Annotated in this window: 43 protein-coding genes and 5 pseudogenes (2 of these 48 only partly in view); 26 read left to right on the forward strand and 22 right to left on the reverse strand. The window is 70.5% G+C overall.

The genetic code is table 11. From position 1 onward, the window contains the following. A pseudogene (locus tag OG972_RS35765) lies at nt 1–585 on the reverse strand (amino acid transporter) (it extends 1384 nt beyond the left edge of the window). A 337-nt stretch (nt 586–922) separates the two neighbouring features. Between OG972_RS35765 and OG972_RS35770 the strand changes: the two are divergent. Next, a pseudogene (locus tag OG972_RS35770) lies at nt 923–1361 on the forward strand (winged helix-turn-helix domain-containing protein). A 16-nt stretch (nt 1362–1377) separates the two neighbouring features. After that, complete coding sequence (locus OG972_RS35775) at nt 1378–3921, forward strand: sensor histidine kinase KdpD (RefSeq protein WP_266988665.1); 2544 nt, start codon at nt 1378–1380, stop codon at nt 3919–3921. 25 nt (nt 3922–3946) lie between these two features. Here the strand turns inward: OG972_RS35775 and OG972_RS35780 are convergent, their stop codons facing one another. Both OG972_RS35780 and OG972_RS35785 read right to left on the reverse strand, forming a co-directional pair. After that, entirely contained in the window at nt 3947–4144 is a 198-nt protein-coding gene (locus OG972_RS35780) for a hypothetical protein (protein WP_266988666.1), read from the reverse strand. Nucleotides 4145–4473: 329 nt separating this feature from the next. Next, nucleotides 4474–5346 carry a metallophosphoesterase gene (locus OG972_RS35785; RefSeq protein ID WP_266988667.1) on the reverse strand — a complete coding sequence of 291 codons (873 nt, stop codon included), beginning with the start codon at nt 5344–5346 and terminating at the stop codon, nt 4474–4476. 292 nt (nt 5347–5638) lie between these two features. Here OG972_RS35785 and OG972_RS35790 point away from each other — a divergent pair, with 292 nt between their 5' ends. Both OG972_RS35790 and OG972_RS35795 read left to right on the forward strand, forming a co-directional pair. Then, the gene (locus tag OG972_RS35790) at nt 5639–5965 is read left to right on the forward strand and encodes a hypothetical protein (RefSeq protein WP_266988668.1); all 327 of its coding nucleotides are present in this window, start codon (nt 5639–5641) and stop codon (nt 5963–5965) included. A 107-nt stretch (nt 5966–6072) separates the two neighbouring features. Then, nucleotides 6073–7065 carry an aldo/keto reductase gene (locus OG972_RS35795; protein WP_266988669.1) on the forward strand — a complete coding sequence of 331 codons (993 nt, stop codon included), beginning with the start codon at nt 6073–6075 and terminating at the stop codon, nt 7063–7065. A 19-nt stretch (nt 7066–7084) separates the two neighbouring features. On the opposite strand, the gene OG972_RS35800 is transcribed toward OG972_RS35795, so the two are convergent. Together OG972_RS35800 and OG972_RS35805 are read right to left on the reverse strand one after the other, a co-directional pair. Beyond that, complete coding sequence (locus OG972_RS35800) at nt 7085–7480, reverse strand: nitroreductase/quinone reductase family protein (RefSeq protein ID WP_266988670.1); 396 nt, start codon at nt 7478–7480, stop codon at nt 7085–7087. A gap of 249 nt (nt 7481–7729) precedes the next feature. Then, nucleotides 7730–8632 carry a UbiA family prenyltransferase gene (locus tag OG972_RS35805; RefSeq protein ID WP_266988671.1) on the reverse strand — a complete coding sequence of 301 codons (903 nt, stop codon included), beginning with the start codon at nt 8630–8632 and terminating at the stop codon, nt 7730–7732. A gap of 42 nt (nt 8633–8674) precedes the next feature. Between OG972_RS35805 and OG972_RS35810 the strand changes: the two genes are divergently transcribed. The 3 genes from OG972_RS35810 to OG972_RS35820 are packed head-to-tail and all read left to right on the forward strand — an operon-like array spanning nt 8675 to nt 11295. Further along, nucleotides 8675–9742, forward strand: coding sequence for a type III polyketide synthase (locus OG972_RS35810; RefSeq protein WP_266988672.1), 1068 nt, complete (start codon nt 8675–8677; stop codon nt 9740–9742). A gap of 6 nt (nt 9743–9748) precedes the next feature. Continuing rightward, nucleotides 9749–10285 (forward strand): isoprenylcysteine carboxyl methyltransferase family protein, encoded by a 537-nt coding sequence (locus OG972_RS35815; protein ID WP_266988673.1) that lies wholly within the window; start codon nt 9749–9751, stop codon nt 10283–10285. After that, on the forward strand, nt 10282–11295 hold the full coding sequence (locus tag OG972_RS35820; RefSeq protein WP_266988674.1) for an NAD(P)/FAD-dependent oxidoreductase: 1014 nt from the start codon (nt 10282–10284) through the stop codon (nt 11293–11295). Before OG972_RS35815 ends, OG972_RS35820 begins: the two co-directional genes overlap by 4 nt. Here the strand turns inward: OG972_RS35820 and OG972_RS35825 are convergent. After that, nucleotides 11279–12400, reverse strand: a complete 1122-nt coding sequence (locus tag OG972_RS35825; protein WP_266988675.1) for an aminotransferase class V-fold PLP-dependent enzyme — start codon at nt 12398–12400, stop codon at nt 11279–11281. The genes OG972_RS35820 and OG972_RS35825 overlap by 17 nt on opposite strands. On the opposite strand from OG972_RS35825, the gene OG972_RS35830 reads away from it, so the two are divergent. Continuing rightward, on the forward strand, nt 12399–13808 hold the full coding sequence (locus OG972_RS35830) for a PLP-dependent aminotransferase family protein (RefSeq protein ID WP_266988676.1): 1410 nt from the start codon (nt 12399–12401) through the stop codon (nt 13806–13808). The genes OG972_RS35825 and OG972_RS35830 overlap by 2 nt on opposite strands. Nucleotides 13809–13823: 15 nt before the next feature. Here OG972_RS35830 and lepB read toward each other — a convergent pair whose 3' ends face one another. After that, the gene (gene lepB, locus OG972_RS35835) at nt 13824–14504 is read right to left on the reverse strand and encodes a signal peptidase I (protein ID WP_266988677.1); all 681 of its coding nucleotides are present in this window, start codon (nt 14502–14504) and stop codon (nt 13824–13826) included. A 135-nt stretch (nt 14505–14639) separates the two neighbouring features. On the opposite strand from lepB, the pseudogene OG972_RS35840 reads away from it, so the two are divergent. After that, nucleotides 14640–15707, forward strand: a pseudogene (locus OG972_RS35840) (amino acid permease); the annotation flags it as partial. Between the two features lie 99 nt (nt 15708–15806). Here OG972_RS35840 and OG972_RS35845 read toward each other — a convergent pair. The 4 genes from OG972_RS35845 to OG972_RS35860 all read right to left on the reverse strand — a co-directional run bounded on the left by OG972_RS35845 (nt 15807) and on the right by OG972_RS35860 (nt 22062). Then, entirely contained in the window at nt 15807–18677 is a 2871-nt protein-coding gene (locus OG972_RS35845) for an NHLP bacteriocin export ABC transporter permease/ATPase subunit (protein ID WP_266988678.1), read from the reverse strand. A gap of 1 nt (nt 18678) precedes the next feature. Beyond that, a complete protein-coding gene (locus OG972_RS35850; protein WP_266988679.1) occupies nt 18679–20958 on the reverse strand; it encodes an NHLP family bacteriocin export ABC transporter peptidase/permease/ATPase subunit in 2280 nt (759 codons plus the stop codon). Continuing rightward, nucleotides 20955–21761 carry an HlyD family efflux transporter periplasmic adaptor subunit gene (locus OG972_RS35855; RefSeq protein ID WP_266988680.1) on the reverse strand — a complete coding sequence of 269 codons (807 nt, stop codon included), beginning with the start codon at nt 21759–21761 and terminating at the stop codon, nt 20955–20957. Before OG972_RS35855 ends, OG972_RS35850 begins: the two co-directional genes overlap by 4 nt. A 73-nt stretch (nt 21762–21834) precedes the next feature. Further along, complete coding sequence (locus tag OG972_RS35860; protein ID WP_266988681.1) at nt 21835–22062, reverse strand: type A2 lantipeptide; 228 nt, start codon at nt 22060–22062, stop codon at nt 21835–21837. A 643-nt stretch (nt 22063–22705) separates the two neighbouring features. On the opposite strand from OG972_RS35860, the gene OG972_RS35865 reads away from it, so the two are divergent. Then, nucleotides 22706–22915 (forward strand): hypothetical protein, encoded by a 210-nt coding sequence (locus OG972_RS35865; RefSeq protein ID WP_266988682.1) that lies wholly within the window; start codon nt 22706–22708, stop codon nt 22913–22915. Here the strand turns inward: OG972_RS35865 and OG972_RS35870 are convergent. The 3 genes from OG972_RS35870 to OG972_RS35880 all read right to left on the reverse strand — a co-directional run bounded on the left by OG972_RS35870 (nt 22866) and on the right by OG972_RS35880 (nt 25581). Next, the gene (locus OG972_RS35870; RefSeq protein WP_266988683.1) at nt 22866–23564 is read right to left on the reverse strand and encodes an HAD family phosphatase; all 699 of its coding nucleotides are present in this window, start codon (nt 23562–23564) and stop codon (nt 22866–22868) included. The two genes, OG972_RS35865 and OG972_RS35870, sit on opposite strands and share 50 nt — an antisense overlap. 25 nt (nt 23565–23589) lie before the next feature. After that, nucleotides 23590–24075 (reverse strand): Lrp/AsnC family transcriptional regulator, encoded by a 486-nt coding sequence (locus tag OG972_RS35875; protein ID WP_266988684.1) that lies wholly within the window; start codon nt 24073–24075, stop codon nt 23590–23592. Nucleotides 24076–24162: 87 nt separating this feature from the next. Next, nucleotides 24163–25581, reverse strand: a complete 1419-nt coding sequence (locus OG972_RS35880) for an APC family permease (RefSeq protein ID WP_266988685.1) — start codon at nt 25579–25581, stop codon at nt 24163–24165. Nucleotides 25582–26086: 505 nt separating this feature from the next. Here OG972_RS35880 and OG972_RS35885 point away from each other — a divergent pair. The 3 genes from OG972_RS35885 to OG972_RS35895 are packed head-to-tail and all read left to right on the forward strand — an operon-like array spanning nt 26087 to nt 28269. Beyond that, entirely contained in the window at nt 26087–26434 is a 348-nt protein-coding gene (locus OG972_RS35885; RefSeq protein ID WP_266988686.1) for a low temperature requirement protein A, read from the forward strand. Between the two features lie 57 nt (nt 26435–26491). After that, entirely contained in the window at nt 26492–27076 is a 585-nt protein-coding gene (locus OG972_RS35890; protein ID WP_266988687.1) for a Chromate resistance protein ChrB, read from the forward strand. A gap of 53 nt (nt 27077–27129) precedes the next feature. After that, a complete protein-coding gene (locus OG972_RS35895) occupies nt 27130–28269 on the forward strand; it encodes an MFS transporter (protein ID WP_266990922.1) in 1140 nt (379 codons plus the stop codon). Between the two features lie 13 nt (nt 28270–28282). Here OG972_RS35895 and OG972_RS35900 read toward each other — a convergent pair whose 3' ends face one another. Beyond that, nucleotides 28283–28657 carry a helix-turn-helix transcriptional regulator gene (locus OG972_RS35900; protein WP_266988688.1) on the reverse strand — a complete coding sequence of 125 codons (375 nt, stop codon included), beginning with the start codon at nt 28655–28657 and terminating at the stop codon, nt 28283–28285. A gap of 108 nt (nt 28658–28765) precedes the next feature. On the opposite strand from OG972_RS35900, the pseudogene OG972_RS35905 reads away from it, so the two are divergent. Next, a pseudogene (locus OG972_RS35905) lies at nt 28766–29287 on the forward strand (heavy metal translocating P-type ATPase); the annotation flags it as partial. Nucleotides 29288–29324: 37 nt separating this feature from the next. On the opposite strand, the gene OG972_RS35910 reads toward OG972_RS35905, so the two are convergent. Next, on the reverse strand, nt 29325–30992 hold the full coding sequence (locus tag OG972_RS35910; RefSeq protein WP_266988689.1) for a transposase: 1668 nt from the start codon (nt 30990–30992) through the stop codon (nt 29325–29327). Nucleotides 30993–31162: 170 nt separating this feature from the next. On the opposite strand from OG972_RS35910, the pseudogene OG972_RS35915 reads away from it, so the two are divergent. The 3 genes and pseudogenes from OG972_RS35915 to OG972_RS35925 all read left to right on the forward strand — a co-directional run. After that, nucleotides 31163–32563, forward strand: a pseudogene (locus OG972_RS35915) (heavy metal translocating P-type ATPase); the annotation flags it as partial. A 220-nt stretch (nt 32564–32783) separates the two neighbouring features. Further along, nucleotides 32784–34298, forward strand: coding sequence for an FUSC family protein (locus tag OG972_RS35920; protein ID WP_266988690.1), 1515 nt, complete (start codon nt 32784–32786; stop codon nt 34296–34298). 103 nt (nt 34299–34401) lie between these two features. Then, nucleotides 34402–35487: a lactonase family protein gene (locus OG972_RS35925; protein WP_266988691.1), complete on the forward strand. Its 1086-nt coding sequence runs from the start codon at nt 34402–34404 to the stop codon at nt 35485–35487. A gap of 101 nt (nt 35488–35588) precedes the next feature. On the opposite strand, the gene OG972_RS35930 is transcribed toward OG972_RS35925, so the two are convergent. From OG972_RS35930 to OG972_RS35945, 4 genes are all read right to left on the reverse strand, one after another. Beyond that, nucleotides 35589–36512, reverse strand: coding sequence for a sirohydrochlorin chelatase (locus tag OG972_RS35930; RefSeq protein WP_266988692.1), 924 nt, complete (start codon nt 36510–36512; stop codon nt 35589–35591). A gap of 119 nt (nt 36513–36631) precedes the next feature. Next, the gene (locus OG972_RS35935) at nt 36632–37663 is read right to left on the reverse strand and encodes an N-acetylglucosamine kinase (RefSeq protein WP_266988693.1); all 1032 of its coding nucleotides are present in this window, start codon (nt 37661–37663) and stop codon (nt 36632–36634) included. Then, a complete protein-coding gene (locus tag OG972_RS35940; RefSeq protein ID WP_266988694.1) occupies nt 37660–38337 on the reverse strand; it encodes a uracil-DNA glycosylase in 678 nt (225 codons plus the stop codon). The genes OG972_RS35935 and OG972_RS35940 overlap by 4 nt, the downstream gene beginning before the upstream one ends. 34 nt (nt 38338–38371) lie before the next feature. Further along, the gene (locus tag OG972_RS35945) at nt 38372–39460 is read right to left on the reverse strand and encodes an exo-alpha-sialidase (RefSeq protein WP_266988695.1); all 1089 of its coding nucleotides are present in this window, start codon (nt 39458–39460) and stop codon (nt 38372–38374) included. Nucleotides 39461–39734: 274 nt separating this feature from the next. Between OG972_RS35945 and OG972_RS35950 the strand changes: the two genes are divergently transcribed. Further along, the gene (locus OG972_RS35950; RefSeq protein WP_266988696.1) at nt 39735–40451 is read left to right on the forward strand and encodes a cupin; all 717 of its coding nucleotides are present in this window, start codon (nt 39735–39737) and stop codon (nt 40449–40451) included. Between the two features lie 90 nt (nt 40452–40541). Here OG972_RS35950 and OG972_RS35955 read toward each other — a convergent pair whose 3' ends face one another. Next, a complete protein-coding gene (locus OG972_RS35955) occupies nt 40542–43280 on the reverse strand; it encodes a SpoIIE family protein phosphatase (RefSeq protein ID WP_323135916.1) in 2739 nt (912 codons plus the stop codon). 539 nt (nt 43281–43819) lie between these two features. Beyond that, nucleotides 43820–44878, reverse strand: a complete 1059-nt coding sequence (locus tag OG972_RS35960; RefSeq protein ID WP_266988697.1) for a LacI family DNA-binding transcriptional regulator — start codon at nt 44876–44878, stop codon at nt 43820–43822. A gap of 213 nt (nt 44879–45091) precedes the next feature. On the opposite strand from OG972_RS35960, the gene OG972_RS35965 reads away from it, so the two are divergent. The 8 genes from OG972_RS35965 to OG972_RS36000 all read left to right on the forward strand — a co-directional run. Continuing rightward, nucleotides 45092–46339 carry an extracellular solute-binding protein gene (locus tag OG972_RS35965; RefSeq protein WP_266990926.1) on the forward strand — a complete coding sequence of 416 codons (1248 nt, stop codon included), beginning with the start codon at nt 45092–45094 and terminating at the stop codon, nt 46337–46339. Between the two features lie 29 nt (nt 46340–46368). Beyond that, nucleotides 46369–47271: a carbohydrate ABC transporter permease gene (locus OG972_RS35970; protein ID WP_266990928.1), complete on the forward strand. Its 903-nt coding sequence runs from the start codon at nt 46369–46371 to the stop codon at nt 47269–47271. Between the two features lie 4 nt (nt 47272–47275). After that, on the forward strand, nt 47276–48169 hold the full coding sequence (locus OG972_RS35975; protein ID WP_266988698.1) for a carbohydrate ABC transporter permease: 894 nt from the start codon (nt 47276–47278) through the stop codon (nt 48167–48169). Nucleotides 48170–48221: 52 nt separating this feature from the next. Then, nucleotides 48222–50612, forward strand: a complete 2391-nt coding sequence (locus OG972_RS35980; protein ID WP_266988699.1) for a glycoside hydrolase family 3 N-terminal domain-containing protein — start codon at nt 48222–48224, stop codon at nt 50610–50612. Between the two features lie 95 nt (nt 50613–50707). After that, a complete protein-coding gene (locus OG972_RS35985) occupies nt 50708–51808 on the forward strand; it encodes an endo-1,4-beta-xylanase (RefSeq protein WP_266988700.1) in 1101 nt (366 codons plus the stop codon). Between the two features lie 37 nt (nt 51809–51845). Further along, nucleotides 51846–53114 (forward strand): glucarate dehydratase family protein, encoded by a 1269-nt coding sequence (locus OG972_RS35990; protein ID WP_266988701.1) that lies wholly within the window; start codon nt 51846–51848, stop codon nt 53112–53114. Between the two features lie 61 nt (nt 53115–53175). Continuing rightward, nucleotides 53176–54717, forward strand: coding sequence for a sodium:solute symporter family protein (locus tag OG972_RS35995; protein WP_266988702.1), 1542 nt, complete (start codon nt 53176–53178; stop codon nt 54715–54717). Between the two features lie 79 nt (nt 54718–54796). Then, nucleotides 54797–57671, forward strand: the 5' portion of a protein-coding gene (locus OG972_RS36000; protein ID WP_266988703.1) for a glycosyl hydrolase 115 family protein. It continues 308 nt past the right edge of the window; only the first 2875 of its 3183 coding nucleotides appear in the window; the start codon lies at nt 54797–54799; the stop codon falls past the right edge of the window.

A 57671-nucleotide genomic window follows, 5' to 3' on the forward strand; every position in this document is an offset into this window, starting at 1 on the left:
ACCGCGATGCCGATCGCCTCACGGAACCCCTTGAGGAAGACCGCAGCGAGGGCGGCGACCAGGACCAGAGTGATCCAGACGTTCTCGCCGTGCAGCCAGTGCGGGGCGAAAGGATTCTCCACGACGTGTGCGGAGGCGTCCGCCGCCGAGAGCGTGATGGTGATCATGAAGTCGGTGGCGGCGAACCCCAGCAGCACCAGGACGAAGAGTTTCCCCGCCCACCAGGGCAGCAGGCGCTCCAGCATGGCGATCGAGCCCTCGCCGTGCGGGCTCTCCTTGGCCACCCTGCGGTAGACGGGGAGCGCCCCCAGCAGGGTCAGGGCGATCAGCACCAGGGTGGCCAGCGGCGAGAGCAGCCCGGCCGCGAGTGCGGCGATGCCCGGCTGGTAGCCGAGGGTGGAGAAGTAGTCGACACCGGTGAGGCACATGACCCTCCACCAGGTGTGCCCCTTGTGCTCGGGGCTCGGCGTGCCGTGCGGTCTGCTCGCTCAGCCCGTCCAGCAGCCAGGGCCGCCATCCGCGCCGCCGCTGCAGCGTGGTCTGTCCCCGCCCCTGCCCGGACCCGACCGGGGCGGGCCCTTGCATGCCAGTCATGTGCGTGCTCTTCCTGCCGATCGACCGTACGACGAGGAGCGAGTATCCAGCACGTTGTCACCCGCCCGACGGCTGGGGGCGAACGCGATCGGTGGCCGGAGTACCAGGGGTGCGTCAGTATCCCGTCAGCGGACCCCCGATGGCCGTCAGTATCGCGTCAAGGAGGGCGGAGCCCCTGGTCACCGGGCATACGGTGACAGCCACTGCCCCGGCCCGCCTCCCCGCACCGGGGCCCTGTCCCGTCCCCGGGCTCATCGAGGAGGAATCCCATGCCAGGGACCGCAGCCCGGACCGCGTACTCGTCGGCCGGCGCCACGACCGGGCACCCATGACACGGCTGCTCGTGGTGGAGGATGATCCCCAGCTCGTGCAGGCTCTCGTGATCACTGTGCGGGCGCGCGCCCACGACGTCGACACCGCGCCCGACGCGACGAGCGTGGCGCTCGACGCGCGCGCCGACGTCTCCCTCACCCAACCGTTCAGCATCGAGGAGCGTCGACCTGGGCGCCAGGAAAGCCGACCGCAGGGGCGCGACGTACGGCTGACCCCGACCGAATGGCACCTGCGGGAGTTCCTGATCGACAAGCCCGGGCGGCCGATCACCCAGCGGCAGCTGCTCCAGGAGGTCTGGGACCTGTCCTGCAGCAACAAGACCAACTATCCGCGGGTCCGCATGGCCCGGCTGAGGCTGAATCTCGAATCGGACGCCTCCCACCCCCCGGTATCCGATCACGGAGCCGGGCCTGGGATACCGCTTCGAGCCGTAGGGATCGGGCGGGACACATGGGACGCGGGAAGCTTCGGATCTACCTCGGTGCGGCTCCGGGCGTGGGCAAGACCTACGCGATGCTCTCGGAGGGCCACCGCCGCGTCGAGCGCGGCACGGACTGCGTGGTCGCATTCGTGGAACACCACAGCAGACCCCGCACCGAGGTGATGCTGCAGGGTCTGGAGCAGCTGCCGCGCAAGGAACTGGACCACCGGGGCGCCACCTTCACCGAAATGGATGTCGATGCCCTCATCGCCCGCCGGCCCGCTGTGGCCCTCGTCGACGAACTGGCCCACACCAACATCCCGGGTTCGCGCAACGCCAAGCGCTGGCAGGACATCGAGGAACTCCTGCAGGCCGGCATCGACGTCGTCACCAACGTCAACATTCAGCATCTGGAGTCGCTGGGTGACGTGGTCGAGTCAATAACGGGAGTACGGCAGCGTGAGACCGTCCCCGACGAATTCGTCCGGCGCGCCGACCAGATCGAACTGGTCGACATGTCGCCCCAGGCGCTCCGCCGCCGTATGGCCCACGGCAACATCTACCAGGCCGACAAGGTCGACGCGGCACTCTCCAACTACTTCCGCCCCGGCAATCTCACCGCGCTGCGCGAACTGGCCCTGCTGTGGACCGCGGACCGGGTCGACGAATACCTCCAGGAGTACCGGTCCGAGCACCGGGTCTCGAAGATCTGGGGCTCGCGGGAACGCATCGTCGTCGGTCTCACCGGCGGCCCGGAAGGACGCACCCTGATCCGCCGCGCGGCCCGGCTGGCGGAGAAGGGCGCGGGAGGCGAAGTGCTTGCCGTGTACATCGCCCGCAGCGGCGGTCTCACCTCCGCGTCCCCGAAGGAACTGGCCGTCCAGCGCACCCTGGTGGAGGACCTGGGCGGCACCTTCCACCACGTGATAGGCGAGAACGTGTCCTCCGCGCTGCTTGAGTTCGCCCGCGGCGTCAACGCGACCCAGATCGTCCTCGGCGTGTCCCGCCGCAAGCCCTGGCAGTACGTCTTCGGGCCCGGCGTCAGCGATACGGTCGCCCGCGATTCGGGCCCCGATCTCGACGTACACCTGGTCACCCACGACGCCGTCGGCAGGGGGCGCGGACTGCCGGTGACGAGGAGCAGCCGGCTCGGCCGCTCCCGGATCATCTGGGGCTGGCTGGCCGCGGTGGCCGGACCTGCACTCCTCACCGTCCTCCTGAGCAGCCTCGCCCCCGAGGTGGGTCTCGCCAACGACATGCTGCTGTATCTGTCGCTGACGGTCAGCGCCGCCCTGCTCGGCGGGCTGCGACCCGCGCTCGCCTCCGCGGTCTTCGGCTCCTTCCTGCTCAACTGGTACTTCACCCCGCCCGTCCACACCCTGACCGTCGCCGATCCGCAGAACATCGTCGCCATCGCGATCTTCGTGGGTGTTGCCGTTTCGGTCGCCTCGGTCGTGGACCTTGCCGCCCGCCGCACCCATCAGGCGGCCCGGCTGCGTGCCGAGTCCGAGATCCTCTCGTTCCTCGCGGGCAGCGTCCTGCGCGGTGAGACGACGCTGGACGCCCTGCTGGAGCGGGTCCGCGAGACCTTCGCGATGGAGTCCGTGGCGCTGCTGGAGAGGGAGAGCGAGGTCGCTCCGTGGACCTGTGCGGGCAGCGTCGGGCCCAGGCCGGCCGACCGGCCCGAGCAGGCCCATGTGGACATGCCCGTGGGCGACGACATGGCCCTTGCGCTCTCCGGCCGGGTGCTGCCCGCCGAGGACCGGAGGGTGCTCGCCGCGTTCGCCGCACAGGCCGCCGTCGTCCTGGACCGCCGGCGTCTCCAGGACGAAGCCCAGCGGGCCCGCGGGCTGGCCGAGGGCAACCGCATCCGCACCGCCCTGCTCGCCGCCGTCAGCCACGATCTGCGGACGCCCCTCGCGGGCATCAAGGCATCCGTCACCTCTCTGCGCTCCGACGACATCGAATGGTCCGAGCAGGACCGGGCCGAACTCCTCGAAGGCATCGAGGCCGGAGCCGACCGCCTGGACCACCTGGTCGGCAATCTCCTCGACATGTCCCGGCTGCAGACCGGCACCGTCACCCCGCTGATCCGTGAGATCGACCTCGACGAGGTGGTCCCGATGGCGCTCGGAGGCGTACCCGAGGGGAGTGCGGTGCTCGACATCCCGGAGGACCTTCCGATGGTCGCCGTCGACAAGGGGCTCCTGGAACGGGCCGTTGCCAACGTCGTGGAGAACGCCGTCAAGTACGGCCCCGAGGACAGACCGGTGCTGGTGTCGGCCAGCGCCCTGGGCGACCGCGTGGAACTGCGGGTCGTGGACCTCGGCCCCGGCATACCGGACGAGGCGAAGGACCGTGTCTTCGAACCCTTCCAGCGTCACGGCGACGCCCCGCGCGGCTCGGGTGTGGGCCTCGGCCTGGCGGTGGCCCGCGGCTTCACCGAGGCGATGGGCGGCACACTGGCCGCCGAGGACACACCCGGCGGCGGACTCACCATGGTCCTGACGCTGCGCACGGCCACCGTCCGGGCGGGGGCCTCTCCGGATATTCCCGTCACCGCGACGACATGACGCAGGCCGCTGCGTGGGAGCGGTTTCAGTTGCGGCGGATCTCCCATGTGTCGCCGTCGGCCGAGGCGCCGCGCAGACCGTCCAGGGCATCCACGCCGACGAATTCCACCATGTGCGGGGCGGCGAGCGAGGCAAAGCCGAAGGTGCGCCCCGGATCCCAGCCGAGGGATCGGCGCAGGCGGCGGAGCAGGTGCGCGACGCCGGCCTGGGCGCCTGCCAGCACCCAGGCGTCCGGGGCCTGCGCGGTCAGGCACTGGGCCGGCCCGTTGAGTACAAGAATTGAACAGTTGATGCGACCTGGTGCCCCTTCGATGCGATCGGACTCGCGGGTGTCGAACAGGGGCTGACGGTCCGTCCGTTTCAGTGGACTGTGCTGACGCCCGTGCTGACGGGATGCCCGGCCGGTTCCACCGCGACCTCGTTCACTTCGGTACGGGGACTCGCGAACGCCGGGACACCGCGACCCGGACGGCCCGTCGGCGCCACCACAGGCCGGACTGCTGAGCCGGTCCGGCCGGTCGGCGGCATGCGCCGGTCACTCGCACTCCGCGATCACCCGTTCTCCCCGGCCGCGCGCCGGTCCGTCGAGGGTGACGACAACGGGACGACCCGCAGCGGGGTGCGCGGCGGGCGGGCCCGCCATTCGCGCGGGTAGCCGATCGACACCTCCTCGAACCGCACGCCGTCGTAGTGAGTCACCCGCGGAATGTGCAGGTGCCCGTAGATCACGGCCGCGGCGCGGAAGCGGCGGTGCCAGTCCCGGGTGAGTTCCGTCCCGCACCACTGGGCGAACTCCGGGTACCGCAGCACATCGGTCGGTTCACGCACCAGCGGATAATGGTTGACCAGGACCGTACGGTGGTTCTCCGGAACGGCGGCCAGCCGGAGTTCGGTCTGCCGTACCCGCGCCCGGCACCAGTCGTCGCGCGTCGGGTACGGGTCGGGGTGGAGGAGGTGCTCGTCGGTGCAGACGACCCCGGTCCTGTGGGCATAGGCGAGGGACTCCTCCTTGGTGGTCGTTCCCGGTGCGCGGAACGTGTAGTCGTACAGCACGAAGAGAGGCGCCACGGTCACCGGCCCCTCCTCGTCCTCCCACACCGGATAGGGATCCTCCGGGGTGACGACGCCCAGCTTCCGGCAGAGCTCGACCAGATGGAGGTACCGCGCCTCGCCCCGCAGCTCCACGGGGTCGCGCGGGTGGGTCCACAGCTCATGGTTCCCCGGGACCCACACGACCTTGGTGAAGCGCTCGCTGAGCATCTTCAGCGCCTGCTCGATGTCGGCGACCTTCTCGGCGACATCGCCTGCGACGACGAGCCAGTCGGCGTCGGTGCCGGGACGCAGGGACGACGCGATGGCACGGTTATCGGCGTAGGCGACGTGCAGGTCGCTGACCGCCAGCAGCTGTCCGTTCAGGGCAAGCACTCCTCGTTCCGTGGGTTTCGCACCCGGCTGTCCCCGGCACTTCCCACCAGTGGTGGAACAGTCCGGGACCGGAGCGGGTGAGCGTGACGCCGTGTGCCTGGCAGGCCCGTTCGCCCTTCCCGGCTCCGATCGAACCATCCGGCCCGGCAATGTACGAGACGCCATGACGCCGGGCGTGGTCGCCGGATTCCGGCAGGGCCGGTGGGTCCGGCCGCGAATCCGGTGAGCCTCTCAGATGCGGTACGCGCCTGCGGGCACGCCGTGGGAGACGCCGTACGGGGTCAGGGCGACTATGCCTGTTCCGCGCGAAGGTGTACCGGGAGAACGCGAAGCCGACCCGGTGGCGCGACTCCTCGGTGGGCGCGTCGAGGAGGCCCTGGAGCACATCATCGAACCCCGCACCCCCGATCCGCCCGAGCACAGCTGTGATCTCCCGCCGGTCCACCGGGGAGGCCTCGTCCATCAGCTCCCCCACCAGCGGCGGTACCGCATCACTCCCCAGAGCGACCAGCGCAGCTGCCGCCGCGTCGCGCCGATCCGGCAGACCGAGGTCCCGCACCACGTCCACACCCACAAGAGCCCGCTTCGGCAGCGTCAACCGGCACCCCGACCGTCATGATCGCGCACCGATTCCCCGCCCGGGACCAGATCTTCCCAGCCGGGAGCGCAAGGCGGGGTGGTGGAGCGCCCCTGTCGCCCCCGGCCTCCCACGCCGACCGACGTAGCATGATCCCCATGGAAAAGCGCACACTCGGCAGGACCGGACAGGACGTATCCGTCGTCGGACAGGGCACCTGGCAGCTCGGCGGCGACTGGGGCGAGGTGCAGGAGGCGGATGCCTTCGGTGTCCTGGACGCGGCCGTCGAGTCGGGCGTCACCTTCTTCGACACGGCGGATGTGTACGGGGACGGCCGCAGCGAACAGCTCATCGGCCGCTATCTGAAGGACCGCCCCGACGCCGGAGTGTTCGTCGCGACGAAGATGGGCCGCCGCGCCGAACAGGTTCCGGAGAACTACGTCCTCGACAACTTCCGTACCTGGAACGACCGCTCGCGGGCCAATCTCGGTGTCGACACCCTCGACCTCGTGCAGTTGCACTGTCCGCCCACCGCCGTCTACTCCTCGGACGAGGTCTACGACGCACTCGACACCCTCGTCGCCGAGCAGCGGATCGCCGCCTACGCGGTGAGCGTCGAGACGTGTGCCGAGGCCCTCACCGCCATTGCCCGGCCCGGGGTCGCGAGCGTCCAGATCATCCTCAACCCGTTCCGTCTCAAGCCGCTGGACGACGTCCTCCCGGCCGCGCTGGCGGCTGGTGTGGGCATCATCGCGCGGGTGCCGCTCGCTTCCGGGCTGCTCTCCGGGAAGTACACCGAGGACACCGTCTTCGCCGCCGAGGACCACCGCACGTACAACCGCCACGGCGAGGCCTTCGACCAGGGCGAGACCTTCTCCGGCATCGAGTACGCGACCGGGGTGGCGGCGGCCGCAGAGTTCGCCGGGCTCGCACCGGAGGGCGCGACCGCGGCCCAGACCGCGCTGCGCTGGATCATTCAGCAGCCCGGTGTCACCAGCGTCATCCCGGGTGCGCGTTCCGTGAAGCAGGCGCGGGCCAACGCGGCGGCTGCGTCGCTTCCGCCGCTGCCGCAGGAGACGCTGGACGCGGTACGGGACCTCTATGACCGCCGCATCCGGGCCGCGATCCACCAGCGCTGGTAGCAGGACCGGCCGGTCGCCGTCAGTCGCGGAGATCGACCCGCACGCTCAGCAGGTCGGTGCCGAGCGCCCGGACTGCCGCGCTGTTGAAGCGCGGCAGTGTCGTGAGCCGGGCGCGCGGGTCGTCCTGCGGGACCGGATGGGCCGTTCCGGCGTGCCAGCGTCCCCTGATCCGGACCCGGACCTCCGGGTTCGCCCGGATGTTGCGTACGTACTGCGACTTGTCGCCGTACTCCGAGACCAGCCAGAACTCCCTGCCGACCCGGCGGCCGCCGACCGGGGTGCGGCGGGGCAGTCCGGACGTGCGTCCTGTGGTCTCCAGGAGGGTCTGATTCGGCAGTCGGCGGATAATCGGGTTGCCGATCCGCCGCTGGAACGTCGTGACCGCCCGGAACTTCATCTCGTGATAGCGCGACATGCGTGACTCTCCCGTCGTTGCCGGTAGCTCTCGCCGGAGCCGGCCCAAGGGCTGTCCCGACATTCCCGCCGGGCGCACAACGACAGGGGCGGCACCTTGCCGGTGTCGGAACCCAGCGAGTACGCCCAGTATCAGGATGCTCCTCCGCCTTGCGACGCACCGCACCGGACTCCGCGACTGTCCGACCCCGATCCGCCGGACACCCCCGGTCGAGAAGCCGGGCGGGCTGCGGCATCCGGGGAGGGATGATCAGCCCAGCGCCGCGCCGTGCAGGAGCAGCAGTGCGATGTCGATACCGGCCAGGCCGAGCGTGGCCAGGAACGGCAGGCGGCTGTCGGGCGCGGAGCGCAGCGGGAGACAGACGGCCACGGCCAGGGTCCCGGTCACGACGAGACCGGTCCAGCTCGTCGCGTCCGGCGGCCCCGGTGGGCCGAGGACGAGGACGGCCGATGCGGCGAGCAGCGCGAGTGCCGCGACGGTACGGGTCCGGCGTCGGCCCAACCGCTGGGGCAGGCCGCGGACGCCGGCGGCCAGGTCGGCGTCGATGTCGGGGAGCACGTTGGTGAAGTGCGCGCCCACGCCGAGGAGCGCGCCCGCGACCACTGGCGTGGCGGCCGGCCAGGGGTGACCCGGCAGCGCGAGCGTGACGAAGGCAGGCAGGAGGCCGAAGGCGACGGCGTACGGGAGCCAGGACAACGATGTTCGTTTGAGGCCCAGGTTGTAGGACCAGGCGGCGGCGACCCCGATCAGATGGGCGCCGCCCGCCGCCGCGCCGTTCGCCAGCGACAGGGGGACGCACAGGACAAGTGCGGCGCAGGCCGCCACCGCGACGGTACGGGCCTTCACGGCGCCGTCCACGAGCGGCTTGTCACGCCGGTTCGCAGCCGTGTCCCGTGCGATGTCGATGCGGTCGTTGCTCCAGCCGACGGAGAGCTGTCCGGTGAGCAGGGCCAGAGCGACCAGGCAGCTGCCGGACGCATCGCGGCCCGCGGCCACTGCCAGCGCGGTGATCAGGGCGGAGACGGCCAGTGCGGGGGCCGGGTGGGCCGACAGGAACAGGGCCACCGCGACCCGGCCGAGGCGGGGAGCGGCCGACGGCACGGCGGCGGGCGCCGAGGCGGACACGGAAGGTGCCCGGAAAGTGTGATTCATGACGTTCGATCAAAACATGCTATTCGCCCGTATGGTGACGAGATGACGCGAATCATCGCGATCCATGGTGTGCTCCCGCCGCACCGGTACGAGCAGTCCGAGATCACCCATGCCTTCGCCGACATGTGCCTGCCACCCGGCGCCGACCGCGGTGTGCTGGAACGCCTGCACACATCCGCCGCGGTACGCGGCCGCCATCTGGCCCTGCCCCTGGAGCGGTACGCCTCCCTGAGCGGCTTCGGAGAGGCCAACGACGCGTTCATCGAATCCGCGCTCCCGCTGGGGGAGCAGGCAGTGCGCGGCGCCCTGGACCGGGCGGGTCTCGACGCGAGCGAGATCGACCTGGTCATCTCCACTTCGGTCACCGGTATCGCCGCCCCGTCGCTGGAGGCGCGGCTCGCCGGACGGGTCGGGTTGCGGCCCGATGTGAAACGCGTGCCGATCTTCGGTCTGGGCTGTGTGGCCGGAGCCGCCGGACTGGCCCGGGTCCACGACTACCTCGACGGCCACCCCGGACAGGTCGCGCTGCTGCTCTCGGTCGAACTCTGTTCGCTGACCCTGCAACGTACCGACGCGTCCGTGCCGAACCTGGTGGCGGGCGCGCTGTTCGGCGACGGCGCCGCCGCGGTCCTCGCGGTCGGCCGGGACCACCCGCACCGTCGGGGGCAACAGCGCGGGCCGGAGGTGGTCGCGACCCGCAGCACGCTCTACCCCGGCACCGAACGCAGCCTGGGCTGGGACATCGGCGACGCGGGCTTCCGGATCGTCCTCGGCGCCGACCTCCCGGACCTGGTGCGCGAAACGCTCGGCAAGGAGGTTCGCTCCTTCCTCTCCGACCACGACCTCAAGACGCAGGACGTGACGGCCTGGGTCTGCCACCCCGGCGGTCCCCAGATCCTGGAAGCCGTACGCGAGACGCTCGATCTGCCCGCCCGGGCACTGGAAGCGACCTGGCGTTCGCTGGCCGAGATCGGCAATCTCTCCTCCGCGTCCGTCCTGCACATCCTCAGGGACACCCTGGCGCTGCACCCACCACCGCCCGGATCGCCCGGTCTCCTCCTCGCGATGGGGCCGGGCTTCTGCACCGAACAAGTCCTCCTCCGTTGGTAGCCGCCTGTGATCCCCTACGCCGTCCTCATCCTCCTGGTCGCCTTCGAGCGCCTCGCCGAACTCGTCACGGCCCGGCGCAACGCAGCCTGGAGCCGTCGCCACGCCGGAACCGAGTACGGGCGCGGGCACTACCCCGTCATGGTCGCCCTCCACACCGCGCTGCTGGCCGGCTGCCTGGGGGAGACCTGGCTGGGCGACCGGCCCTTCCTTCCCGCGCTCGGCTGGCCGATGCTCGCCCTGGCCCTCGGTGCCCAGGGGCTGCGCTGGTGGTGCATCACCACGCTGGGGCCGCGCTGGAACACCCGCGTCATCGTGGTGCCGGACCTGCCGCTCGTCACCGCCGGACCGTACCGATGGCTGGACCACCCCAATTACGTCGCCGTGATCGTCGAGGGCGTCGCGCTGCCGCTCGTCCACGCCAACTGGCTCACCGCGACCGGATTCACGCTCCTCAATCTGCCGCTTCTCGCGACCCGTGTGCGGTGCGAGAACACCGCTCTGGCCGGGGCCGCCCCGGCGCCGACTCCTGCGGCCACGCCGTGATCGACCTTCTGGTGGCCGGCGGTGGCCCCGCCGGACTCGCCACCGCGATCCACGCCGCCGGATCCGGACTCGAAGCGGTGGTCATCGAACCGCGCCCCACCCCGATCGACAAGGCCTGCGGCGAGGGCCTCATGCCGGGGGCCGTGCACGCCCTGGCCGAACTCGGCATCACCGTCGCCGGACACTCACTGCGCGGGATCCGGTACGTCGACGACCACCACAGTGCCGAAGCCCTCTTCGCACCTGCCCCCGGCTGCGGCGTCCGACGCACCGAACTGCACGCCGCCCTGGCCCGCCGAGCGGCGGAACTCGGCGTACCGGTGATCCCGGCGCGGGTGGGTGGCGTCCGACAGAGCGCCGACAGCGTCCGCGCAGCCGGCATCACCGCCCGATACCTGGCCGCCGCCGACGGACTGCACTCACCGATCAGACGCCAACTCGGCCTGGACCGCCCGGATCCGCGGCCCCCGAGGTTCGGCCTGCGCCGCCACTACGCGATCGAGCCCTGGACGGACTACGTCGAGGTGCACTGGTCAGCACGGGCCGAGGCCTATGTCACGCCGCTCGGCCCGCGCCTGGTCGGCGTCGCCGTCCTGACCGCGGAACGCGGCCCGTTCGACAGCCACCTGGCCCACTTCCCCCTCCTCTCACGCCATCTGCCCCCGAGCACAGCCGCCCCTGTGCGCGGCGCCGGACCGCTGCGCCAGCGTGTCGGATCCCGGGCGGCCGGGCGGGTCCTGCTGGTCGGGGACGCCGCGGGATACATCGACGCGCTCACCGGCGAAGGGATCTCCTTGGCCCTCGCCGGGGCCGCGCAACTCGTGCGCTGTATCCGGGACGACCGCCCACTGGCGTACGAGCAGGCGTGGCGCAAGGTCTCCCGGCGCCACCGCCTGCTCACCGAATCGCTGCTCCGGGCCCGGCAGCACCCGCGGCTCGCCCGTCGTATCGTCCCGGCCGCGACCCGCCTTCCCGCGGTTTTCACCGCCCTGGTCAACCAGTTGGCGTGACCGGCTCTCCGGGCGTGGCTGTCTCAGCAGCCTCGTCCTTCATCGCCGACGGCAGTCTGCTCAGTCTGCTGACCGGTGAGACGACGAGCCCGATCACCACGGCGGCGGAGCCGATCGCGGCCACGGTCAGAGCGCCCCTGGCGCCGATGGCGCCCGCCAGGAGACCGGCGGACAGACCGCCCAGGGCGCCGCCACCGAACAGCCCGACCCGCAGGGCGTAGCGCACCGCTGCCGCGGAACCGAGCACGGTCGCGTACGGGAACTCCCACTCCTCGAACCGGGTGGCGGTGTCGGCCGGCCGGTAGGTGCCGGGCTCGATCCAGCGGGCGCCGTGCATGTCGATGAAGAGGGGTTCGTACCCGTCCTGGAGGGCCCGGTCGGAGACGTAGAGGAAGCCTGAACCGCGCGGTCCACGAAGGAATTTGCGGCACGTCGCCGTGAGGAAGTCGCAGCCGATCTCTTCGACGTCCATCCCGTACTGGCCCACGGTCTGGCAGGCGTCGACGAGATACAGCAGGCCGAGCTCGCGGCAGTGGCGCCCGATCTCCGCGACCGGCTGGACGAGGCCCGAGCTGGTGGGGACGTGCGTCGCCGCGACGAGCCGTGGGCGCCGGGACCGCATGAGCGCAGCCATCGCCGCCACGTCGACGCCGCTGCCGTCCGGGTGGTCGGGTGCGTGCACGATCTCGACGCCGTACCGCTTGCGCAACGACAGGAAGGCGATCTGGTTGGAGATGAAGTCGTTGCGTGTGGTGAGGATGGTCTCGCCGGGCCGGAAGTCGATGGCCGAGAGGGCGTTGCTGTACGCGTGGGTGGCGCTGCCGGCGAAGGCGATGTTCCCGGGTCCGGTGTTGATGAGTTCGGCGATCGCCGCGTAGAAGTCGTGGACCTGTTCCGCCCGCGCGTCGGCGGCTTCGTAACCGCCGATGTTCGCTTCGAGTTCGAGGTGGTCGAGCATCGTCCGGAGCACGGGGCGGGCCAGCAGACCGGCACCGGCGTTGTTGAAGTGGATCACTGACGCGCAGCCGGGGGTGTCGGCCCGCAGGGCCGCGATGTCGAGGAGCGGTTCCTCACGGAGAGCAGAAGCGCTATCGTCTGCCTTCATGTCTGACAGTAGCAGTACTGAGATGGTGGTGGCGATCCTTCGCGCGGAGATCGCCCGGCTCGCCCCCGGCGACCGACTGCCCAGCAGCCGCGATCTGATCAGCCGTCATGTGGTCAGCCCCGTCACGGTGTCGCGCGCCTTCGCCCTGCTCGCCGCCGAGGGGGCGGTGGTGACACGGCCGGGCAGCGGCACCTACGTGGCCGCGCGCCCCGTCCGGTCGGAGACCGATGTGCCGGACACCTCCTGGCAGGCGGTGGCCCTGGCCGGACGCGATCTCGACGCACCCCTCGTGGACGGGACGTCGGACCCCGCCCCCGACGGGTCGATCGCGATGGCCGGCGGCTATCTGCACGAAACGCTCCAGCCCACCCGGGCGTTGGCCGCCGCGCTGGCCCGCGCGGCACGACGCCCGGACGCGTGGCACCGCGCCCCGACGATGGGCCTGGCACCACTGCGCGCGATCTTCGCCCGCCAGGCCGGCGCCGATGTGAGCCCGGACGACGTGCTCGTCACCGGCGGCGGCCAGGGTGCTCTGTCCATGGTGTTCCGGGCGATCGCCGCACCGGGCAGCCCGGTCCTGGTCGAGTCGCCTACCTACCCGGGGGCGTTGGCCGCCGCCCGGGCCGCAGGGCTGCGCCCGGTTCCCGTCCCGATGGACGGCGACGGCATCCGCACCGATCTGCTGGCCGACGCGTTCGCCATGACCGGAGCCCGACTGCTGTACTGCCAGCCCACGTTCCACAACCCCACCGGCACGGTGCTCACGCCCGCACGGCGACGCCAGGTCGTGGACGTGGCGCGCGCCGCCGGCGCCTTCCTCATCGAGGACGACTTCGCCCGGAACCTCGGCCACGGCAGGCCGGTACCCCGCGCGCTCGTCGCCGAGGACCCCGACGGCACCGTGGTCCAGCTGACGTCGCTGACCAAGCCCGCGTCGCCGAGCCTGCGCATCGGAGCCGTGATCGCCCGCGGCCCGGTGATGCGACGGCTGCAGGGGATGCGGATGGTCGAGGACTTCTTCATCGCACGCCCCCTGCAGGAAGCCGCCGTCGAACTGGTCAGCACACCCGCCTGGGAGCGGCACCTGCGCGCCCTGTCCAGCGCGCTGCGGGAGCGCTGCGCGGTGCTGGGCGGTGCGTTGGTCCGTGAGACCCCCGGCTGGAAGGTGACCGGGCTGCCGACGGGAGGACTGCATCTGTGGATCCAGCTCCCGTCGGGATTCTCCGACTTCGCGGTCGCCGAGGCGGCACGGGCGCATGGTGTGGTCGTCGACCCGGGCCGCCGCTACTACCCGGCAGAACCGCCGGACACTTACCTGCGTCTGGGCTTTGCCGCCGCCGCCGACCTCGCCGAACTGACCGAGGGCGCCCGCCGCCTCGGCGCGGCCGCACGAGGTGCCGAACGCTGAGGGCCGCGCGCCGCGTCAGGGGCGCCGGAAGGGCGGCGGAACCCCGGGAGCCGGGTACCCGGCACCCGCGTACCCGGTAAAGGGCGGGGGTGTCGTTGCCCGGCGTCCCCGCGTCAGCAGGCCCACCAGCGTGCAGACGGCACCCGCCAGGGCGAGAACCACACCGACGATTGCGCCGAGCCCCAGCACCGTCGGCACGGTGGCATCGTCAAGCGCACGTCCCCGCACGGCTGTCACGGGCACGGTGCCGACTTTCTCACCGGAGAAGTAGCGCGAGTCGTTGGCGTTTGCACGGTTGTCGCCGAGGAGGAACATCCGCCCGGCCGGAACCTTCACGTCGTACGGGCCGTGCCCGCCGTCGACCTCCGTCCCCTTCAGGTACGGCTCCTTGAGCGGTGCCCCGTTGACGGTCAACCGGGTCCCGTCAAAGACCACATGGTCGCCTCCGAGCCCGATGACACGCTGCATCACGGCCTCGCCGTTGTAACGGTCCGGCACGCTGAAGAGCACCACATCGCCCTTCCGCGTCTTCTCGCCGCCGGTCTTCTCGATGAAGACCCGGTGACCCGGGACGTATGTCGGTTCCATGGACTCGCCCCTGGGTGTCACCGTCGTGTAGTCGCTGCGGATGGTCCAGAGCGCCCCCGCTGTCAGCACGATCCCCAGGACGGCAAGTACGGCCCCCGTGATCAACACCCCACGTCCCGCGCGTCGCATTCGCCGATCTCCCGTCGCAGTCATCACCCTCACCCCACACGTGCAGCGACACCGTAGAGGGTCCCGGGCGACGGGCAAACGGCGGGGCGGGGATCAGGAGCACGGGACGGCGGACTGCAGCCGGTGGAGGGCGTCACCGTGCTCGCGCAACTCGCGGACGCGTCCGTCGGCCACACCTGGGCCTTCTACGTCATTCAGTTCACCACCATGACCCTGCTGGCGCTCTCCGCCAACACCTCGTTCGGCGGGCTCCCGGTGCTGCTGAAGCTGCTGGCCCGTGACAACTACCTTCCGCACGTCTTCGGACTGAAGGCGGACCGCCAGGTCCACCGGCACGGTGTGCTGACCCTTGCCGGTGTCTCCGCCGCCCTTCTCGTCTTCTCCCGAGGCGACACCAACACCCTGGTGCCGCTGTTCGCGATCGGCGTCTTCGTCGGCTTCACCATCGCGCAGACGGGCATGGTCCTGCACTGGCACCGGACACGCGGCGAGCGTTGGGCGGGCAAGGCGCTCCTCAACGGTGTCGGCGCCCTCCTCACCGGCGTATCCGCCGTCGTCGTCACCGCCACCAAATTCCACGACGGCGCCTGGCTGATCGTGGTCGCGCTGCCCCTGCTGGTCGCCGCGTTCGAGTTCGTGCACCGCGCGTACGGGAAGATCGGCGACAGGCTCGAGGTGGGCCGCATCCCCGAACCGCCGCACCGCGACCGTTCGTTGATCATCGTCCCGGTCTCCTCTCTGACCCGCCTCACCAGCGAGGCGCTGACGGCCGCGGTGTCGCTGGGCGACGAGGTCAGGGCGGTCACGGTCTGCCACCCCGACCCGGAGGATCGCGCCCTGAGCGAGGCACTGGAACGGGACTGGGCGCTGTGGAACCCGGGAGTGCCCCTGATACGCGTCGACTCGGACCGCCGCTCCTTGGGCCGACCGATCGCCTCATTCGTACGGGAGCTGACCGCCGCCGAGCCCGGCACCCGGATCACCGTCCTGATTCCCGAGGTCGAACCCGCCCACGTCTGGCAGCGCGTACTGCAGAACCAGCGGGGTGCGGTGGTGGCCCATGCGGTACGCCGCGACACCCATGCGGTGATCTGCCGACTCCGCTTCCGGCTGGACCTGGACGTGGCCGTCCCGAGGCCGGCCGTACCGCAGGCGTGTCAGCGCCGGGGGGCGCAGTCGTGAGCCCGCCGCCCACGCCTCTCCAGGCGTTCTGAGAGAACTCGGGTATGGGACTCCCGGGCTGCGGCAAGTCGCCGCAACCTCTGTGTTCGAACGGTCCGTTCAGCGCATCTGGCGCCGGACCAGCTCGTGGAGCCGCCCGCTCGTGTCCGCGAGGAGTTCGGCGGGCGGTCCCTGCTGGACGATGCGGCCGTCCGACATGACGATCACCCGATCGGCGTCGAGGACCGTCGAGAGTCGATGGGCGATCACGATGCGGGTGGCGTTCAGCGTGCGGGTGCTTTCGATCACGATGCGCTGGGTCTCGTTGTCGAGCGCGCTGGTGGCCTCGTCGAAGAACAGGATGCGCGGTCGGCGTACGAGTGCCTGAGCGATCATCAGGCGCTGACGCTGCCCGCCCGAGATGGAGCCGCCGTCCGCGATCATGGTGTGCAGACCCATCGGCATGCGCTTGATGTCCTCGGCCAGACCCGCCATCGCGGCGGCCTCCCACGCCTCTTCCTGGGTGAAGACTTCGGCGCCGCAGATGCAGTCCAGGATCGATCCGGTGAACGGCTGGGCGTTCTGCAGGACCACTCCGCAGCTGCGTCGTACGGCCGCCTGGTCGAGGGATGCCAGGTCCTGGCCGTCGTAGAGCACGCTGCCGGAAAGCGGCCTGTCGAAGCCGATGAGCAGTCTCAGCAGGGTCGACTTGCCGCAGCCGCTGGGGCCGACGATGGCCACGAACTCGCCGGGACACACCTGGACGGACACATCGTCGAGGACCAGCGGACCGTCATCGGTATAGCGGAAGGAGACGTTCCGTGCCTCGATCCCGCCGGACAGGGCGCCGGGCTGGATGCTGGCCCCGCGTACCTCGGGAGCTTCGTCGAGCACCGGCTTGATCTGTTCGAACATCGGCAGAGCCGCCGCAGCCGAGACGAACGCCCCTGTGAGCTGGGTGACCGAAGTCAGCAGCATGGTCACGGACGTATTGAAGGTCAGGAACGCGCCGGAGGACATCGACCCGCGAGCCGGACCCGCCAGCAGAACGAACATGGCCAGTGAACACAGCGGCAGATATACCGCATTGAGGACGGTCGTCAGATTCTTGATCCGGCCCGCGCGCTGCTGCAGCTCGCGACTGCGGGCGAACTCCCGCGCCCACGCCGCGTACGCGAAGCTCTCCGCCGCTGCGACCCGCAGTTTGGGCAGCCCGCGCAGCGTCTGGAACGCCTGGTTGTTGAGCTTGTTGGCGAGCTCGACCAATCGGCGCTGCCAGCGCAGCTCCCACAGCCCCATGGCGAGGAACACCGCGGCTATGACGATCAGCATCGCGATCGCAGTCAGCGCCAGCGGGACGCTGAAACAGAACAGGAGGACGAGGTTCATCGCCCCGACCGTGCCCGCCTGCACAGCGACGGGACCGATGCCGGACAACACCCGGCGGATGGCGCTGATGCCCATCGCCGCGCTTGCCAGCTCACCGGTGGAACGCTCGGTGAAGAATGTGGTCGGCAGACGCAACAGCCTGTCCCACACGGCGGGTTGGAGGGTGCTCTCGATGCGTCCCTCCATCCGCAGGATGGTGAGGTTCTGCATCAGCATGAAGACGGCGGAGACGAAGCTCGTGACGATGACGGCCAGTGAGACCTGCACGATGAGGCTGTTCTCGGCGTTGGGTACGTAGACGCCGAGCACCTGTCCCGTCGCGATCGGCACCAGCGCTCCGAGGGCGACCGTCACCATTCCCGCCAGCGCCAGGTTGCGCATGTCGGCCCGGGTGCCGCGCAGACTGAACCGCAGCAGCTGCCACTTGCTCATGGGCCGCTCCGGCAGCGGACGGTAGAGCATGACCGCGCGCTGTTCGAACTCCTCCGCATTGGCCGCGCCGACGCGGGTGCGCCTGCCGGTCACCGGATTCACCGCCTCGTACCCGCCGCGGCGCCACAGCAGGGCGACCGGCGCGCCGCTCGCGGCCCGGTGGCCCACCAGGGGCCCGGTGTTCTCCCGCCACCAGCGCCGGTCGAGCCGGACCGGGCGGGTACGGACCCGCGAGCCGACCGCGACACGCTCGACCGGATCGACCCGGTCGCTCACCACTTTGCTCATCGACGGCTCCGAGAGCGTGATCCCGGCCGCCTCGGCCACGAGCCGGCAAGCGGCGTACGTCGCGTCGTCGCCTGCGCCGGCCGCACGCGAAGCGGTTCTCCGGGAACGTCCGATGGAGGAGACCAGCGTCCGGTCGGCCTCGTCGCGGACGGCTTCGCCCGCCTTGATGCCGGCTGCCGTGCGGTCCTCGTGCGCGAGCTCCAGCCGTTCGATCCAGCGGTCCAGCGCGGACAGCAGGCGGTACTGCTGGTTCACCATGGCCTGCCACAGCGCGCCGTCGACGAGCAGATCGCCTGCCGCCTCCGCGCTGTACGCGGCGCCGTACTGCACGCTGCCGGGGGACACCGGCAGCCACAGGATGTCGTCGTCGGCCACCGTCTCGTCGACCGTCGTCCGGCCGTCCAGCGGTGCTTCGAACAGCACCTGCCGACTGCGCCCGACGCCGAGTGCCACGGCGTGCTCCAGCAGGCTCAGAGCTGTGTCCCCGGTGTCGTACCAGCTGCGGTACTGATCGTCGTACGCCGCGGCGTCCGCGTATTCCGGCCGGTACAGCTCACGCAGCGGGATGCGGCGCAGCACGCACTCCTGCAAGGGCCTGCCGATCAGCGTGTGCCGCGGTCCCTCGACGGGCCCCAACAGCAGCGTCCCGGGTTCCAGCCGGCCGAGGAAGTGCCAGTGACCCTGCGCCGCCGCGTCGACCGCGAACAGGTCCAGGGCTCCGCCCACGACGAGCCACAGCACCTGCGGCCCTTCCAGCGAAAGCCTGCGCAGACCGTGGCAGTCGACCTGTTCGCCGAGACCTCCCAGGGCGCCGATGACCGCGTCGTGCTCTGCGGCGGACGAGTCCGGCCCCGCGCCCGCGAGATGGTGAACGGATTCCACCTCAGTGCTCCTTGACCAGCTCGGCGTACGGACCTCCGGCAGCGACCAGGTCCTCGTGCCGGCCGCGTTCCACGACGGAGCCGTGGTCGAGGACCACGATCTCGTCGCTGTCACGGACCGTGCTCAACCGGTGCGCGATCACGACACAGGCGCAGCCGCGGCGCCGCAGATTGTCGATGATGATCTGCTCGGTCTCCGCGTCCAGGGCGCTGGTCACCTCGTCGAGTACGAGGATGCTCGGCCGGCGCACGAGTGCCCGGGCGATCTCCAGACGCTGCCGTTGCCCTCCGGAGAAGTTGCGGCCGTCCTGCTCCACCCGGCTGTGGATCCCGCCGGGGCGCCGGGCGACGACCTCGTACAGGGCGGCGTCCTCCAGGGCGGCGACGACGGCGTCGTCCGGGACCGACGGGTCCCACAGCGCCACGTTGTCCCGCACAGTGCCCTCGAAGAGGAAGATGTCCTGGTCGACGAAGGAGACCGAGGCGGCCAGCGCACTGCGGGGAATGTCCTCCAGACGTTGTCCGTCCACCCGGATCGTGCCCTCCCACGGGCTGTAGAGCCCCGAAATCAGCCGGGAAACCGTCGACTTGCCGCTGCCGGACCCGCCGACCAGCGCCACCTGCTGTCCCGGCCCGACGGACAGCGAGAATGCGGTGAGCAGCGGTTTGTCGAGCGGGCTGTAGCCGAAGGTGATCTCCTCCAGCGTCACATGGCCCGTGAGCCGGCGCGTGCTCGCAGCCGGTTCGCGGCGCGAGTACAGCGAGTCCACCGGGAAGTTCTCGACGTCCTTGAGGCGGGCCACATCGGCGGCGAAGTCCTGCACCCGGCCCGCCACCGCATTGAGCCGCGCGACCGGAGCGGTGAACCGGGTCACGAGCGCCTGGAACGCGACCAGCAGACCGATCGAAATGTGGCCGTCGACGGCCCGCAGTCCACCGATCCACAGAATCAGGGCGCTGTTCAGCGTCGCGAGCATGGGGGCGACGACAGCCAGCCAGGCGCTCGGCACACCGAGGCGCTGCTGCTCCTCCAGTGTGGTCGCGTGCTGCCCCGCCCAGCGGCGGAAGTATCCGTTCTCGCCGCCGGTGGCCTTCATCGTCTCGATGAGCTGCAGCCCGGTGTACGAGGTGTTGGTCAGTCTGGCGCTGTCGGCCCGCAACTTCTGGGCACGGGTGGCCCGCAGACGCACGACGACGCGCATCGCCACCACGTTGAGCAGCGCCAGCCCCACACCGATGACCGTCAACTGCGGGTCGTACGTCCACAGCAGGACCGCATAGAGCAGTACGACGACCCCGTCCACGCCGACGGCCGTGAGGTCGCGGGCCAGGGTCTCGGCCACGACGTCGTTGGACTGCAGCCGCTGGACGAGATCGGCGGGGCTGCGCTGGGCGAAGAAGGTGACCGGCAGCCTGAGCAGATGCCGGAAGAACCGGGCACTGCTGAGTGTGGAGGAGATGATGCGACCGCGCAGCAGGTTCGCCTGCTGCAGCCAGGTCAGTACGACGGTGAGGGCCACCATGGTGGCCATCGCCGCGAACAGAACGCCCAGCAAAGAGGTCTGATCACCGATCAGGAACATGTCGATGTACGCGCGGCTCAGCGCAGGCAGCGTCGCGCCGACGGCCACGAGGAGCAGGCTGGCGATCAGCGCGGCCAGCATCGTGCCCGAGGTGCCGCGCAGCCGCGCCGGCAGGGCGCCCATGATCCCGGGCTTCCGGCCTCCGCGGCGGAAACCGTCCCCGGGCTCGAAGACCAGGACGACGCCGGTGAAGCTGGTGTCGAAATCCTCGGCCGAAACGAAACGGCGGCCCTTGTCCGGGTCGTTGATGTGCACACCTCGCCGCCCGAAACGGCGGCCCATGCCGTCGTACACGACGTAGTGATTGAATTCCCAGAAGAGGATGGCCGGTGCCTGCACGTCGGCGAGGGCCGTCGGTTCCATCTGCATGCCCTTGGCCTGCAGCCCGTAACTGCGCGCCGCCTTCAGCACATTGCTGGCCCGGGAACCGTCGCGCGAGACGCCGCAGGCGATGCGCAGCTCCTCCAGCGGCACATGGCGGCCGTAGTGCCCGAGCACCATGGCCAGCGAGGCGGCACCGCATTCCAGCGCCTCCATCTGGAGAACGGTGGGGCTGCGTACGGTCCTGGCCTTCTTGCTCTTCGGCGTCGGCTGCGGACCCGAACGGCGCCTGCTGCCCGGGGGGTTGTCCGGGCGGTGCCGACCCCGGCCGGGAGGTGGAACGTGCGGTGCGGAGGGAGAAGCGTGCGGTGCGGTCACGGGAGCAGCCAATCGATCGGACGCTGGTCGGCCAGGTGGATGGCGCCGGTGGCCAGGGTCATGGAGTCGATCGCGTACGGGGGTCCCTGGGCCGACGACCACCGGTAGCCGGACTCCGTGGCGGACGACCGGTCGAGCCGCACCAGGACCGCTACCGGCCTGCCGTGCTGCGTGAACTGCTCGCCCAGCTGGCCGTCGCCGAGGAAGCCGCTGATCTGTCGGCTCGTCTGGGACGTCCTGCCGACCGCGGCCACGTGACCGCGCAGCACTCCGTATTTCTGGGCCGGCACCGACTGGGCGGTGAGATCCACCGAGGCTCCCACGGGAACGGTCGGCCCGCTGTCGCCCGGCACATAGAGCATCACCATGAGGGGATCGCCGGCGCCACGGGTCCGTTCCACGCTCGCCACGTCCGCGCCGGTGGTGACCACCGAGCCGATCGTGGCGGTCAGAGCGGTCACCCGTCCCGCAGCGATCGTGCGAACGACGCGGTCGCCCTGCTCCGTACGGACTTTGAGCAGCGGTGCGTCGGCGGGCACGCTCCCGCCTTCCTTGGCGAGTACGGCGGTGACTTGGCCCGCGACCGGGCTCTGCAGGATGTAACTGCCCTGGGCGTGGGTGAAGATGCCGGGTGCCCGGAGTATCGAGGAGACGGATCCGGTCATGGCCCAGAAGCAGGCGGCGGCCATGACGAGGACGGTGACGCCCAGGGCGAGGCGGCCCTGCGGGCGGGCGAAGCGTACCGGCAGGTCGAGTTCCTCCGGCGACTGCAGCTTGGAAAGGGCCTGTTGGCGGAACTGCACGGAACTCTTCCCTCACTGTCAGGTCTGTGCAGTGAGCCCCGGAACCGCATGGTTCCGGGGCTCACACGCCGTCTCAGAGACCGGCGACGAGACCGGTGGCCAGGCCGGTGACGGCACCGGTGTTCACGCCGGTGGTCGAGGTGACGAGACCGGTGACCGAGCCCGCGACGCCGGAGACCGGGGCGACGGCGTCAACGGTGCCCGTGACGTTGCCGAGCAGGCCGCCGACGAGACCGCCGGAGACGTTGTCGAGGTCGTTGTCGGAAATCTCGAGGGTCTCGACCTGGGGGGTGTGGTTCATGAGAGAGGCTGCCTTTCAGCTTGATATTTCATAGCGGTAACCCCTTGGTGTGGCTGCCGCATTGGGCAGGATCAAAGCACGTTGACGCGGTGCGCTGCTAATCGAACCGGGTGCTGATCAGGGGTTTTGTTGGTACCGAAATAGCCCTGGGTGCAGATGTGTTCATGAATCGAAGGCGGCTTCTTCACAAGCTTCACTGTCTGAATTCCCTTTGTTTAAAAGCCCTTTTGCTCAACTGGGACACTCGTGTTTAAAGCTCCCCTGTGGTTGGTCCGGACCAAGGTGTGCAGGTGGGTGACGGTGACCGCTCTGGGCATGAGGTGTGCAGGTTTACGGAAGGTGGATGGTGAGGCGAACCAGCCGGCAGGAGGGCTGCCGGCGGTGCGTCCCGATCGGTGCGAGGGGATGCGGCCGTCGGCGGTGTCCCTTCGGGCTCAGCGCCGCCGCCGCGTCGACCGCCTTGCCGTGCTCGTACAGCTCGGCGACCCGCGCCTCGAAGGGCCCGCTCCCGCTCCGCCGGGTCCTCGATCGCGGACAGTTCCTTCCGGTATCCGAGCCGTACGGCACCCTCCAGACCCATGCCGCCCAGCTCCCCGCTCGGCCACGCCGCCGTGGCCACGGGGCGCGCTTGGATCCGCCCATCATGGCCATCGCGCCGAGACCGTACGCCTACGTGCCCACCCTCCCCGGCGGCGCGCTCACCGCCGATGTTCTGCGCGAGTGGGCGGCCGGGGTGATGGCGGCGTACAAGGTGCCGGGCATCGAGCTCGTCGAGAGCTTCCCGATGACCGCCACCGGCAAGATCAGGAAGGCTGCGCTCCGGCCAGCCAGTCGTACGCGGTCTGCGCCGTGAACTCGCCCTGACCGCCGCGGAAGAGCAGCCCCGCCGTGGTGAACGCCGGATCGTCGGCCGTCGACGCCACATAGGGGACCGCGATGCAGCGCATGCCCGCCGCATGCGCTGCCGCCACGCCCGGCGCCGCGTCCTCCAGCGCCACGCAGTCGCCGGGCGCCGCGCCCAGCCGCCGCGCGGCCTCCAGGAACACGTCCGGCGCCGGCTTCCCGTGCGCCACCTCGTCGGCGGAGACATACGTCGTGACGTACGCGCCGAGTCCGGTGCCCGCGAGCACCGCCTCGATCGCGGCCCGGGACGAACCCGATGCCACGGCCGTCGAGATCCCCTCCTGATGCAGCCGTTCCACGAACTTCCGCATCTCGGGGAACACCTCCGTCGAGGATCGGGCCAGCTCCAGATAGAGAGCGTCCTGGCCGGCGAGGAGTTCGTCGACGGGCGTCGCGATCCCGTACTCGGTCCGCAGCGCCGTCAGCGTCTCGCGGGTACTGATCCCGATGTACCGGGTGTGGTGCTCCCAGGTGAAGTCCGGCACGCCGTGACGGGCGAGGAGCCGGCGCCCCGCCTCGTAGTAGTTCGGCTCGCTGTCCACGAGTGTGCCGTCGAGATCGAAGATGACCGAGGGGGCAGGGCCGGGCCGAGTGCTCATGGCACCCAGCATGCCAAGGCGGTGGTCAGTTCGACGGTCCGGCCGTGGCCAGGCCGATGGATTGGACCAAGGGCAGCAGCCGGTGCGGAACCCGCTCGCGCAGGGCCACTTCGGTGCGGGTCCGCACCACGCCGGGCAGCTGGATCAGCTGCTGGATCACATCCTCCAGGTGCCCGTTGTCGCGGGCCACGACCCGCGTCAGCAGATCCCCGCCGCCGGTGGTCGAGAACGCCTCGATGATCTCCGGCACGGCGGCGAGGGCCTCGCCCACCTCGTCCAGATGCCCCTGGGTGACCTCCAGATGGACGAAGGCGAGCACCGGGTGGCCGAGCGCGGCGGGGGAGAGGACCGGGCCCGTACCGGTGATCACGCCGTTCCGCTCCAGCCGGTCGATACGGGCCTGCACGGTGCCCCGGGCGATGGAGAGGATCCGCGCGTACTCCCGCACGCTGGTCCGGGGCTGCTCGATGAGCAACCGCAGGATGCGGGTGTCGAGTGCGTCCACCGCCATGGTCCGTCGGCCTCTTCCTGGTCTGCTGATAGGGACTCCGACTGTACCAATGGCCCAGTGGACGGGTAGGGGCCCGTCCACATGGGGTCAGGGACGGGCATCCTCGGGGAGGGTGACCAACCAGCGGGTGGTGCGACGGGGGCGGAGGTAGAAGGCCCAGTAGAGGGTGGCCGCCGCCATGATGCCGCCGGTCCACAGCAGGTACGTGGCCTCCTGCTGGCTGAGGATGTAGACGAGTACGGCGATCAGTGCCACCGGCATCGCCGGCCAGAGCGGCATCCGCCAGGCGGGCAGGTCCTTGTGGCTGGTGCGACGGGCGGCGAGCGCGGCCACGGCGACCAGCAGGTACATGCCGGTGACCGAGACGCCGGTCACGCCGTACAGGGTGTCGAGGTTGACGAAGCACAGCGCCGCGCCGGGAACTCCGACCACCAGGGTGGCGACCCACGGCGAACCGAAGCGGCCGAGGCGGGCGAGGGCGTTGTTGACCGGCTCGGGCCACGCCTTGTCCCGGGCGGAGGCGAACAGCACCCGGGAGTTCTGGATGACCATGACGATGCCCGCGTTGATGATCGCGAGTGCGACGCAGAGGCTCACGAACGTACCGACGGCCGAGTTGCTCCAGGCGGTGACCATGCCACTGATGTCACCGGAGGTGAGCGCCGCGAGGTCGGGTGCGCCCATCGTGATCGCGACCACCGGGACGAGGATGACGGCCGTCGAGATGGCCAGGGTGGCGAGGACCGTGCGGGCGACGTTGCGCCGCGGGTTCTCCATCTCCTCGGAGAGGTAGACGGCGGTGGAGAAGCCCTGGGTGATGAAGAGTGCGATGGCCAGACCCGAGACAACCAGCATCGCGGTGACCGGGCGGGACGCCCCGCTGTCGCTCGCGACCACACCATGGATCAGGCTGCCCGCGCCGCGCTCGGTGTGGGCGAAGCCGAGCACGGCGACGACGGCCGCCGCGATGACTTCGAGAACCAGGAAGACGCCGGTGATCCAGGCGTTGGCACGCAGGTCCAGCAGACCGGCCAGGGTGGCGAGCACCATGACCCCGGCCCCGGCGGCCTCGGCCGGGATGTGGACCAGCGGAGCGAGGTAGTCCGCCGTGCCCATGGCGATCACGGGCGGGACGATCATTACGACCAGCAGAGACAGGACGAACACCAGCCACCCGGCCAGCCGACCGGTCAGGGTGGTGACCATGGCGTACTCGCCGCCCGCGCTGGGGATCATGGTGCCCAGCTCCGAGTAGCAGAACGCCACGGCGATACAGAGCAGCGAACCGATGGCGATGGTCAGCGCGGTGGCGGAGCCGAGATCTCCGAACAGGTCGGGCACGACCACGAAGAGCGTGGATGCGGGCGTCACGCAGGAGAGGGTCAGCAGGGTCCCCCCGACGACGCCGATGGAACGCTTGAGGGTGCGCGGGCCGTCCTGGCTGTGGGGATCGGCCTCCGCCGGTGCGGTGCCGGAGGTGACGGGCTGGCTGAGCATGTCGGTCATGGAGCGGTTCCGATCGACTGGGTGTGACGGGTGACGGCGGGAGCGCTATCGCCTCCGTGGCTTGCTGCGCTGTTGGTTTCGTCTGCTCCCGGCGCGTTATGGAAACCTGTGGGAATCGTCACGTCAACCACCTATTACCTACGGAATTCGTTGTCGCCAGGCGCAAGGCTGGCGGTATCCGTAGATTGGGTGAGGATCGACCTCTTATTGACAACTTGATGGTTCGGCGTCTTTGTTCACTTGATGACCTTCGAAACGAAGGCATGTATTCGTCAGCACCTTTGATGCGGGAGTCGGCGGTGAGGGGGTCGGGTGCGGCGAACCGCGCTCGGACCGCAACGGGATGCGCAGCGTGTAACCGGTCACGTTGTACGGATTTTTGCCTTGCGCGGCGTGCGGGGGGTTCCGGCCCGGACCGACTGTCCAGGTGAGGGGCGACCAGGAAATCGCCGCCCGCGTTCCGGCGGGGCAAAGCTTGCCGGGAGGGGCACTAGGCTCCGGGGCCATGCCACATGACGAGGGCGCGGCGATACCCGCCCCTGATGCCTCTTCTGTCTTACCCGCCCCGTCCGCCCCGCCGCTCCCAGGGGTTCCGCAGGCGGACGGTGGCCGCAGAGCCACCTGGTTCGAACTGTTCAGCGACCTCGTCTTCGTCGCCGCCGTCGGACAGATCACCCACCGGATCGGCGGCCACCCCGGCATCACATCGGCGGTCGCCGCGGCGGCGCTCTTCGTGCCGCTGTGGTGGACCTGGGTGCTGTACACCGTGCGCGCCAACCGGGCCGCATCGGTCGCCGTGGAGGGTCCGGCCCACCGTCGTCGCCTGCCCGCGGCGCAGGGTGCGCCCGGCTGAGGCGGACCATGTGACGCCCGCTCCTCATGACGATGTAACCAGTGTTACTTTTGCTCGATGGGTGAGGAATCGTCGACATCCCCGCTGTCGTGGGTGGTGCTGATCGTGCGGCTGCCGACGCAGCCGTCCCGGCACCGGGTCGCGGTATGGCGGGAGCTGCGCAAGGTCGGCGCGCTGTCTCTCGGGCAGGGCGTGTGGGCGGTACCGGAGGTGCCGGTCTTCGCCGACGGCGTTCAGCGGGCCGTGCAGCTGACCGAACGCGCCGGCGGCGAGGCCGTGGCGCTGCGCGCCGCCGGGCGCGAACCGGCCGACGCCGTCCGGTTCCAGGCCATGTTCACCGCCGCACGCGAGGAGGACTGGGCGGAGTTCCTGGCCGACTGCGGAAAGTACGAGACGGAGCTGGACAAGGAGATCCGTCATGCCAAGTTCACCCTGGCCGAGCTCGAGGAGGAGGAGCAGAGCCTGGAGCGGCTGCGCCGCTGGCACCGTGACCTGAAGGCCCGGGACGTGTTCGGGGCACCGGGATCCGACGCGGGTGACCGGCAACTGGCCGAGTGCGCCCGGCGGTTCGAGGACTACAGCGAGAGCGTCTTCGCCCACCTGCACGCCTTCGGTACGGACGGCGAAGGCGCGCAGCCGTGACCCCCGGGCCTGCCCAGGAATCGAGGCCTCTGCCCGCGGCATCGCGGCGGCGGATGTGGCCGCTGTACGCAGCCGGGTTCACCACCGCCTTCGGCGCGCACGGCATCGCGGCCAACCTCGGCCAGGGCGATGCCGGCCTGACGCGTTCGGTGCTGTACCTCGGGCTGCTGCTCGCGCTGTACGACGGGGCCGAGGTGGTGCTCAAGCCGGTGTTCGGGACGCTCGCCGACCGGATCGGCGCCCGGCCGGTGCTGCTCGGCGGGCTCGTCGCGTTCGCCGCCGCCTCCGCGGTGTTCGTGGTGGTCCGCGATCCCGGCCTGCTGTGGGCCGCCCGGCTGGGACAGGGCGCGGCCGCCTCCGCGTTCTCGCCCGCCGCCTCCGCGCTGGTGGCCCGCCTCAATCCGCAGGCCCGGCACGGCCGCGCATTCGGCTCGTACGGATTCTTCAAGAGCATCGGCTACACCGCAGGCCCCCTGCTCGGCGGCGTGCTGGTCTGGGCCGGCGGCCTGACGCTGTTGTTCGCGGTGCTGGCGGCCCTGGCCGCCGCGGTCGCCCTGTGGGCCGCGTTCGCGGTACCTGCCGTCCCGCCTCTGCCCAAGGCACGTCAGACCGTCCTGGGACTTGTCCGGCGACTGGCCGACGGTGCCTTTCTGCGTCCGGTGGCGGCCCTGGCCGCCGCCACCGCCGCACTGTCCGTCGGGGTCGGGTTCCTGCCGGTGTCCGGGGTGGCTGCCGGTCTGTCGCCGGTGGTGACCGGCGCGGCCGTCTCCGTCCTCGCCCTGTGCGCCGCGCTCGTGCAGCCGTGGGCCGGGCGGGCCCTGGACGACGGGCGCCTCGGCGCCGGCGGGGGTCTGGTGGCCGGACTGCTGGTCACCGCGTGCGGACTGGCCGCCGCCATGCTGCCCGGCCTGCCCGGTGTCCTGTCGGCGGCCGTGCTGATCGGGGCCGGAACCGGGCTGATCACTCCGCTCGGCTTCGCCGCCCTCGCGGGTACCACCCCGCACGAACGGCTCGGCCAGACCATGGGAACGGCTGAACTCGGACGTGAACTCGGCGACGCCGGAGGCCCGTTGCTGGTCGCCGCCGTCGCCAGTGCCGCCGGCTTGACCTGGGGCTTCGCGGTACTCGCCGCAGCGACCGCCCTCCTGCCGCTTCTCCTGGCCGCTCACCGCACACCCCCGGCGCGCGGCTGACCTTGCCGTCGGTTCAGCGCGCCGCGGTCACCCGTGGGGTGTCGCGCAGCCCCAGGCGCAGGTGCTCGACGTGGTAGAGGGCCTGTTCCAGGAGTTCGGCCACGTGGTTGTCGTAGAGCGCGTAGATCACCGAGCGGCCCCGGCGTTCACCGGTGACCAGGCCGAGGTTGCGCAGCAGCCGGAGCTGGTGGGAGCAGGCGGACTGTTCCATGCCGACCGCGTCGGCGAGTTCCGTCGCGGCGCAGGGGCCCTCCTGGAGCTGGACGAGGATCCGCAGCCGGGACGGGGTGGCCAGCGCCTGGAGGGTGGCGGCGACATCGGCGGTGCCCACTGTTTCGAGGCGTTCGCGTGACGTGGCGGCTTGCGTGCCGTCGGATCCGTGGCCCATGGGCCTCATCCTACGGAGATGCACACATGAATGTATGTTCATGGATTCCTGTATGGTGGCCGGACCGGACCCGCTCTGCCTCCCCGTGCGTGAAGGAACCCCGATCCCATGACTTCCACCCTTACCGGCCGGGCCCCGTCCGCCAGTGCCTCCCGCAGCGCGCCCGTCCCCGGGCGTCGCACCCGGATCCTTGCCCTCCCCGAGGCCCGTTGGGCGGCGGCCGCCCTCGTGCTGTTCCTGATCGCACTGCCGCTGCAGCTGGCCGGCGCCCCGGCCTGGAGCTGGGGACCGCTGTATGCCCTCACGTACCTCACCGGCGGGTGGGAGCCGGGATGGGAGGGGCTGAAGGCACTCAAGGACAAGACCCTGGACGTCGATCTGCTGATGGTCGTCGCCGCCCTCGGCGCGGCCGCCATCGGGCAGGTGCTGGACGGAGCCCTGCTGATCGTCATCTTCGCCACCTCCGGCGCCCTGGAAGCCGTCGCCACCGCCCGCACCGCCGACTCCGTACGCGGTCTGCTCGACCTCGCCCCCGCGACCGCCACCCGTCTGAACACCGACGGCGGCGAGGAGACGGTGGCCACCGCACAACTGGCCGTCGGCGACGTCATTCACGTGCGCCCCGGCGAGCGACGTCGATCAGGCCACCATCACCGGTGAACCGTTCCTAACCAGTGCACATGAGTGAGTCCTGGACCCACTGTTGCGTACTGGGCGCATCCCGAACGGTGTTGGATGCACTGGTCCCCCGCTTTCGCTTCCCACTCGGCGCTGGCCCTCCAGGGGGCCAGTCCGTTGTGGGTGGGCGGGTTCCCTCACGCCCCCGGTGACCTGGTCCGGCCTGGACGGTCCGATGCCCCGCACGATCACTCCGGTCGTGTGGGGGCGGTGCCGTCCTTCCCCAAGCTCTCAACTGCGTTCGAGCAGGGGATACCCCATCCCGGATCGGATGTCCGAGGGCGCGTCGACCGATCGCGATGCCCGCGGCATCGTGACGGGACATCTTTCGGTGGGGGGTGGCCAGCGGTTTCTGCCAGTGCTGACCACCCCACAGGCTGGTGTAGGCGGGGTCGACCGCGACGATGCTCAGGCCGTGTTCGGCGGCCATGGACACGAGCCGGGCCTTGAGTTTCCCGGTCGGGATGCCGGAGATGAGCTGCCGGAACCTTTTGCGGCGGCCGTGTTTTTCCCGGGTCTTCTCGGTGGTGAAGTCGAGGTCTTCGATGCCGATCGCGGCGACACCGACAGACTTGGCCCAGTTGATCAACTGGGTCAGGGCGTGGCGGATCTGGGCGTCGCGGTGACCGGCCGACCCGGACAGGTCATAGGGGAAACGCCGCGGGTCACCGACCGGGTTGCCGTGCCGGTCGAGAAGGTAGGCGGCGAAGTGGTCGGCGTTGGTGTCGACGCCGACCATGCCCCGGGCGCGGGCAGTCTCCAACGGGATGGTCTTCACGACGGGGCGTTGCCAGGATGCGGTGAGGTACCAGCGGCCTCGCTCCGTATCGAGGTGTATGCGGTAGGCGACGGCCCGGTTCGCTTCGATGCGGTCGGCCCACTCCGCGCCCCGGTGCGCGAACGCGATACGGGCACTGAGGGTGTACCGGCCGTGCCGGGCGTTGGCCAGGTGCGCGAGCGGGGCAGGCAGCCTGATGGACACTTCGCCGTCCGGGGTGACGCGGATCGTCTCGTTCCCGAACCGCTTCCCCGACTCACCGTCGGCAGCGATGAACCAGCGTTCCGCCTCCCAGCGCTCCCGCCACTGGTCTTCGGTGAGCTGGGCCTGGGTGAGGTGGTGGCGGGTGTTGAGGAGACGTTTGCCGCCCCGCACCACCCGGACCCGTCCGGCCTGCCAGTCGGCAACAGCCGCCGTGTGCCGGTCTTCCAGTGCCGCGAGGCGGCGGGACTTGCGGAACCACTCGCCCTTGGAACGGTAGCCGCCCGCGGCCCGCTTCGTTCCGGGCTCCCCGAGCGGGAGCGACAGGCGGTGCCGCAACGTCCTGATCCCGGCCGCCAGCTTCTGGATGTGCGCCGCCTGGCAACGGCGTGCGAGCGCCCACTGACCGTGCGTGGCCTTGGTGATTGCACCCGCGATCCGCGACGACGACACCCCGGTCAGCTCCCGCTTACGCGCCGCCCAGGTCTCCGCACCGTGCTCCAGACCATCCGCACAGCGGGCCTTGAGATCACCGGAAGCCAGCGCGCCTTGATGCGCACCGACAGCACGCAGCACCCTCTCGTCCTCGACGGTCAGGTGCTTGAGACGATCCCGGACCGCCACCCCGCAAGGCCCGGGCACCACGAAGGACACGGCCAACTTCCGCAGACCACCCACCACATCACCCCCTCCCCGGCCGGACACCTGCCACCAGACCCAACGAGCAGCAGCCACCAAGGTCACCCATTCGGCCCCGGAACCCCCGTTCCCACCCCCGCGAATGCACCGCCAGGACTCACTCCTGCTCACCACCACTCACTTCGACTCAGCAAACCGACAGCAGCTCACAACCCCTCCCGGTGGCCAAGGGGACGGGCGACGAGGTGTTCGCCGGGACGATCAACGGCACCGGGGCCCTCCGCGTCCGGGTCGAGCGCGACGCCTCCGACTCGGTCATCGCACGCATGGTGACGATGGTCGAGGAAGCCTCCCGGACCAAGGCGCCCACGCAGTTGTTCATCGAGAAGGTCGAACAGCGGTACTCGCTCGGCATGGTCGCCGCGACCCTCGCCGTGTTCCTCGTGCCGCTCGCCTTCGGCGCGGACCTGACCGGGGCTCTGCTCCGCGCGATGACCTTCATGATCGTGGCCTCGCCCTGCGCGGTCGTCCTCGCCACCATGCCGCCGCTGCTGTCCGCCATCGCCAACGCCGGGCGGCACGGGGTGCTGGTCAAGTCCGCCGTCGTCATGGAGCGCCTCGGTCAGGTCGATGCGGTCGCCCTGGACAAGACCGGCACCCTCACCGAGGGCACCCCGCGTGTCACCGACATCCGGCTCCTGGCCGGATCCGGCCTCGACGAGAACGCCCTCCTCACGCTGGCGGCGGCCGCCGAGCACCCCAGCGAGCACCCCCTGGCGCGCGCCGTCGTGGACGCCGCACGCGAACGCGGCCTCGCGCTGCCCGCGGCGGCGGACTTCGGCTCCGCTCCGGGAATCGGGGTGACCGCCACCGTCGACGGGTACGCGATCGCGGTGGGCGCTCCGACGCGCCTGCTGAACGGGGCGGTGGACCCGGCCTCCGTCCGCGCCGCCGCGCTCGCCGAGCAGCTTCAGGACGGCGGCCGCACCGCGGTCGTCGTCACGGCCGATGGCAGACCGATCGGGGTACTGGGCATTGCCGACCGGCTGCGTCCGGACGCAGCAACCACGGTGATGTCCCTCGGTGCCCTCACAGGTACTGCGCCGATGCTGTTCACCGGGGACAACCCGCGCGCCGCCACCCGGCTGGCCGCCGAGGCCGGCATCACCGACGTACGCGCCGGCCTGCTGCCCCAGGACAAGGTCGAGGCCGTCAGGGCCCGGGAGCGCGCGGGCCGCAAGGTCCTGGTGATCGGCGACGGCGTCAACGACGCCCCGGCGCTCGCCGCCGCCCACACCGGCATCGCGATGGGCCGGGCGGGTTCCGACCTCGCGCTGGAGACCGCGGACGCGGTGATCGTCCGCGACGAACTCGCCGCCGTCCCCGTCGTCGTCGCCCTGTCCCGCCGCGCCCGCGGCCTCGTCGTGCAGAACCTGGTCATCGCCGCAGTGTTCATCACCGCGCTGGTCGTATGGGACCTGGCCGGCACTCTGCCGCTTCCGCTCGGTGTCCTCGGCCATGAGGGCTCCACCGTGATCGTCGGCCTCAACGGTCTGCGCCTGCTGCGGGACGGCGCCTGGAAGCGCGCCCGTGCCGAGGCCGGCGCGTGAACCGCCCGGGAGGTCTTCCTTCGGCCCGACGGTTCAGCAGGACGTGGTCCATTGGCGCTCACCTGGCACATCGAAAGCGTATCGGGCTGTGCCAATGGCGCAGTTATGTCGGTTCGACTTGAGCCAGATGGCGGCGAGGTGCTCTCATGAACCCGGTCGATGGCGCTGCGGATCCCGCGGCGCCTTTTTCATGTCCGGACAGAACAGGGAGTGGTAATCGGTGCTGAAGCGGATGTTGGTGGCTCCGGACCCGGGGCGGCTGCGGCTGCGCAGCTCGGCCCGGGCCGTTCTCGGCATCGGTCTGGCCGTGACCCTTTCGGGCCTGGTCAGTCACTCGCTTCCCGCGGCCGTCGCCGGCGGCCTCGCCGCTCTGCTCGCACTCTTCACGGTCACCGACGCACGGGTCCGCGACCAGGCGCTCACCACCTCGCTGCTACCCGTCGTCGGATTCCCGGTCCTGGCACTCGCGACGGCGCTGCACGACTACCCCCTGGCGCGCGACGCCGCATTCCTTGCCGTCGTCTGCGCGGGGGTGTACGCGCGCCGCTGGGGTCCCCGCGGTCATGCCCTGGGGGTTTTCGCGTTCATGGCGTTCTTCATGGCGCAGTTCCTGCACGCCGTACCGGGCCAGCTGCCCGAGCTGTACGCCGCCGTCGCGCTCTCGATCATCACCGCCGCGGCCGTCCGTTTCGGCGCCTGGTGCTACGAACGACGGTTGCCCACGCCCGTCGTACCCGCACTCCAGGGCAGTCGCGGGCTGGCCCGGACGACCACGCGTCAGGCGATCCAGGCAACCGCCGCCGGCGCCTTCGCGCTCGGCATCGGGCAGCTGCTGTCCGCCGATCGCTGGTACTGGGCCGTCGGCACCGTCTGGTGGGTCTTCGTGAACACCGCCTCGCGCGGCGAGACACTGGTCCGCGGCTTCCGCCGCGTCCTGGGCACAGTGGCCGGGATCGCCGCAGGGCTGCTGGTCGCCGTGCCGCTGCACGGCGACACGGTTCCCACCGCGGCCCTCGTCGCCGTCTGCGTCTTCGGCATTTTCTACACCGCCGCCGTCTCGTACAGCTGGATGGTCTTCTTCGTAACCGTGTTGGCCGGACTGCTGTACGGCCTGCTCGGCGTCCTGAACCCGGGGCTGCTCGTGCTCCGCCTCACGGAGACCGGGGCCGGGGCCCTCGGCTCGGCGCTCGCCGTCCTCCTCGTACTGCCCGTCACCCTCCACGCGACCACCGACGCCTGGATCCAGCGCGCACTGCGCTGCGTACACGCCTGCACCGCGGGGGCCGCCGCCCGCCTGGCCGGTTCCCCGACCGCCGACCCCGGTCCGCAGGTGACCGAACTGGAGGCGCTGCTCGGCCGGGTCAGGCTCTCGCTCGCCCCCCTGGTGCATCCGCTCAACCCTCTGCGGGCCCGTAAGGAGCGCGCCCGCCAGGTCCTCGCTCTGCTCGACCTGTGCGCCCGCGAGGTGCGTGGTCTCGCCGCGGTCGCCGCCGACCCCGACGCCTCGCACGATGCCCGGCTCGGAGCGGCCTGCCGCCGCGTCGAGGCCGCGGTGCTCGCCCTGGCGCAGCCGGGACCTGCCCGTACGGAACTGAACGCTCCGCCCGCACACGCACCGCACCACCACCCCGGCGCCGAGGCCGCACTCGCTCATCTGCACGCCCTGGAGCGGGCCCTCGCGGAACTCGCCGCGCCCCTGCGCACCTCACCCCGCGCTCCGCTCGTCCCGGCCTGACCTGCGACCCGCGGCAGCAGGCGGCGGCGACACGGCCCTGGTCTAGACCGCGCAGGGTGCACTGCTACCGTCGCCCCGGAAGATCACGGCGGCCCGAACCGTCATGGTCAGTCGGCGGAGAGGGGCAGTAGCGGTGAGCAGCAACGGTGCGGGACGGGCATTCATAGGGTCGTTCACGTCGGCGGGCGGTCGGGGAGTCATCGTCGCCGCCGTGGACCGGGAGACCGGGGCGCTGACCGTCCTCGGCGCCACGGACGCCGTCCCCGATCCCTCGTATCTCGCCCTGGGCCCCGGCTCCACCACCCTCTACACGGTCAGCGAGACCGAGTCCGGCGCGGCAGCCGCCCTCGACATCACCGGCGACGACCCGCAGCTGCTCGGCGGGATCCGGCCTGTGGACGGCAGCGGACCCACCCACCTCGCACTGACCGGCGGACACCTGATCACCGCCAACTACGGCTCCGGCAGCGTCACCGCCCTCCCCGTGCGCGCCGACGGAACGCTGGACGCCGCCACGTCCGTGCTCCGGCACGAGGGAAGCGGTCCGCACCCGGCCCGCCAGCAGGCCCCGCACGCCCACCAGGTGCTCCCCGACCCGTCGGGCACCTGGGTGCTGAGTGTGGACCTCGGAACCGACTCCGTACGGATCTGCGCCCTCGAGACGAGCACCGGCACGGTGCGGCTGCACGGCGAGACGGCGCTGCGACCGGGCACCGGACCGCGCCACCTGGCCTTCCACCCCGCGGGCACCCACGCCTACGTCCTGAACGAACTCGAACCGACCGTCACCGTCTGCCGGTGGGACGCGGCCACCGGAACCCTCGCACCGGTCGGCGAAACGACCGTGGTGCCCGAGGACGTGGCCACCGACGCGGACGCGGTCGTCCACCCGTCCGAGCTCGTCGTCTCGCACGACGGCCGGTTCCTCTGGGCCGCCAACCGGGGACACGACAGCATCGCCGTCCTCACCCTCGACGAGACGGGCGAGAAGGCGTCCCTGGTCACGACCGTGAGCTGCGGTGGCCACTGGCCGCGCGACCTCGCCCTCGACCCCACCGGGCAGTGGCTGTACGCGGCCAATGAGCGGTCCGGGAACGTCAGCTGGTTCGCCGTCGACCCGAGCACCGGCATCCCACGCCACGCGGGCTCGCTGACGGCTCCTGCCGCCTCCTGCGTGATCTTCGGCTGACCCGACCCACCGTCCGGCCCCAGGGCGCAGGAGACAGCACAGAGCGGGGCCCGTACCGGTCGAACGTCCGGTACGGGCCCCGCTGCTCTGTGCTGATCAGGTCAGTGGGCCTGGGCCCCCTGCGGCGTCACCGGGGCGATGCCGAGCGCCGTCGTGTACATCGACAGGACGAGTTTGCCGATCGCGGGGTACGCGCCGAGCGGCTCCGCCGTCGCGCAGCCCGCCTCCTGCACAGCGGCGTCCAGCAACCCCTCGGGCACCTCGGGACCCACCAGGTACGGCGCCACGGCCAGCTGCACCGAACCGGAGGCCTTCAGCTGGTCGGCGATGGACGCGACCGAACCTTCGACATCGAGGGCAGCGGCCATCACCGGCACCGCGAGGCGGGCGGCCAGCAGCATGCCGGTGATCCCGGCGGCCTGCACGGCCTCCTCGCCACCCACGGTGGCCAGCACGATCCCGTCCGCGGCCGTGGCCACAGTGAACAGCCTGGCACGGTCGGCGCGGGCCAGACCGGCCTCGGAGAGGCGCACGTGCAGCGCCTCGGCGAGCAGCGGGTGCGGGCCGAGCACATCGGTCAGCTCGACCGGGGCACGGCTGTCCATGACGGCTTGGCGTATCCGCCGGAGCAGGGCGTTGTCCGGTCCCGCGAGCAACGGCACCACAACGGCGGCCGGGCCCTCGGGCTCGGCGACCTCACGGCCCGCGGCCTTCGCCTGCTCGAAGCGCGCGATGCGCTCGGCGGCGGAATCCGCGAGTACGGAGACAAGCGTGGGGTACTCGGCATCGTCGCCGTCGAGGTAACCGATCCGGGCATGCAGACCGGGCAGCTCGGAACGGGCAATGCTGATCACCTCTTCGGCCAGACTGCGCGTGGCCGAAGAGGGGGTACCGGGAACGGCGAGAACGAGCGCGGCAGCGCCCTCGGGCGCGACCACGGGCTCCGGGCGGCGGTGCCGTCCGGACTGGCGAGGTCGCGGCATTCGTACAGGCAGGCCGGAAGCGGGCCCAGTGGGGGTGCTCATGGCGCCGCATGCTACTGGTTTTGGGTGCCCCACCGTTCGGGGAGGGCCCAGTCGGGCGTTATCTGTCCGCTTTTATCCGATCAATGGCTTACCGGCCAACTGCCCTGCTCTGTCGCCCCTTATGGTCGCCCCCGCCCGGGCCCGTACGCGGGCACGCACAGCAGCGTCGGGTGGAGCGGCAACCGCAGATCGCCGGTGGCCAGCGCCTCGGCGATGCGCAGCGAACCGGTCAGCGGATCACCCGAACCGGGGACCGTCCGCGCCTGCGGCAGTTGCCGGGCGAGCTCTTCGCGCAGGGGGACGAGGAGTGGATCGCCCATCCGGAACAAGCCACCCGTCAGGGCCACTTCGCACGGCTCGTCGGTCGCCCCGCGCTCCGGGCACACCGCGGCGGCCGCCTCCGCGATATGACCGGCGGCGTCCCGCAGAATGCCCGCGGCGACCGGATCGTCCCCGGCGCACGCGGCGACCTCGGGGGCGAACGAGGCCAGCAGCGCCGGACGGTCGGTACGCGGATAGAGCAGACCGGGCAGCTCCGGCGCCGGACCGAACACCGCCTCCAGCCGGGCCAGCAGCGCGACCGAACCACCGCGCCGACCGTCATGGGCGCGCATCGCCGCATCGAGCCCGGCCCGCCCGATCCAGGCACCGCCGCCGCTGTCGCCGAGGAGGTGGCCCCAGCCGTCGGCCCGGCGCCAGCTCGTCAGATCCGTCCCCAGCGCGATCATGCCGGTGCCGCCCGCGACGACGGCTCCCGGCCGCTGCCCGACCGCTCCCGCGTACGCCGTCACCGCGTCGGCGGCCAGCGCCAGCAGCTGCACCCCGAGCGCTCGCTCCAGCGCCGCGGGCAGCTCCGCGCGCAGCTGGTCCCCGAGCGTCGCCATGCCGGCGGCGCCGATCGCCACGGCGAGGACGGACGAGTCGGCGGCCGTCCTCGTCCGCTCCCCGGCCTGCGCCCGCAGCTCGTCGACTGTGGGAAGGAGTTGCTCCAGCAGGTGTCCGGCGTCGATCCCGGCCGGGCCGGTCCGCACCGGCTCGGCGCAGACGGCCGTCGCCACCGGCTTCTCGGCCCCGATCGCGCCGAGCGCCACCCGGAGCCCGGAACCGCCCGAGTCCACTCCGAGGACGTACGACCCCGCGGCGGCGGTCACGGAAGCTGCCAGTCGACCGGCCGGGCTCCCTGGCGTTCCAGCAGTTCATTGGCCCGGCTGAACGGCCGTGAGCCGAAGAATCCGCGGTCCGCGGACATGGGGGAGGGGTGCGAGGACTCGATCGCCGGGAGCTCACCGAGCAGCGGCCGCAGATTGCGGGCGTCGCGCCCCCACAGGACGGACACCAGCGGCGTGCCGCGCGCCACCAGCGCCCGGATCGCCTGCTCGGTCACTTCCTCCCAGCCCTTGCCGCGATGCGCCGCCGGCCGACGGGGCGCCGTGGTCAGCGCCCTGTTGAGCAGCAGCACCCCCTGGCGGGTCCAGGGAGTCAGATCGCCGTTGGACGGCCGGGGCAGCCCCAGGTCCGTGTGAAGCTCCCGATAGATGTTCTCCAGGCTGCCCGGCAGCGGCCGGACCTCCGGCGCGACTGCGAAGCTCAGTCCCACCGCATGTCCTGGTGTGGGGTACGGGTCCTGACCGACGATCAGGACCCGCACCTCGTCGAACGGCTGCTGGAACGCCCGGAGCACATTCTGCCCTGCAGGCAGATAGGTGCGCCCAGCGGCGATCTCCGCGCGCAGGAAGTCGCCCATCGCGGCGATGCGTTCGGCCACGGGTTCCAGGGCCTGCGCCCATCCCGGCTCGATGATTTCTTTCAACGGTCGTGCTGCCACGGGCCGCACTCTACTGCTCATACGACCGGGGTGATCAACCGCCCACGACCGCCGCCCGTACACAGAGAACGTCCGGCAGGTGCGAGGCGAGTTGCTCCCAGCTGTCGCCGTCGTCCCCGCTCGCGTACACCTCGCCGTTCCGATTGCCGAAATAGACCCCCGCCGGATCGGCGTCGTCCGTGCAGAGGGCGTCGCGCAGCACCGTGCCGTAATGCGTTTCCTCGGGCAGTCCGGCGGACAGCGGCTCCCAGCTGTTGCCCGCGTCGCTCGTACGGAACACCCGGCAGCGGTGCTCGGCCGGCACGCGGTCGGCATCGGCGTTGATCGGGAAGACGTACGCCGTCTCCGCCCGGTGCGGATGCGCGGCCGCGGCGAAGCCGAAGTCGGAAGGCAGCCCCCCGCCGATATCCGTCCAGTTGTCCCCGGAGTCGTCACTGCGGAACACACCCCAGTGGTTCTGGAGATAGAGCCGGTCCGGATCGACCGCATCCCGGGTGACCTTGTGGACGCACTGGCCGAACTCCGGGTTCGGATCCGGCAGGAAGACCGCCGACACCCCCTTGTTCGACGGGGCCCAGCTCGCTCCGCCGTCCTTGGTGCGGAACACCCCGGCCGTGGAGACCGCGACGGTCACCGCCTGCGCGTCCCTCGGGTCGGTCAGGATCGTGTGCAGCCCCTCGCCGCCCCCGCCCGGGACCCACTTCGAGCGCGTCGGATGCTCCCACAGCGGGCGCACCAGCTCGAACGACTCCCCGCGGTCCTCGGAGCGGAAGAGCGCGGCCGGCTCCGTCCCCGCGTACACGACATCCGGCGCCTCTGCCCCGGCCGGGTGCAGCTGCCACACCCGCTCCAGCGACGCCCCGGTGAACTGGGGGAATTTCACCGCCGGTTGCTTCGGCTCGACCCACGTCGCGCCCAGGTCGTCGGAGTGGAACACCGAGGGTCCCCAGTGCGCGCTGTCCCCGCCGACCAGTAGCCGGGGGACCTGGCCGCGGGTGTCGATGGCGATGGAGTAGATCGCCTGTGCGTTGAAATGCGGGTCGCTGAACTGCCACGTGCCACCTCGTCTGCGGCCGATGAAGAGTCCTTTGCGGGTTCCCACAGTGAGCAGTACGTCGGACATCGCCGACACCTCCCGAAACGCCTTTGTCGCGGACACGGGTCAGTCTGCACCCGGCCACTGACAGTGGCTCGCAGAGAAGGCATTTGTGCAGGTCGGACGGCGAGTGCGGGGCGGGCGGCGATTCTGTACCCGGGTCGTGGCCGACACCGTCGGGGCACCCTTGACCGCCGTCCGGGGCGGGCCGTAACTTCCCTCGTAGAAAGCGCTTGCCCAATGTGGTGGGCCCTCGATGGGCCCCCGACGAACAGCCGACGAACCGGACCGAGGAGCGCGCGTGGTGACCTTCGAAGGACTGCCCGGCGCCGTAGCCGTCTCCCACCTCAGGGTCTACGACTGGCCCACCGAGGACGGACTGCGCGGCGGCACGCCCCACCTCCATCTCACCTGTTCCGAGGGGTATGTGGTGGTCGGGGGCACGGGCTCGGTGCAGACGCTCACCGTGTCCGGCTTCCGGCAGACGCCCCTGGCCGCCGGTTCGCTGGTGTGGTTCACCCCCGGCACGATCCACCGGCTCGTCAACGACGAGGACCTGCGCATCGTCGTTCTCATGCAGAACAGCGGACTGCCCGAGGCGGGCGACGCCGTGCTCACCCTCCCGCCGCGCTTCCTGACGGACCCCGACACCTATCGCGCGGCCGTTGCTCTGCCCGTCCACGGCTCCGAGCCGGAACAGGAAGGCGCCGCCCGCGCCCGCCGCGACCTCGCCGTCCAGGGCTTTCTCGCGCTGCGCCGGGCCACGGAGGCGGGCGACACCGAGCCGCTCGCCGCCTTCCACCGGGCGGCCGCCACCCTCGTGAGACATCGGACGGACGACTGGCGGGGGCGCTGGGAACAGGGCGCCGCCGCCGCATCCCGGGCAACCGGCGACCAGCTGGACGCCCTGGCACAGGGGGACGGCGGCCATCTCGCGGCTGCCTGCGTGTATGCCCAACAGCCTTCGGCGTACGGAAAGTTCGGGATGTGCGGCCGTCTCGATGTCTACAGCGGCTGAGCGTCGATGGCTGCGGTGTCGCCAAGGGCCCGGGCGATGCTCGCCGAGGTCGTGCCCCACGGCGTGGCGACGGCGGTCTTGGTGGCGCGCTCAGATGTCCAGGGCCTCGTCGGTCCACTCGAACGTCGGCGCTCCAGTCGCGCCCGGTGTCTGTTCGGACCAGATGATCTTGCCCTCGGCTGTATAGCGGGTGCCCCAGCGATCGGCGAACTGGGCGACGAGATACAGGCCGCGGCCACCCTCGTCCGTCGTCGACGCATAGCGCAGATGCGGTGCGGTGCTGCTGGAGTCGGACACCTCGCAGATCAGGGCACGGTCGTGCAGCATCCGGACCCGGATGGGAGGGTCGCCGTAGCGGATGGCGTTGGTGACCAGCTCGCTGAGGATCAGCTCGGTCGCGAAGGTCTCTTCCTCCAGTCCCCGGTCGATGAGCCACTGGGACACGTCCTTGCGGACCCCGGCGACGGCCGCTGGGTCGTGCTCGACGTCCCATTCGCCGACACGGGAGGGGTCGAGGGTGTGCGTAGCGGCCACCAGGAGGACGGCGTCGTCACCCGGAGGGGTGGGCAGGAGCGCGGAGATCAGGTCGTCGCAGGTCTCTTCCGGGGTCCGGTGCTGTCGGGCCAGCGCTCCGCGCATCGTGTCGAGTCCGGTGTCGAAGTCCCGCTGGCGCGACTGGACGAGACCGTCGGTGTAGAGCACCAGACGGCTCCCCTCCGGCAGGGGCAACTCCACCGACTCGAAGGGCAGCCCGCCGATGCCCAGGGGCAGGCCTGCGGGGACATCGGGGGATTGCACCGTGCCGTCGGGCAGCACCAGGACGGGACCGGGATGGCCCGCCCGGGCAGCGGAGCAGGTGCCGGCCACCGGGTCGTAGACGGCGTACAGGCAGGTGGCCCCCGTGATCTCCGCGCGCCCGCCGTCGGCGGTCTCCGTCCGGTCGGTCCGCGCGACCAGTTCGTCGATGCGCGCGAGGAGCTCGTTGGCCGGAAGGTCCAGTGCGGAGAAGTTGTGGACCGCGGTGCGCAGGCGGCCCATCGTCGCGGCGGCGTGCAGACCGTGCCCGACGACGTCACCGACGACCAGCGCGACGCGGGCACCGGGCAGCGGAATGACGTCGAACCAGTCGCCGCCCACCCCCGCCTGAGCCGGCAGATAGCGGTAGGCGATGTCGAGCGCGTTCTGCTCGGGCAGGCCGCGGGGCAGCAGGCTGCGCTGCAGCGTCACCGCCATCTCGTGCTCGCGGGTGTAGCGGCGGGCGTTGTCGACACAGACGGCCGCCCGGGCGACCAGTTCCTCGGCGAATGTCAGATCGTCCTCGTCGAAGGGGTCCGGATTCTCCGAGCGCCAGAAATTCGCCATGCCCAGGACCGCACCGCGTGCGTGCAGCGGAACGGAGAGCAGGGAGTGGACACCGTACGCGAGGATCCTCGCCGACCGTTCGGGGTCGATCCCCTGCCAGCTCGGTTCGGCGGACAGGTCCGGCACCAGCATGGTGTGTCCATGGATCAGTCCCAGGGCCGCCGGGCTGGTGGGAACGAATCCGACGACCCGCCCGATCGGGTAGAAGGGGAGGTGGTCTGCGCGCACGCCCGCCGCGGCTGTACGCCGCATGTTCAGCACGGTGCCGAGCGGCACCGACGGTTCCTCACCGCGCAGCACGGGCTCGGCGAGGTCGACCGAGGCGAAGTCGGCGAAACGGGGGACCACCACTTCGGCCAGTTCCTCCGCGGTCCGGGTCACATCCAGTGTCGTACCGATGCGCACACCAGCCGTGTGCAGCAGGAGCAGCCGCCCCCGTACCTCTGCGGCCCGGCCTGCGAGTGCGGCCAGTTCCGTCGTGTCCCGCAGCGTCGCGACTGTCCCGGCAGGCCCGCCGTGTTCGTCGGTGGGCCGCAGATTCACCGCCAGCAGCCGGTCGCCGACCACGCGCACCTCGTCGGAGGCGGAGCGGCCCGAGGCGAGCAGTTCCGCGAGGGGAGGAGGCAGGCCGATGCCCGTCACCGGAAGTCCTTCGGCGTCCGCGGGCAGGCGCAGCAGTCGCCGGGCCTCGTCGTTGGCCAGCAGCAGTCGCCCATTGCCGTCGATGATGAGGACGCCTTCGCGTACGGAGTGCAGCACCGCGTCGTGATGCTCGTACAGCCGCGTCATCTCGACGGGGCCGAGGCCGTGCGTCTGCCGCCGCAGACGTCGGCTGATCAGTGCCGCACCGCCGGAGGTGAGGGCAAATGTGGCCACCGCGGCGCCGACCAGCGCCGGCAGTTCGCGGTCGGCCAGTTTGTTCACGTTGCTGACCCTGATGCCCACGGACACCAGGCCGGCGGTCGAACCGTCGGCCCTCGGTATGGGCACCACCGAGTTTACGGCCGGCCCCCGGCTCCCCGTGAAGGTACGGGTGAAGCCATGCCCGAGAAGGGCCTCCTTGTACGGGCCTTTGAGGTGCTTGCCGATCAGCGCGGGATCGGGGTGGGTGATGCGGATACCGTGTATGTCGGCCACGACGACGGTATCGACGTGGGTGGTCTTCCGGATCGTCTCCGCAAGCGGCTGCAGCACAGCGGTGGGATTGGGGCTGTCCAGCGCCGTGACGATGCCGGGGGAGTGAGCGAACGCCTGGGCGACGGCGTACGAACCTCTCTCGGCTTCGTGAACGGCGGCCCGCCGACCCTGCACCACGAGCGAGAGCGCCGCCGCGGCGACGAGCAGCACCACGAGCACCAGTTCCAGCAGCAGCACTTCCGCGGCGACGCTGCGCACGCCGAGCAGGGCACGGGAGCGACCGGGCTTCGATCGTCGGAGCCTTGAAATATATGCGCCAAAGCCGCCCATAGCTCCTGTTTACCCGCTATGTCCATACAAAATGTCGTGCGTGTAGCGCCGGTACGCGGTCAGGCCGCGGCCTTCATCATGGGGCGGCGCATGTGCGACGAAGGGGAACTCGGTCGGCCCGACCCGCCGCCCTTCCGCGCCGACGTCCGCATGCTGACCCACCCCCCCGACACCCCTGGGGCGGGCAGGGCGGCTCCACCTTCGCCTTCGTCGCGACAAGGATCGAAAGCGCCTGCGCCCAGGCACGCCAGGCCGCAGGGGCAGGGGGCAGGACATGAAGAGGCGGGGCGCAGACCCTGCGCCGGTTCCTCCATACCGCGTCCCGCCACGGAGGACCGACTGCCGGACCCCGGCGACCTCGCTCGCTGTCCGCGAATCGCGTCGCCTGGCCCCGGACAGCCCTCGACGAGGCCGTGGGCTGCGATCGGCCCACGGCGATGCCCACGTCGCCGAGCCGATCGTCCGCACCGGGATCAAGATCGGGCGGCATCTCGACCTCAATCACGGACACCGGTGACAACCGCAGGTCGAGACGGGTATCAGTGGCTCGGTTCCGCCGTGCTGCTGCGCACCACCAGGTTGGTGGCGAGGTCGACCCGGGTGGTCGCGGGCTGCCGGCCCCGGCCGAGATCGAGAACCAGCCGGGCCGCCGTCTCGGCCATCTCGATGAGCGGCTGCCGCACCGTGGTGAGCGGTGGCCCGATCCACCGGGTGAGCGGCAGATCGTCGAAGCCGACGACGCTGAGGTCCTCCGGGATGCGCAGGCCCAGTTCGCGGGCGGCTTCGTAGACGCCGAGTGCCTGCAGATCGTTTCCGGCGAACACCGCGGTGGGCGGCTCCGGCAGCCGCAGGAGTTCCAGCGCCGCGGTGTAGCCGTCCTCGTGCGAGAACTCGCCCTCCCGGATCAGATCGGGATCGACGGGCAGACCCGCTGTCTCCATCGCGGCCCGGTAGCCGTCGACGCGGGCGCGGCTGCACATCATGCGGGACGGGCCGCTGATGACGCCGATCCGTCGGTGTCCGAGACCGGTCAGGTGGCGGGTGGCGGCCAGTCCGCCCTGCCAGTTCGTCGTTCCGACCGACGGCACGTCGTCACCCGGGTCGCCCGCGGGGTCGACCACTGCGAACGGAATGTTTCGGCTGGTCAGCTGGGCGCGCTGGGCTGCGGTCAGATCCGAGAGCACCAGGATCACACCGACCGGACGGCGCGCCAGCACGCCGTCCACCCAGGTCTGGCCCGGGGTCAGCCGTCCCGCGCTCTCGGAGAGCACCAGGCTCAGTCCCTCCTCCCGGGCCACGTTCTCGACGCCTCGGACGACCTCCATGGCCCAGCTGCTGTCGAGCTCATGGAAGACCAGATCGATCAGCTGGGACTGTGCCGTGGAACCCCGCCTGCGGCGGTAGCCGTGGAGCAGCAGCAACTCCTCCACCCTGGTGCGCGTACCGGGTGCAACGTCGGCGCGGCCGTTCAGCACTTTCGAAACTGTCGGAGCCGACACTCCGGCCGCGCGGGCGATCTCCGCCAGCGTGGCTGTGCTCTCCGACTGCTCGTCGGCAGACGCCTTCTCCTGTGGGGACTGGACCTTCGCAGGGCTCATGCGGGAATCGTAGCTTCCCGTGGCTCCGATCGGGGAAGGGGTCAGGGTTCGGAAAATCCTTCCGGCAACCTCTTGACGTGCCCGAAACACGACCGTACGGTTCCGGCAACATTCGAAAGCAACCCCGAAACATTCGACAGAGGTGCGGTCATGCGGTCGGGAATTTTCACTCAGGGCACACGTGCGGCGAGATGGACCGCGGCAGGCGCCGCCATGGTCATGGCCGGGCTGCTGACAGGTTGCGGATCCGGCAGCGGCAGCGGCAGCGACGGCGGAACCATCACCGCCTATGTCTACGGTGATGACGCGGTCAAGGTCCAGCAAGCTGCGGTAACGGAGTTCAACAAGACCTCCAAGGTCAAGGTCAAGCTCGTCTCGGTCCCCGGCACCGACTACGTGAACAAGCTCCGCAGCTCGATGGGCTCGCCGAGCGCCCCGGACATCTTCTTCAACTGGGGCGGCGGTTCGATCAAGCCCTACGTCGATGCCAAGCAGCTGGTCGACCTCACCTCGACCGTCAACGGCGACGCAGAGCTCAAGGACGGATTCCTTCCGTCGATCATGACGGCGGGTGGCCTCGACGGGAAGATCTACGGGGTGCCGATGCGCGGCATGCAGCCCGTGATGCTCTTCTACAACAAGAAACTCTTCACCGAGAACAAGCTCGAGGCCCCCAAGACCTGGGAGGACCTGCAGAAGGCCATCACCACCTTCAAGGCCCAGGGCATCACGCCCTTCGCCCTCGGCGGTTCCGACAAGTGGCCCGAGCTGATGTGGATGGAGTACCTGCTCGACCGGATCGGCGGACCCGAGGTCTTCAAGAAGATCCAGAACGGCGACAGCTCCGGCTGGGGCGACCCGGCGGTACTGAAGGCGGCCCAGACCGTCAAGGACCTCGTCGACCAGGGTGCCTTCGGCAAGAACTTCAACTCCGTCGACTACGGCAACGGCGGCGCGCCCACGCTTCTCAACAAGGGCAAGGCCGCCATGCACCTCATGGGTTCGTGGGAGTACTCGACCCAGCTGGGCAAGGCGCCCGAGTTCGCCAAGAAGGACCTCGGCTGGACCGCCTTCCCGACCGTGGCCGGCGGGGTCGGCGACGCGGCGGACGTGGTGGGCAACCCCACCAACTACTGGTCGATCAACGCGCGCACCAAGCACAAGGACGCCGCGATCGCCTTCCTCAAGACGATGGCCTCGCAGAAGTACGCCAAGGCGCTGGTCGACAACGGGGACATCCCCACCACCTCCAACGCGGCCTCGATGCTGAGCACCTCGCCCAACCCGCAGTTCGCCAACGACCAGTACAGCCTGGTCCAGAAGGCGCCCAGCTTCACGCTCTCGTGGGACCAGGCACTGGAGTCCCAGTACGCCACCCCGCTGCTCACGGAGCTCAGCAAGCTGTTCGCCGGTAAGTCCAGCCCTGAGCAGTTCGTCGCAGCGATGAAGGCCGTCAAGTAAGAATGTCCGCTCACACTCCGCACCCGAAGATGCGCGGAGGCAGGAAGACGGCCGTCGGCAACGTCGGCCGTCCACCCGTCAGCTGGGCCCTGCCCGGCATCCTCTTCTTCGCCGTCTTCGCGATCGTCCCGCTGGCGATCGCCGTGTATCTCTCCTTCTGCAAGTGGGACGGGCTGAACTCCCCGACCTCGGCCGGCCTGGACAACTGGACCCGGCTGTTCAAGGACCCGGAAGTCCGCCAGGCCGCCTGGCTGAGCCTCCTGCTGACCACCATCAGCTGGGCCTTCCAGACCCCCGTGGCACTGCTGCTCGGGGTCTGGGCGGCAGGTCGCCAGCGCAGCCGGGCCGTGCTCTCCGCGGTCTTCTTCGTCCCGCTGCTGCTCTCCACCACCGCCATCGCCATGCTCTTCCACGCCCTGCTGGACCCCAACTTCGGCGTGATCAAGGAGATCGGGCCCTGGTTCGGGATCGACCCGAACGTCATGGGATCGTCCACCGGCGCCCTGCTCACCGTGGCGTTCGTCGGCGGCTGGCAGTTCATGCCGTTCCACACCCTGATCTATCAGGGCGGTACCCGGCAGATCCCCCAGGTGCTCTACCAGGCGGCCGAGATGGACGGCGCCGGTATGTTCCGGCAGTTCTTCCACATCACGCTGCCGCAGCTGCGCAACACCATCACGACCTCGTCGGTCCTGATGATCGTCGGCTCGCTGACGTACTTCGACACCGTGCTGATCATGACCAAGGGCGGTCCCGGCACGGACACCACGGTCCTGCCGTATCTGATGTACCGGACCGGCTTCCAGACCTACGACCTCGGCTACGCCGCGGCGATCGCCACGGCCCTGGTCGTGGTGGCCACCGCCCTGTCGCTGGTCCTGGTCCGCTTCAGCGGATTCGGGAACATGCGGTCCACCCGGGAAGGTATGTGACGAGATGTCAGTCGACACCCGCCACACGGCGCCGACCGTGTCGCCCGCGTTCCGGACCCGCCTGGCCACAGCCCGCCGCCGGAAGCGGTGGGGCAACCCACTGGCCGGTCTGGGCTCGCTGGTCTGGCTCGTCCTCGTGGTCGTACCGCTCTACACGCTGATCTCCTCGTCCCTGATGCACCAGGACGAGGCGCTCAACGGCGATCCGCTGGCCTTCCCGACCAACCCGACGCTCGACAACTACAAGACCGTGCTGGACAGCGGTTTCTCCACGATGCTCGGCAACACGGTGATCGTCGCCGCCTCCACCGTGGCCATCGTGCTGGTGCTCGCGGTGCCCGTCGCCTATGTGGCCGTGCGCACCCGCAGCCGGCTCTCTTCGCTCGCCTTCCGGACCTTCCTGCTGGGCGTCGCGATCCCGGCGCAGGCGGTGATCGTGCCGCTGTATCTGCTCATCGGCAAGATGGGGCTCTACGACAGCCTGCCCGCGATCATCCTGCCGACGGCAGCTTTCGCGATGCCGGTGGCGGTACTGATTCTCAGCGGCACCATGCGCGATGTCTCCGAGGAGATGTACGAGGCGATGGCGCTCGACGGCGCCACGCCCCTGCGGATGCTGTGGCAGCTGGCGGTACCGATGTCGAAGGGCGGCATCAGTACGGTGGCGATCTACACGGCGCTCCAGGCATGGAACGGCTTCCTGTTCCCGCTGATCCTGACGCAGTCGGAGGAGAACCGCGTACTGACCCTCGGTCTCTTCAACTTCCAGACCCAGTTCGGAGTCAACATCCCGGCCGTGCTGGCCGCGATCGTCCTCTCCGTCGTGCCGATCTTCGCCGTGTACCTCGTGGCACGGAAGGCGCTGATCAACGGACTGATGGGGGTGGGCGGCAAGTAGCACACCGACGCCGCCCCGCACCACCGCACTCATGAGAGGAACCCCTGCCCCCATGGCAATCCACCCTGTCCCGCACGCACTCCGAGCCGAGCCGGCCGCCGCCGTCGACGGCCCATGGCGCGACCCTTCCCTCACCCCGGAGGAGCGGGTGGCCGACCTCGTCGCCCGGATGACCCTGGAGGAGAAGGCCGCACAGCTGTACGGAGTCTGGGTGGGCGCCGACGCCGATGGCGACGGGGTCGCACCGCACCAGAACGACATGGTCGACCCGGTCGACTGGGACGAGCTCACCACCCGCGGGCTCGGCCAACTGACCAGACCGTTCGGCACCGCCCCGGTGGACCCCGGCGTCGGCGCCGTCTCACTGGCCCGTGCCCAGAAGCGGATCGTGGAGGCCGGACGGTTCGGCATCCCGGCGCTCGCCCACGAGGAGTGCCTCGCGGGCTTCACCGCCTGGGGCGCCACCGCCTACCCTGTCCCGCTGTCCTGGGGAGCCGCTTGGAACCCGGATCTGGTCACCGAGATGGCCCACCGCATCGGCCGCGACATGCGGTCGGTGGGCGTCCACCAGGGACTGGCACCCGTCCTCGACGTGGTACGCGACCTGCGTTGGGGCCGGGTGGAGGAGACCATCGGCGAGGACCCGTACCTGGTCGCCACCATCGGCACCGCGTACGTTCGCGGCCTGGAGTCCGCCGGCATCGTCGCCACGCTCAAGCACTTCGCCGGATACGCCGCGTCGGCCGGCGCCCGCAACCTTGCGCCGGTCCGGGCCGGAACGCGGGAGATGACCGACGTCACTCTTCCGCCCTTCGAGATGGCGCTGCGCGAGGGAGGCGCCCGTTCGGTGATGTCCTCGTACACCGAGATCGACGGCGTCCCCACGGCGGCCGACCCGGTGCTGCTCACCGAACTGCTCAGGGACACCTGGGGGTTCAACGGGACCGTAGTCGCCGACTACTTCGGCATCGGCTTCCTGGAAACCCTGCACAAGGTCGCCGCGGACCGCTCCGACGCCGCCCGCCTTGCGCTCACCGCCGGGGTCGACGTGGAACTGCCCACCGTCCGCAGCTACGGCGATGCGCTCGTCGCCGCCGTGCAGGAGGGCGCCGTGGCCGAGGAACTGGTCGACCGGGCACTGCATCGCGTGCTGCTGCAGAAGTGCGAACTCGGTCTGCTCGACCCGGAATGGTCGCCGCTGCCGGTCGTGCTGGCCGGGGCGGACCCCGAGCAGGCGCGTGAGACCGTGGACCTCGACCCGCCGGAGAACCGGGCACTCGCCCGCCAACTGGCCGAGCAGGCCGTCGTGCTGCTCGCCAACCCCGGCGATGCGCTGCCCCTGCGCGGCGACGGCCGGATCGCGCTTGTCGGGCCGCGCGCCGATGACGCCCTGGCCATGCTCGGCTGCTACTCCTTCCCCAGCCATGTCGGCGTCTCGCACCCCGAGGTGCCGATGGGCATCGACATTCCGACCGTCCTGGAAGCGCTGCGTGCGGAGTTCCCCGGCGCGGACATCGGTTCGGCGGCCGGCTGCGACGTGGACGGCACGGACACCTCCGGCATCGAGGCGGCGGCCGAACTCGCCCGCCACGCCGATGTGTGCGTCGCCGTGCTGGGCGACCGGGCCGGGCTGTTCGGTCGCGGCACCACCGGCGAGGGCTGCGACGCCGCCGACCTCGCCCTGCCCGGTGTCCAGGGCGAGCTGCTCGACGCGCTGCTGGCCACCGGAACCCCGGTGATCCTGGTGCTGTTGACCGGCCGGCCGTACGCGCTGGGCCGCTGGGCCGACCGGACGGCTGCCACCGTGCAGGCGTTCTTCCCCGGCGAGGAGGGCGGTCCGGCGCTGGCCGGTGTGCTCTCCGGCCGGGTGAACCCCTCCGGCCGGCTGCCGGTCAGCGTGCCGCAGGGTCCCGGCGGTCAGCCGTGGACCTATCTGCAACCGCCGCTGGGGCTGGCGAGCGGGGTCAGCAACCTGGACCCGACGCCGCTCTACCCCTTCGGACACGGTCTGTCCTACACCTCGTTCGAGTGGGAGGCCGGCGCAACGCCCCCGGCCGAGATCCCCACCGACGGCTCCACCCACATCGAACTCACCGTCCGCAACAGCGGGGACCGCGAAGGCGCCGAAGTGGTGCAGCTCTACGTGCACGACCCGGTCGCCCAGACCACCCGCCCGGAATCGCGGCTGGTCGGGTACGCCCGAGTGCAGCTCGCCGCCGGGCAGGCCCGCCGCGTGCGGTTCCACTTCCATGCCGATCTGGTGTCCTTCACCGGTATCGGCGGCCGACGGATCGTCGAACCCGGCGATCTCGAACTGCGGCTCGCGACATCCAGCGCGGCCGACGACGTCAAGCAGACCGTACGGCTGCGACTCACCGGTCCCGAGCGCACGGTCGATCACCGGCGCCGGCTCGTCTGCGACACGTCGATCGAACTGACCTGAATCTGCCCCTTGCTTGAGGGCCCGGGCCTCCCCGCTCCATCTGCGGGGAGGATCCCGAAACTTTCGACGCGGTACTTCCATCGAAGGGAAATGTCATGCGCAAGGCAAATCGGGCTGCCGTCGTCGGCACCGCCGCCGCAGCCCTGCTGGTCTCCACGTTCACCGTCGCCGCCAGCGCCACCCCCGAGAACGCCGCCCAGCACACCAAGCCGAAGAGCGACGCCGCGGCCAAGACCCTCGGCGCTCTGGGCAAGCGCGCCGACCTGCGGATCGGAACGGCGGTCGACATGTCGGCGCTCGCCTCCGACGCGCCCTACCGGGCCGAGGCCGCGGGGGAGTTCTCCTCCGTCACCCCGGAGAACGTCATGAAGTGGGAGGCCGTCGAGCCCCAGCGCGGCACGTACGACTGGGCCGCCGCCGACAAGCTGGTCGACTTCGCCAAGGAGAACGGCCAGCTGGTCCGGGGCCACACCCTGGTCTGGCACAGCCAGCTGCCCGCCTGGCTGAACAGCGGCGACTTCACGGCCGATGAGCTGCGGGACATCCTGCACCAGCACATCACCGACCAGGTGACCCACTTCAAGGGCAAGATCTGGCAGTGGGACGTCGTCAACGAGGCGTTCAATGACGACGGCACCATGCGGAACAGCATCTGGCTGCAGAAGCTCGGCCCCGGCTACATCGCCGACGCATTCCGCTGGGCCCACCAGGCCGACCCCAAGGCCAAGCTCTTCATCAACGACTACAACATCGAGGGCGTCAACGCGAAAAGCACCGCCCTCTACAACCTCGTTGCGCAGCTCCGCAAGGAGCACGTGCCGGTTCACGGTGTCGGCATCCAGGGGCACCTGGACGTCCAGTACAGCGCCCCGCACGACATTGCCACCAACATGAAGCGCTTCGACGACCTCGGTCTGGAGACCGCGATCACCGAGGCCGACGTCCGCATCCCGATGCCCGTCGACAACACCAAGCTGGAGGCGCAGGCGGAGGCCTACGACGTCCTGCTGCGCGGTTGCCTGCTCACCGAGCACTGCACCGACTTCACGGTGTGGGGCTTCACCGACAAGTACTCCTGGGTCCCCGGCGTCTTCAAGGGGGAGGGCGCGGCGAACATCCTCGACGAGAACTTCAAGGCCAAGGCCGCGTACAACGCGATGAGCGCGGACCTCACGCTGGCCGCAGGCAGGGACTGAACGCCCACATGATCAACAGCGCAGAGGAGGCAGCACAGTGACGGACGGCCTCCGGATCCATGCAGTGACGATCACCCCGGTCGCCTTCCGTGACCTGGCCCTGCTCAACGCGGTCGGCGTGCACGAACCGTACGCCCTGCGTGCGATCGTCGAGGTCGACACCGGCGAGGGCCTCGTCGGCCTCGGCGAGACCTACGCGGACGAAGGGCATCTGCGCCGGCTGCGGGCCGTCGCGGACGCCCTCATCGGAATGGATGTGTGCGCGCTCGGTGCGATGCACCGCAAGGTCGCCGAAGTCCTGGCCGCAGACAGCGGAGTCGGTGGTTCCGGACTGACCGGGATGATCACCACCAGCAGCGCCGTCGACCGGGTGTTCTCCCCGTTCGAGGTTGCCTGCCTGGACCTCCAGGGCAAGGCAGCCGGCCGCCCGGTCAGCGACCTGCTCGGAGGGGCGGTACGGGACTCCGTACCGTTCAGCGCCTACCTCTTCTACAAGTGGGCCGCGCATCCCGGGCAGGAGCCGGACGACTGGGGTGCGGCACTGGATCCGGAGGCCGTCGTCGCCCAGGCGCGCCGGATGATCTCCGAGTACGGCTTCACCGCGATCAAGCTCAAGGGTGGTGTCCGGCCGCCCGAGGAGGAGGTCGAGGCGGTCCTGGCGCTGCGCGATGCCTTTCCCGGGGTGCCGCTGCGGCTCGACCCCAACGCGGCATGGAGCGTCGGGACCTCGATCGAGGTGGCCCGCCGACTGGAGGGTGTCCTCGAGTACTTGGAGGACCCGACGCCCGATCTGGACGGTATGGCGCGGGTCGCCAGGGAGACGCCGATCCCCCTGGCCACCAATATGTGCGTCGTCGCGTTCGAACACCTGGCGCCCGCGGTCGAGCAGGGCTCGGTCCAGGTGGTGCTCTCCGACCACCACTACTGGGGCGGCCTGCACCGCTCCAAGCTGCTCTCCGGCATCTGCGACACCTTCTCCATGGGGCTGTCCATGCACTCCAACTCGCACCTGGGGATCAGCCTGGCCGCGATGACCCATCTTGCGGCCGCCACACCGAACCTCACGTACGCCTGTGACACCCACTGGCCGTGGAAGACCGAGGAAGTCGTGGAGCCGGGCACGCTCACCTTCGCCGACGGATCCGTGCGGGTTCCGCAGGGGCCGGGGCTCGGTGTCGAGCTGGACCGCGACGCGCTCGCCCGTCTGCACGAGCAGTACCTCAGCTGCGGCCTTCGCAACCGGGACGACACCGGCTACATGCAGCGGGTCGACCCCCACTACGAGAAGAAGACCCCGCGCTGGTGAGCCGCGGCGACCGTCGGTTGCCGTACTCCTGCCGCGTATCAAGGCATTTCAAGGAGCATTCATGGCTTGGCTCGACTGGGCCGCCCTCGGCGGCTACTTCCTGGTGATGCTGCTCATCGGTCTCTGGTCGCACCGACGCGTCGGTGATGTGAGCGACTACTTCACCGGCGGCGGCCGGATGCCCTGGTGGCTGTCCGGCATCTCCCACCACATGTCCGGTTACAGCGCGGCGGTGTTCGTCGCCTACGCCGCCATCGCGTACAGCTACGGCATCACCGTCTACGTCTGGGCGTTCCTGCCGCTCGCTCTGGGCACCGGTGTGGGGGCCTGGCTGTTCGCCCCGCGCTGGAACCGGCTGAGGCAGCGCTACGCGGTCGCCTCGCCGCTCGAATATCTCGCCAAGCGCTACAACGTGCCGACCCAGCAGGCGCTCGCCTGGAGCGGCGCCCTGCTCAAGGTGTTCGACGTGGCCGCCAAGTGGGCGTCGGTGGCCGTGCTGCTCAACGTGTTCACCGGTATGTCGATGACGACCGGCATCCTGATCACCGGCGTCGTCACCCTTCTGTACTGCACCGTGGGCGGGCTGTGGGCCGATGCGCTCACCGACTTCGGCCAGTTCGTCATCCAGGGCATCGCGGCGCTCGCCATGGTCTGGGTGGTCGTGGACCGCCTCGGCGACGGCATCTCCGGCCTGGGCACGCTCTGGCACAAGCTGCCCGAGGGACACGGCCATCCGCTGGTCGGCCCCTACACCGCCACCTTCCTCGGCGCGTATGTCGTCGTGAAGCTCTTTGAGTACAACGGCGGCATGTGGAACCTGGCCCAGCGCTACATGGCCACGGACACCCCGCAGGCCGCCCGCCGTTCGGCCGAGCTCTCCGCGGTGCTGTACGTGGTGTGGCCGGCAGTGCTGCTCTTCCCGCCCGTCGCCGCGGCCGTCCTGCTGCCGGACATCGCCGATCCGCAGAAGGTCTATGCGCTGATGGCGGAGTCGTACCTGCCGGCCGGACTGGTGGGTCTGACGCTCGCCGGGATGTTCTCGCACACCATGGCCATGGCCTCGTCCGACGCCAATGCCGTCTCCGCGGTCGTCACCCGGGACATCATCCCGGCGGTCGTGCGCCGCGCCAAGGAACTGCCGCCGGCGACCGGGCTGCTCATCGCCCGCGTGTGCACGGTCGTCTTCATCACCGTGAGCATGCTCGTCGCCATCGAGGCGGATCACTTCGGCGGGGTGCTGGGCATCATCGTCGGCCTGGTCGCGGCCGTGATGGGGCCGATCTCCATTCCGATGCTGCTGGGGCTGCTGCCACTCTTCCGCAAGTGCGGGCCACGCGCCGCCCTGTCCTCCTGGGCGCTGGGGCTGCTGGGCTACGTCCTGGTGAAGTTCGTGCTGGAGAGCACCGACCAGACCGTCGTCATCGTGACCCCGCTGGTGACCTCGCTGGTGGTGTACGTGGTGGTCGGCCTGCTCAGCCCGGAGCCCGACGCAACGGCCGACGCGATCGTGGCCGCGGTGTCGCCCGCCCCCGACGGTGACAGCGACGCCGAGCCGGCGGTTACCGCGGTGCCGCAGGCCGCCGTGCCCGGCACCTCCGACTGACGTACCCCCTATCCGACAACTCGTCAAGGTGCACACCCGGCCAATTTGTCATGGGTGTGAACAAAACTGGGAGAGCAGTATGGACAGGCACTTCCCGCAACACACGAGCCGCAGAGCGATTCTGGGGCTCGGACTGGGGCTCACTGCCCTGACGGCAACACCTCTCGGCTCACTGCTCGGTCTCTCGTCGGAGGCCTTGGCCACCGCACCCGGCGCGACCGGGCTGCCGACCGACCCCGGCGCATACATCTCCTTCGCCCCCCGCTCCGGCAGCTTTCCGCTGGTCAGGGGAGGCGCGGCGGCCTCGATCCTGGTCAGCGACCGAGACTACGCGGGGGTCGTCCGGGTGGCCGGCGACCTCCAGGCCGACATCGAGCGTGTCACCGGCGTCCGCCCCGCTCTCTCACGGGGTGCGGCACCGAAGGGCCGCGAGATCGTCATCGTCGGAACCATCGGCCGCAGCCCGCTGATCGACGGACTGATCGCCGCGGGCAAGATCGACGTCTCCGGCATCAAGGGCAAGTGGGAGACCAGCCTCCAGACCGTCGTCGAGAAGCCGTTGCCCGGTGTGGACCGGGCCTTCGTGATCGCGGGCAGCGACCAGCGCGGCACGATCTACGGTGCGTACGACGTCTCCCGGGGGATCGGCGTATCGCCCTGGTACTGGTGGGACGATGTCGTCCCCGTGCACCGGGACGGGCTGTACGTCCTGCCCGGCCGCCACACCCAGGGCACCCCGGCCGTGAAGTACCGCGGGTTCTTCATCAACGACGAGAACCCGGCGCTCGGCACGTGGGCACCGGCATTCTTCGGCCCTGGCAAGGCCCCCGGCTTCGAGGGCGGTTTCAACGCCGACTTCTACGCCAAGATCTTCGAAGTGATGCTTCGCCTGAAGGCCAACTATCTCTGGCCGGCTGTGTGGGGCCGCGCGTTCGCCGAGGACGATCCGAAGAACCACGCCACCGCGAAGGCGTACGGCGTCGTCATGGGCACCTCTCACGAGGCACCGATGATGCGCGGTATCGAGGAGTGGAACCGGCACGCGGTCGCCGCCGTCCGCGACAGCGCGGGCAACATCACCACCCCCGGTCACGACCCCTACGGCGGCACCGGCGAGTGGTCCTTCCGCCGCAACGCCGAGGCGATCAAGGCGTACTGGGCCGACGGCATCCGCCGGATGAAGGACGAGGACTTCGAGGGCGTCGTCACCCTCGGCATGCGCGGCAACGGCGACGTCAGCCTGCCCGACGGCGACGGCATCGAGCTGATGACCGAGATCATCGCCACCCAGCGGCAGATCCTGGCCGAGGTCTCCGGCCAGGACGTCACCACGATTCCGCAGGTGTGGACCCTTTACAAGGAGGTCCAGCGGTACTGGGACCGCGGCCTGCGGGTGCCCGACGACGTCACCGTCGTCCTCACCGACGACAACTGGGCCAACATCCGTAAGCTCCCCGACCTCAAGAACGATGCCCGCGAAGGCGGTTACGGCCTCTACTACCACTTCGACTACGTCGGGGTGGGCCGCAACTACAAGTGGGTGGACACCACGTCGCTGCCGAACATGTGGGACCAGCTCCACCAGTCCGTCGCCTACGGGAACCACGGCCTCTGGGTCACCAACGTCGGCGACCTCAAGGGCAACGAACTGCCCACGCAGTTCTTCCTGGAGTACGCCTGGAACCCCGACCGCTGGACTCTCGACAGGCTGCCGGAGTGGGAGGAGCAGTACGCCCGCCAGAACTTCGGGGAGCAGCAGGCCGAGGAGGTGGCCGAGGTGCTCCGTACCTATGCCCGGCTGCAGTCCCGCCGCAAGCCGGAGCTGCTCAACCGGAAGATCACCCTCGACCCGGCCAAGGATCCCGCCAAGGACCCGTCGGCGATCAGCTACGACGACCAGGCCACCCCGTTCAGCCTCACCGACTACCGGGAGCTGGAGCGCGTCACCGAGGAGTGGCAGCGCCTCGGGGCCGAGGCCGAGCGGATCGGCCGCAGGATCCCCGCCTCCACCCAGGACGCCTGGTACGAACTGGTCGGCTACGAGGTGCAGGCCACCGCCAACCTGTACGCCCTGCGTGAGGCCGAGTTCAAGAACCTGCACTACGCGGCCCAGGGCCGGGCCCTCACCAACGATCTGGCGGCCGCCGCCGAGGCCCGGCTCGCCGACGACCTGGCGCTGGCGGACCGCTTCAACACGAAGGTCGCCGACGGGAAGTGGCAGGGGTTCCAGACCCAGCCGCACATCGACTACGGCGATGTGGCCCGCTACGGGCCGAACGCCCCCTGGCAGCAGCCCGAGCTCAACAACGTCGCCATCAAGGACGTGCTGTTCCCGGCGGTCAAGCGCATCGACCTCCCGGCCGGCGCCGAGATGGGCGTGGCCGTCGACGGCTCGGACATGTGGTGGCCCGAGGAGAGCTCCCCGGCTGTGCTGCCGGCCTTCAGCCCGTACCAGAGCCAGGCCGCGCAGTACATCGAGGTGTTCAACCGGGGCGCCGCCCCGTTCGACTACCGGATCCGGACAGGGGTCTCCTGGCTCGTCGCCGACCGCGTCAGGGGCCGGGTCGACAAGCAGGACCGGATCACCTTCCGCGTCGACTGGTCACGGGCGCCCAAGGGGGTCACGGAGGTGCCGATCACGGTCAGCGGTCCGGACGGCCGCGAGGTCGTCGTCCAGGCCGTGATCGACCACCCCAAGGAGCGGCGCTCGCAGCTCGAGGGATTCGTCGAGGCCAACGGGTACGTCTCCATCGAGGCGGACCATTACTCCCGTTCCGTCGGCGGCAACGGGATCACCTGGCAGCGCATCCCCGGCATCGGACGGACCGGCGCCGGCATGGAGCCCTTCCCGGTCACCGCTGCCCGCCAGAGCCCGGGCGGCAGCAGCCCGCGGCTGGAGTACCGGGTCAGCCTGTTCACCACCGGGCCGGTCACCGTGCACGCGTATCTGTCGC

The sequence above is a fragment of the Streptomyces sp. NBC_01669 genome (genome assembly GCF_026339735.1).
Lineage (GTDB): Bacteria > Actinomycetota > Actinomycetes > Streptomycetales > Streptomycetaceae > Streptomyces > Streptomyces yanii.

Excerpts from the sequence above, each read along its gene's own strand:
- OG972_RS35775 (WP_266988665.1), top strand. The coding sequence starts at position 1,378 with ATGGGACGCGGGAAGCTTCGGATCTACCTCGGTGCGGCTCCGGGCGTG.
- OG972_RS35790 (WP_266988668.1), top strand. The coding sequence starts at position 5,639 with ATGCCTGTTCCGCGCGAAGGTGTACCGGGAGAACGCGAAGCCGACCCG.
- OG972_RS35795 (WP_266988669.1), top strand. The coding sequence starts at position 6,073 with ATGATCCCCATGGAAAAGCGCACACTCGGCAGGACCGGACAGGACGTA.
- OG972_RS35800 (WP_266988670.1), bottom strand. The coding sequence starts at position 7,480 with ATGTCGCGCTATCACGAGATGAAGTTCCGGGCGGTCACGACGTTCCAG.
- OG972_RS35805 (WP_266988671.1), bottom strand. The coding sequence starts at position 8,632 with ATGAATCACACTTTCCGGGCACCTTCCGTGTCCGCCTCGGCGCCCGCC.
- OG972_RS35810 (WP_266988672.1), top strand. The coding sequence starts at position 8,675 with ATGACGCGAATCATCGCGATCCATGGTGTGCTCCCGCCGCACCGGTAC.
- OG972_RS35830 (WP_266988676.1), top strand. The coding sequence starts at position 12,399 with ATGTCTGACAGTAGCAGTACTGAGATGGTGGTGGCGATCCTTCGCGCG.
- OG972_RS35825 (WP_266988675.1), bottom strand. The coding sequence starts at position 12,400 with ATGAAGGCAGACGATAGCGCTTCTGCTCTCCGTGAGGAACCGCTCCTC.
- OG972_RS35860 (WP_266988681.1), bottom strand. The coding sequence starts at position 22,062 with ATGAACCACACCCCCCAGGTCGAGACCCTCGAGATTTCCGACAACGAC.
- OG972_RS35865 (WP_266988682.1), top strand. The coding sequence starts at position 22,706 with ATGGCCATCGCGCCGAGACCGTACGCCTACGTGCCCACCCTCCCCGGC.
- OG972_RS35870 (WP_266988683.1), bottom strand. The coding sequence starts at position 23,564 with ATGAGCACTCGGCCCGGCCCTGCCCCCTCGGTCATCTTCGATCTCGAC.
- OG972_RS35875 (WP_266988684.1), bottom strand. The coding sequence starts at position 24,075 with ATGGCGGTGGACGCACTCGACACCCGCATCCTGCGGTTGCTCATCGAG.
- OG972_RS35880 (WP_266988685.1), bottom strand. The coding sequence starts at position 25,581 with ATGACCGACATGCTCAGCCAGCCCGTCACCTCCGGCACCGCACCGGCG.
- OG972_RS35885 (WP_266988686.1), top strand. The coding sequence starts at position 26,087 with ATGCCACATGACGAGGGCGCGGCGATACCCGCCCCTGATGCCTCTTCT.
- OG972_RS35890 (WP_266988687.1), top strand. The coding sequence starts at position 26,492 with ATGGGTGAGGAATCGTCGACATCCCCGCTGTCGTGGGTGGTGCTGATC.
- OG972_RS35895 (WP_266990922.1), top strand. The coding sequence starts at position 27,130 with ATGTGGCCGCTGTACGCAGCCGGGTTCACCACCGCCTTCGGCGCGCAC.
- OG972_RS35900 (WP_266988688.1), bottom strand. The coding sequence starts at position 28,657 with ATGGGCCACGGATCCGACGGCACGCAAGCCGCCACGTCACGCGAACGC.
- OG972_RS35925 (WP_266988691.1), top strand. The coding sequence starts at position 34,402 with ATGGTCAGTCGGCGGAGAGGGGCAGTAGCGGTGAGCAGCAACGGTGCG.
- OG972_RS35930 (WP_266988692.1), bottom strand. The coding sequence starts at position 36,512 with ATGAGCACCCCCACTGGGCCCGCTTCCGGCCTGCCTGTACGAATGCCG.
- OG972_RS35945 (WP_266988695.1), bottom strand. The coding sequence starts at position 39,460 with ATGTCCGACGTACTGCTCACTGTGGGAACCCGCAAAGGACTCTTCATC.
- OG972_RS35955 (WP_323135916.1), bottom strand. The coding sequence starts at position 43,280 with ATGGGCGGCTTTGGCGCATATATTTCAAGGCTCCGACGATCGAAGCCC.
- OG972_RS35960 (WP_266988697.1), bottom strand. The coding sequence starts at position 44,878 with ATGAGCCCTGCGAAGGTCCAGTCCCCACAGGAGAAGGCGTCTGCCGAC.
- OG972_RS35965 (WP_266990926.1), top strand. The coding sequence starts at position 45,092 with ATGGTCATGGCCGGGCTGCTGACAGGTTGCGGATCCGGCAGCGGCAGC.
- OG972_RS35970 (WP_266990928.1), top strand. The coding sequence starts at position 46,369 with ATGCGCGGAGGCAGGAAGACGGCCGTCGGCAACGTCGGCCGTCCACCC.
- OG972_RS35975 (WP_266988698.1), top strand. The coding sequence starts at position 47,276 with ATGTCAGTCGACACCCGCCACACGGCGCCGACCGTGTCGCCCGCGTTC.
- OG972_RS35980 (WP_266988699.1), top strand. The coding sequence starts at position 48,222 with ATGGCAATCCACCCTGTCCCGCACGCACTCCGAGCCGAGCCGGCCGCC.
- OG972_RS35985 (WP_266988700.1), top strand. The coding sequence starts at position 50,708 with ATGCGCAAGGCAAATCGGGCTGCCGTCGTCGGCACCGCCGCCGCAGCC.
- OG972_RS35995 (WP_266988702.1), top strand. The coding sequence starts at position 53,176 with ATGGCTTGGCTCGACTGGGCCGCCCTCGGCGGCTACTTCCTGGTGATG.